Annotated in this window: 49 protein-coding genes (2 of these 49 running past the window's edge); 22 read left to right on the top strand and 27 right to left on the bottom strand. The window is 45.2% G+C overall.

Annotated features, from left to right (window positions below):
* The 3 genes from thiE to BUR09_RS01140 all read left to right on the top strand — a co-directional run.
* A protein-coding gene (gene thiE, locus BUR09_RS01130) for a thiamine phosphate synthase (protein ID WP_074215135.1) crosses the window boundary here: on the top strand, window positions 1-316 show its final stretch. It extends 320 nt beyond the left edge of the window; the window shows 316 of its 636 coding nt (coding positions 321-636); its start codon lies off the left edge, out of view; the stop codon is at window positions 314-316.
* A 225-nt stretch (window positions 317-541) separates the two neighbouring features.
* On the top strand, window positions 542-1,540 hold the full coding sequence (locus tag BUR09_RS01135; RefSeq protein WP_074215136.1) for an efflux RND transporter periplasmic adaptor subunit: 999 nt from the start codon (window positions 542-544) through the stop codon (window positions 1,538-1,540).
* 9 nt (window positions 1,541-1,549) lie between these two features.
* Window positions 1,550-4,705, top strand: coding sequence for an efflux RND transporter permease subunit (locus BUR09_RS01140; protein ID WP_074215137.1), 3,156 nt, complete (start codon window positions 1,550-1,552; stop codon window positions 4,703-4,705).
* Between the two features lie 2 nt (window positions 4,706-4,707).
* Here the strand turns inward: BUR09_RS01140 and BUR09_RS16505 are convergent, their stop codons facing one another.
* From BUR09_RS16505 to BUR09_RS01155, 4 genes are all read right to left on the bottom strand, one after another.
* Window positions 4,708-5,028, bottom strand: coding sequence for an MDR/zinc-dependent alcohol dehydrogenase-like family protein (locus tag BUR09_RS16505; RefSeq protein WP_084539275.1), 321 nt, complete (start codon window positions 5,026-5,028; stop codon window positions 4,708-4,710).
* Window positions 5,029-5,044: 16 nt separating this feature from the next.
* Entirely contained in the window at window positions 5,045-5,719 is a 675-nt protein-coding gene (locus BUR09_RS01145; protein ID WP_084539276.1) for a zinc-binding dehydrogenase, read from the bottom strand.
* 256 nt (window positions 5,720-5,975) lie between these two features.
* Window positions 5,976-6,929 (bottom strand): glycosyltransferase, encoded by a 954-nt coding sequence (locus BUR09_RS01150; RefSeq protein ID WP_074215138.1) that lies wholly within the window; start codon window positions 6,927-6,929, stop codon window positions 5,976-5,978.
* Window positions 6,930-6,946: 17 nt separating this feature from the next.
* Window positions 6,947-7,510 (bottom strand): HD domain-containing protein, encoded by a 564-nt coding sequence (locus BUR09_RS01155; RefSeq protein WP_074215139.1) that lies wholly within the window; start codon window positions 7,508-7,510, stop codon window positions 6,947-6,949.
* A gap of 214 nt (window positions 7,511-7,724) precedes the next feature.
* Between BUR09_RS01155 and BUR09_RS01160 the strand changes: the two genes are divergently transcribed.
* Both BUR09_RS01160 and metG read left to right on the top strand, forming a co-directional pair.
* Entirely contained in the window at window positions 7,725-8,804 is a 1,080-nt protein-coding gene (locus tag BUR09_RS01160) for a PSP1 domain-containing protein (protein ID WP_074215140.1), read from the top strand.
* A gap of 178 nt (window positions 8,805-8,982) precedes the next feature.
* Entirely contained in the window at window positions 8,983-10,929 is a 1,947-nt protein-coding gene (metG, locus tag BUR09_RS01165) for a methionine--tRNA ligase (RefSeq protein WP_074215141.1), read from the top strand.
* Window positions 10,930-11,160: 231 nt separating this feature from the next.
* Here the strand turns inward: metG and proC are convergent, their stop codons facing one another.
* The 7 genes from proC to BUR09_RS01200 all read right to left on the bottom strand — a co-directional run bounded on the left by proC (window position 11,161) and on the right by BUR09_RS01200 (window position 19,122).
* Window positions 11,161-11,934 carry a pyrroline-5-carboxylate reductase gene (proC, locus tag BUR09_RS01170; protein ID WP_074215142.1) on the bottom strand — a complete coding sequence of 258 codons (774 nt, stop codon included), beginning with the start codon at window positions 11,932-11,934 and terminating at the stop codon, window positions 11,161-11,163.
* Window position 11,935: 1 nt separating this feature from the next.
* Window positions 11,936-12,355, bottom strand: a complete 420-nt coding sequence (ndk, locus tag BUR09_RS01175) for a nucleoside-diphosphate kinase (RefSeq protein WP_074215759.1) — start codon at window positions 12,353-12,355, stop codon at window positions 11,936-11,938.
* Window positions 12,356-12,443: 88 nt separating this feature from the next.
* A complete protein-coding gene (locus tag BUR09_RS01180; protein ID WP_074215143.1) occupies window positions 12,444-13,640 on the bottom strand; it encodes a divergent polysaccharide deacetylase family protein in 1,197 nt (398 codons plus the stop codon).
* A gap of 113 nt (window positions 13,641-13,753) precedes the next feature.
* Window positions 13,754-15,043: a S41 family peptidase gene (locus BUR09_RS01185; RefSeq protein ID WP_074215144.1), complete on the bottom strand. Its 1,290-nt coding sequence runs from the start codon at window positions 15,041-15,043 to the stop codon at window positions 13,754-13,756.
* Between the two features lie 297 nt (window positions 15,044-15,340).
* A complete protein-coding gene (locus BUR09_RS01190; protein WP_074215145.1) occupies window positions 15,341-16,465 on the bottom strand; it encodes a murein hydrolase activator EnvC family protein in 1,125 nt (374 codons plus the stop codon).
* A 419-nt stretch (window positions 16,466-16,884) separates the two neighbouring features.
* Window positions 16,885-17,535 (bottom strand): endonuclease III domain-containing protein, encoded by a 651-nt coding sequence (locus BUR09_RS01195; protein ID WP_074215760.1) that lies wholly within the window; start codon window positions 17,533-17,535, stop codon window positions 16,885-16,887.
* 735 nt (window positions 17,536-18,270) lie between these two features.
* Window positions 18,271-19,122, bottom strand: a complete 852-nt coding sequence (locus BUR09_RS01200; RefSeq protein ID WP_074215146.1) for an AraC family transcriptional regulator — start codon at window positions 19,120-19,122, stop codon at window positions 18,271-18,273.
* A gap of 258 nt (window positions 19,123-19,380) precedes the next feature.
* Between BUR09_RS01200 and BUR09_RS01205 the strand changes: the two genes are divergently transcribed.
* The gene (locus BUR09_RS01205) at window positions 19,381-19,980 is read left to right on the top strand and encodes a LysE family transporter (RefSeq protein WP_084539278.1); all 600 of its coding nucleotides are present in this window, start codon (window positions 19,381-19,383) and stop codon (window positions 19,978-19,980) included.
* A gap of 198 nt (window positions 19,981-20,178) precedes the next feature.
* Here BUR09_RS01205 and hrpB read toward each other — a convergent pair whose 3' ends face one another.
* Complete coding sequence (gene hrpB / locus BUR09_RS01210) at window positions 20,179-22,704, bottom strand: ATP-dependent helicase HrpB (protein WP_074215147.1); 2,526 nt, start codon at window positions 22,702-22,704, stop codon at window positions 20,179-20,181.
* Window positions 22,705-23,265: 561 nt separating this feature from the next.
* On the opposite strand from hrpB, the gene BUR09_RS01215 reads away from it, so the two are divergent.
* The 5 genes from BUR09_RS01215 to fdhF all read left to right on the top strand — a co-directional run bounded on the left by BUR09_RS01215 (window position 23,266) and on the right by fdhF (window position 31,276).
* Entirely contained in the window at window positions 23,266-25,065 is a 1,800-nt protein-coding gene (locus tag BUR09_RS01215; protein ID WP_074215148.1) for a formate--tetrahydrofolate ligase, read from the top strand.
* 85 nt (window positions 25,066-25,150) lie between these two features.
* Window positions 25,151-26,041 carry a bifunctional methylenetetrahydrofolate dehydrogenase/methenyltetrahydrofolate cyclohydrolase FolD gene (folD, locus tag BUR09_RS01220; protein ID WP_074215149.1) on the top strand — a complete coding sequence of 297 codons (891 nt, stop codon included), beginning with the start codon at window positions 25,151-25,153 and terminating at the stop codon, window positions 26,039-26,041.
* Between the two features lie 190 nt (window positions 26,042-26,231).
* A complete protein-coding gene (locus tag BUR09_RS01225) occupies window positions 26,232-26,714 on the top strand; it encodes an NADH-quinone oxidoreductase subunit NuoE family protein (RefSeq protein WP_074215150.1) in 483 nt (160 codons plus the stop codon).
* A gap of 10 nt (window positions 26,715-26,724) precedes the next feature.
* Window positions 26,725-28,569, top strand: coding sequence for an NADH-quinone oxidoreductase subunit NuoF (nuoF, locus tag BUR09_RS01230; protein ID WP_074215151.1), 1,845 nt, complete (start codon window positions 26,725-26,727; stop codon window positions 28,567-28,569).
* 10 nt (window positions 28,570-28,579) lie between these two features.
* Window positions 28,580-31,276: a formate dehydrogenase subunit alpha gene (fdhF, locus tag BUR09_RS17000; protein WP_084539279.1), complete on the top strand. Its 2,697-nt coding sequence runs from the start codon at window positions 28,580-28,582 to the stop codon at window positions 31,274-31,276.
* A 162-nt stretch (window positions 31,277-31,438) separates the two neighbouring features.
* Here fdhF and BUR09_RS01245 read toward each other — a convergent pair whose 3' ends face one another.
* From BUR09_RS01245 to BUR09_RS01270, 6 genes are all read right to left on the bottom strand, one after another.
* Window positions 31,439-31,903 carry an Lrp/AsnC family transcriptional regulator gene (locus BUR09_RS01245; protein ID WP_074215154.1) on the bottom strand — a complete coding sequence of 155 codons (465 nt, stop codon included), beginning with the start codon at window positions 31,901-31,903 and terminating at the stop codon, window positions 31,439-31,441.
* Between the two features lie 251 nt (window positions 31,904-32,154).
* On the bottom strand, window positions 32,155-32,832 hold the full coding sequence (locus tag BUR09_RS01250; protein ID WP_074215155.1) for an ABC-type transport auxiliary lipoprotein family protein: 678 nt from the start codon (window positions 32,830-32,832) through the stop codon (window positions 32,155-32,157).
* An 8-nt stretch (window positions 32,833-32,840) separates the two neighbouring features.
* Window positions 32,841-33,764 carry an MlaD family protein gene (locus BUR09_RS01255; protein WP_074215156.1) on the bottom strand — a complete coding sequence of 308 codons (924 nt, stop codon included), beginning with the start codon at window positions 33,762-33,764 and terminating at the stop codon, window positions 32,841-32,843.
* A gap of 1 nt (window position 33,765) precedes the next feature.
* Window positions 33,766-34,542: an ABC transporter ATP-binding protein gene (locus tag BUR09_RS01260; protein ID WP_074215157.1), complete on the bottom strand. Its 777-nt coding sequence runs from the start codon at window positions 34,540-34,542 to the stop codon at window positions 33,766-33,768.
* Between the two features lie 2 nt (window positions 34,543-34,544).
* Window positions 34,545-35,678 (bottom strand): MlaE family ABC transporter permease, encoded by a 1,134-nt coding sequence (locus BUR09_RS01265; RefSeq protein WP_074215158.1) that lies wholly within the window; start codon window positions 35,676-35,678, stop codon window positions 34,545-34,547.
* Between the two features lie 180 nt (window positions 35,679-35,858).
* Complete coding sequence (locus BUR09_RS01270) at window positions 35,859-37,559, bottom strand: SulP family inorganic anion transporter (RefSeq protein WP_074215159.1); 1,701 nt, start codon at window positions 37,557-37,559, stop codon at window positions 35,859-35,861.
* Between the two features lie 722 nt (window positions 37,560-38,281).
* Here BUR09_RS01270 and BUR09_RS01280 point away from each other — a divergent pair.
* Window positions 38,282-39,457: an amino acid permease gene (locus tag BUR09_RS01280; RefSeq protein ID WP_074215161.1), complete on the top strand. Its 1,176-nt coding sequence runs from the start codon at window positions 38,282-38,284 to the stop codon at window positions 39,455-39,457.
* Window positions 39,458-39,530: 73 nt separating this feature from the next.
* Here BUR09_RS01280 and proX read toward each other — a convergent pair whose 3' ends face one another.
* The 8 genes from proX to BUR09_RS01320 form a co-directional block, all read right to left on the bottom strand.
* A complete protein-coding gene (proX, locus tag BUR09_RS01285) occupies window positions 39,531-40,550 on the bottom strand; it encodes a glycine betaine/L-proline ABC transporter substrate-binding protein ProX (RefSeq protein WP_074215162.1) in 1,020 nt (339 codons plus the stop codon).
* Between the two features lie 803 nt (window positions 40,551-41,353).
* Window positions 41,354-42,517, bottom strand: a complete 1,164-nt coding sequence (dsrP, locus tag BUR09_RS01290; protein ID WP_074215163.1) for a sulfate reduction electron transfer complex DsrMKJOP subunit DsrP — start codon at window positions 42,515-42,517, stop codon at window positions 41,354-41,356.
* 10 nt (window positions 42,518-42,527) lie between these two features.
* Complete coding sequence (gene dsrO, locus BUR09_RS01295; RefSeq protein ID WP_074215164.1) at window positions 42,528-43,304, bottom strand: sulfate reduction electron transfer complex DsrMKJOP subunit DsrO; 777 nt, start codon at window positions 43,302-43,304, stop codon at window positions 42,528-42,530.
* The gene (gene dsrJ / locus BUR09_RS01300; protein WP_066851472.1) at window positions 43,304-43,684 is read right to left on the bottom strand and encodes a sulfate reduction electron transfer complex DsrMKJOP subunit DsrJ; all 381 of its coding nucleotides are present in this window, start codon (window positions 43,682-43,684) and stop codon (window positions 43,304-43,306) included. Before dsrJ ends, dsrO begins: the two co-directional genes overlap by 1 nt.
* 2 nt (window positions 43,685-43,686) lie before the next feature.
* Window positions 43,687-45,297 (bottom strand): sulfate reduction electron transfer complex DsrMKJOP subunit DsrK, encoded by a 1,611-nt coding sequence (dsrK, locus tag BUR09_RS01305; RefSeq protein WP_074215165.1) that lies wholly within the window; start codon window positions 45,295-45,297, stop codon window positions 43,687-43,689.
* Between the two features lie 2 nt (window positions 45,298-45,299).
* Complete coding sequence (gene dsrM / locus BUR09_RS01310) at window positions 45,300-46,301, bottom strand: sulfate reduction electron transfer complex DsrMKJOP subunit DsrM (protein ID WP_074215166.1); 1,002 nt, start codon at window positions 46,299-46,301, stop codon at window positions 45,300-45,302.
* Between the two features lie 30 nt (window positions 46,302-46,331).
* Window positions 46,332-46,868, bottom strand: a complete 537-nt coding sequence (locus BUR09_RS01315) for an RsbRD N-terminal domain-containing protein (RefSeq protein ID WP_074215167.1) — start codon at window positions 46,866-46,868, stop codon at window positions 46,332-46,334.
* Between the two features lie 242 nt (window positions 46,869-47,110).
* Window positions 47,111-48,028: a hypothetical protein gene (locus BUR09_RS01320; protein WP_074215168.1), complete on the bottom strand. Its 918-nt coding sequence runs from the start codon at window positions 48,026-48,028 to the stop codon at window positions 47,111-47,113.
* Between the two features lie 170 nt (window positions 48,029-48,198).
* Between BUR09_RS01320 and BUR09_RS01325 the strand changes: the two genes are divergently transcribed.
* Window positions 48,199-48,960 (top strand): M48 family metallopeptidase, encoded by a 762-nt coding sequence (locus BUR09_RS01325; RefSeq protein WP_074215169.1) that lies wholly within the window; start codon window positions 48,199-48,201, stop codon window positions 48,958-48,960.
* Between the two features lie 143 nt (window positions 48,961-49,103).
* Here the strand turns inward: BUR09_RS01325 and sat are convergent, their stop codons facing one another.
* Window positions 49,104-50,381 (bottom strand): sulfate adenylyltransferase, encoded by a 1,278-nt coding sequence (sat, locus tag BUR09_RS01330; RefSeq protein WP_074215170.1) that lies wholly within the window; start codon window positions 50,379-50,381, stop codon window positions 49,104-49,106.
* 668 nt (window positions 50,382-51,049) lie between these two features.
* On the opposite strand from sat, the gene rpsL reads away from it, so the two are divergent.
* The 9 genes from rpsL to rpsS all read left to right on the top strand — a co-directional run.
* Window positions 51,050-51,421 carry a 30S ribosomal protein S12 gene (gene rpsL, locus BUR09_RS01335; protein ID WP_020001415.1) on the top strand — a complete coding sequence of 124 codons (372 nt, stop codon included), beginning with the start codon at window positions 51,050-51,052 and terminating at the stop codon, window positions 51,419-51,421.
* A gap of 23 nt (window positions 51,422-51,444) precedes the next feature.
* Window positions 51,445-51,915, top strand: coding sequence for a 30S ribosomal protein S7 (gene rpsG, locus BUR09_RS01340; protein WP_074215171.1), 471 nt, complete (start codon window positions 51,445-51,447; stop codon window positions 51,913-51,915).
* A gap of 15 nt (window positions 51,916-51,930) precedes the next feature.
* Window positions 51,931-54,006, top strand: a complete 2,076-nt coding sequence (gene fusA / locus BUR09_RS01345; RefSeq protein ID WP_074215172.1) for an elongation factor G — start codon at window positions 51,931-51,933, stop codon at window positions 54,004-54,006.
* Between the two features lie 733 nt (window positions 54,007-54,739).
* Complete coding sequence (gene rpsJ, locus BUR09_RS01350; RefSeq protein ID WP_010938597.1) at window positions 54,740-55,057, top strand: 30S ribosomal protein S10; 318 nt, start codon at window positions 54,740-54,742, stop codon at window positions 55,055-55,057.
* 12 nt (window positions 55,058-55,069) lie between these two features.
* A complete protein-coding gene (gene rplC, locus BUR09_RS01355) occupies window positions 55,070-55,699 on the top strand; it encodes a 50S ribosomal protein L3 (RefSeq protein ID WP_074215173.1) in 630 nt (209 codons plus the stop codon).
* Window positions 55,700-55,711: 12 nt separating this feature from the next.
* Window positions 55,712-56,332: a 50S ribosomal protein L4 gene (rplD, locus tag BUR09_RS01360; RefSeq protein WP_074215174.1), complete on the top strand. Its 621-nt coding sequence runs from the start codon at window positions 55,712-55,714 to the stop codon at window positions 56,330-56,332.
* A 12-nt stretch (window positions 56,333-56,344) separates the two neighbouring features.
* Window positions 56,345-56,635, top strand: a complete 291-nt coding sequence (rplW, locus tag BUR09_RS01365; RefSeq protein WP_020001420.1) for a 50S ribosomal protein L23 — start codon at window positions 56,345-56,347, stop codon at window positions 56,633-56,635.
* A 3-nt stretch (window positions 56,636-56,638) separates the two neighbouring features.
* The gene (gene rplB, locus BUR09_RS01370; protein ID WP_074215175.1) at window positions 56,639-57,469 is read left to right on the top strand and encodes a 50S ribosomal protein L2; all 831 of its coding nucleotides are present in this window, start codon (window positions 56,639-56,641) and stop codon (window positions 57,467-57,469) included.
* 9 nt (window positions 57,470-57,478) lie between these two features.
* Window positions 57,479-57,671: the 5' portion of a 30S ribosomal protein S19 gene (gene rpsS, locus BUR09_RS01375; RefSeq protein ID WP_074215176.1), read on the top strand. It continues 89 nt past the right edge of the window; the window shows 193 of its 282 coding nt (coding positions 1-193); the start codon lies at window positions 57,479-57,481; the stop codon falls past the right edge of the window.

Raw genomic sequence — 57,671 nt, forward strand, 5'->3', positions numbered from 1 at the left:
GATCATTGGCCTTTCCACTCACTCTCCTGAAGAGTGTAAGCGAGCAATCGAGCTTGGTGCGGATTACATCGGTGTCGGGCCTATCTTTGCGACTCAGACTAAAAAAGATGTCTGTGCTCCTGTTGGCTACGAATATCTTGAGTACGTTACTCAGAACCATAACATCCCGCATGTAGCCATCGGTGGAATTAAGCTGCATAATATTCAGGATGTTGCAAATCATGGTGCCCGTTGTTGCGCAATTGTTTCCGAAATTGTTGGTGCAGACAATATTACTGAAACTGTACTTGCATTACGTAAGGCAATGGTCAAATAGCAGTTATCTGTTTAAGCCAATAGAATGCAATAGAGCTGTCCTTCGAAAGAAGGACAGCTTTTTTTGTACGCAACGATAACTTGGTGAATAGAAGGAAGTTCCCTACAGGCGGAGTTTAAATAAAAAATAACAGTATAATAGTAAGTTAATCCTGTTATTGCAGCTTTTTTTTAGGTAATTACTGAGTATTCTCTTGTACTGTTCGTCAGATTTGAAGGAGCACATATGTGGCGTAAGGTTTTCTTCCTGATTCTGATCCTCATCCTTATTGGTGTTGATGTTGCGCACAGTGAAAAGGTCTTTGTTGCCAAGGCGGCAAAACGGTATGTGCATATGACAGGATTTACCCGTCCGCGCACTGTTATAACCATTTCAAGTGAAGAGAATGCACGGTGTATTGCTGTGTACGCCGATGTTGGGGATGCTATTAAACCTGATGGTCTATTCGCGCGTCTTGATCCCACCTTTATTGATCTCGATATTCGCCGCAATCTTGATAAGCAGCAGGCAATTGATAGTGACGTTACCTTTTACTCAAAAGAGGCTGAAAGGTATCGGACGCTTATTGAAAAAAAACATGCTGCACAGACTACTCTTGATGCTCTTGTGCGTGATCTTCAGACGGCACGTGAAGATTCTGATGCATTGAAAGTTGAGGAGTTGATTTTACGCGAGCATAAAAATCGTCATTCCATTCTGGCTCCTGCCGGATGGAAGGTTATCGAACGATATATTGAACCGGGTGAGCTCGTCCGCAACGGTGATGAACTAGCAAAAATCGGCAATTTTAATGTGTTGATTGTTCCAATGGCTCTTACTCCTTCAGAGCTGATTACATTACAGAAAATGGAAAAAATAGAGTTAGAGTTACCAGAACTTAATAAGAAGGTTGCAGCGCGTATTGAGAATGTTTCTCCTGACTTTGATCCGGCTATGCGAAAAATTCAGGTGGATCTTGCTATTGACAAGTTTCCTATAGAGAAACGTGGGGGAATTCGTGCGAATTTGTATCTTCCAATGGAAGAGACAAAGGGTGCGGTGATTGTTCCGGATAGTGCTTTAGTGCGCGGATATGAGGAGGCATTTCTCATTCGTGATACAGGTGAAGAAGTTCCTGTCATAGTAATGGGGGATGGCGATAGACATGGCACAAAGCGCGTGCGTTCCAAAGAAATTTCAGCTGGTGATCGTTTCTTATCCGATCCACCACAGACTGTGTTCTAGGTAGATGCCATGCGCCCTGTAATTGCTTTTACTCTTAAGCATAAGGTTCTTGTTAATCTTGCCTTTTTGGTGCTTATGATTCTCGGAGTCATAAGTATTCTTACTATTCCTGTAGACAGGATGCCGTATGTAAGGATGGGCAAGGTGCACATAAGCGCTTTTCTTCCGGGAGCATCGCCGTCTGATGTAGAATCTTTGGTGACCAAAGAGATTGAAGAGGCTTTGGAGAGTCTGGAACAGGTTGAGTATATCCGGTCACGCTCGTATCGGGAACGAAGTTCTATTCTGGTGAAATTCGTTGACGATTCTGATTATCAAAAATTGTATGACGAGTTGCGGTTCAAAGTGCTTTCTATTCAAAATGACCTGCCCGAAGACATGGACCCGCCCAAATTTACCGAAATTGCCATTGATGAGTGGCTGCCTGCCTTGAACGTGATTCTTGTTGGCGACAGATCAAACAGAGCTTTGAGCCTTATTGCGGAAGAGCTTAAAAACGAGTTTGTCCGTATTCCCGGTGTTAAAGAAGTTCGCCTGAACGGGGAGTATTCCCGAGAGTATCATGTTGATCTTTCACCAGAAAAAATGAACCGGTATATGATTACGCTGGAAGAAGTGCGCAAAGCATTGCTTGATGCAAACGTATCTATTCCAGCGGGTGATTTTGATACGGGAAAATCTGAGTACATAGTGGTGGTTGATGAGCGTTTCCGTACGCAGAAAGACATTGAACACGTCATCTTGCGTCGCGACAACGAAGGGTCTTTTGTCCGTGTGGGTGATATTATGACAAAGGCTGAATACAGCTATCGCGACCCACATGTTATTACCTCCGTAAATGGTAAAGACTGCCTCACCGTTGCTATTATGAAACAGAGCACAGGGAATGCTATTGCCATCTGCGATGCTGTAGAAGAGATCGTTGAAAAACATAAAGAACGTCTGGCAGTAAATAAAGTTCAGCCTGTCATTACACAGGATCAGCGCATATATATTGATGAATCCATGAATGTTATGGGGTCGAACCTGCTTGTGGGTATCACTCTTGTGATGATTATCATCTGGGTTGTGATGGGGCTGCGTAATGCCCTTATTACAACTGTGGGTATCCCATTTTCATTCCTAGTTACGATGATCTTCATGAAGGTTTCGGGTAACTCGTTGAATGAGATTACGCTTTTTGCGTTTGTACTTGTGGCAGGTATTATTGTTGATGACGCTATTGTGGTGATTGAAAATATTTACAGGCGCATCCAGATTGGCGAACCGCTTAAGGAGGCGGTTGTTGATGGGGCAGCTGAAGTGGCTGTACCGGTTATTTCAGCAACATCGACCACGGTTGCGGCATTTTTGCCTATGCTTATTATGTCCGGTTCTACAGGCGAATTTTTTGCGCAGATTCCTATAGCTGTGAGCTTTGCCATTGCCGCATCACTTATTGAGTGCCTGCTTATTTTGCCGTCGCACTTTTATGATTGGCCTGGTGCAAAGCAGTTTGCTCATGGGTATACCCCACCACCTGATCAAGCTTTTATGGTCAAGTTTAAGGATTGGGCTGTTTTTATTCTGCGTATTTTTATGAGAAACCGTGCGAAGAGCCTCGGCGTTGTTTTGGTGGCTTTTCTTGGGGCGCTGTTCATTCTCGGAGTGTCTATTTCTGGTACGCTTCCGCTTCTTCGTATTAAGTTTTTTCCAGATAACTACAATATATTCTATGTGAATGTAGAAGCTCCTGCAGGGACATCTCTTCAGGAAGTTTCACGTAAGTTAAAAGAGATGACGGTAGCGATTGATTCCAAGGGGAAAAATGTTGTTCGGGCTGCCACAGCATTTGCTGGTTTTTATGTGAATGAAGACTACGAGCAGGTTTACGGTTCAAATTACGGAACAATTAACGTTGAATTGCCTGAGATTAACTCTCGTATATTTGCCGACTATCCGACTAATGATCCGATTGCGCACTTGGATACCATGCGCAAAGAGTTAACTGCGTATGCGAAGAAACGCTGGGGTGAACGCTGGGTAGTTCGGGTTCGTGCAGAATCTGATGGGCCTCCTACAGGGAAAGATTTGACGATCCGCATCATGGGGGTAGATACAGCGAAGGTTGAGTCGTTGAGCCGTGATATTTGGAACTATCTGAAAACGAGTAAAGAATTTTCAGAGTACTTGGTGGATTTGCGGCCGGATACAGGCTACGCGAATAGAATTGTCCGCTTTGTTCCAGATGAAATGCGCGTTTCACAATATGAACTTACACCACGCCATGTAGCAAGAATGGCTGGTTCTATTCTGGATGGTTCCCTTGTGGGTGAGTTCAGAGCAGATGATGAAGATATTGATTTGAGAATGCGTGTAGATGAGCGTTTCTTGCAAGCCCCTGAGGATGCATTGAATATACCGGTTATTGAAGAGGGAATGGGGCCCATACGCCTTGGAGATATCGTAAAAATACAAACGTATACAGAGCCGGGACAGTTCAATAGATTTCAGGGAGAACGGGCGATTACACTTTCTGCTAACTTGAGATCAGATTCACCATATTCACCGCCGTATATAGTGAAGAAGGTCGTAAAATATTACTCAACGATTCGTGCCAAGTACCCCGGTGCGACACTTAACTTTGCGGGTGAGTATGAATCAACGCAGAAGTCATATTCATCACTTATGTTTGCGTTTTTGATTGCGCTGCTGATTATCTACATGATTCTGGCAACACAGTTTAATTCGTATGTGCAGCCGTTCATTATTCTTTCTGCTGTGGTCTTTGCGCTTATTGGTGTTGTGTACGGCGTATTTTTTACCCGGACGCTTTTTACGATTAACAGTTTCATTGCAACAATCGGTGTGACTGGTGTTGTTGTTAACGACTCTCTTGTTCTTATCGCCTTCCTTAATAATTTGCACAAGAAAGGAATGCATAGGGATGAGGCCGTGTATGAGGGCGTACGGATACGTTTGCGTCCTATTCTGCTCACAACGCTTACAACAACTCTGGGGTTGTTACCTATGGCTATAGGTATTCCGTATTACTCCATCAACTGGGGAACAATGGCTGCAACCTTTGTAACTGGTTTGTGCACTGCTACATTGCTTACGCTCTTTATCGTCCCTGTTCTGTGGCATATTTTTATGGGTTTACAGGAGCGTATGGCAAGACCATAAGGTTATGGGGAAACGATTATTGCCTGTTTTCCTACCATGGTTCCAGATTCCTGCCGAATATGCGCTTTCTGAATATTTTTTACAGTCAGACCATAGAGTGTTGCTGTCAGAGGTGATCGAATTTTCATAGAGTCGATTAGCTGTGAGATTTTGGTTAGGGTAAATCCCTGCATATCAAGATCGGCTGTATCGTACATGGTACGCACCATGGCAAATTCCCAGCAGATGCGGACGGACTTTGTTTTAAACAGGCGGATGTCCAACGGGGCGATAGGATCATCAATGAGTACAACAGCACATTGAGGCTCAATCAATTCAGCCATTGCATCCCAGTGCTTGCTAAGATGGGTAGTGCATAAAATAGAATGTACCCAGGAATCCAAGGGTACGGACTTGCTTAATAATATCTTCATGATGGTTGATTACGTGGTCTGCGCCCATATCTTTACACCAATCTACAGTCTCTTCACGTGAGGCTGTCGCGATGACAGTCAACCCAGCCCATTTTGCAAGTTGTATAGCCATTGATCCAACCCCACCGGCACCGCCGATTATGAGAATGGTTTTACCAACGTTTGCATCTCCTGCGGCAATATATCCCAGGCGGGTGAATAGAGCGTCGTACGCTGTAAATGTGACAACAGGGAGTGCGGCAGCTTCTGCATCTGAACAGCGCAGCGGTGTAAGTGCTACTGTGCGTACATCTGCAAGTTGATACTGGGCAAAGGAACCGGGGTATTTTGTCTGTCCCATAAAGTAGACGTTGTCTCCTTTTTGAACCTTTGTCACTTCATTACCAACATCAACGACTATGCCGCTTGTGTCGTGCCCCAGAACAACCTGTTCAGAGCTTGGGGTGCGCATCCGAATCTTGGTGTCAACAGGGTTGATGGAGGTGGCTAATACCTTTACCAGGATTTCTTGTCCCTTCGGGGTGGGAATTGTTCCCAGTTTTTCTGTAAAAGTGGATGCATCGTGGGCATTTCCGCCGCCGCGTGCTAAAATTTGAAGCATGAGTACACCGCCTGTTGCAAGGTTTGGTGTATATTCTAGCAATAAAATATTAAGCTATTCCAGTGTGAACTTGAAAGAATACAACATCTAGTCATACTCAGATTTATGGGCAGTATGGTGAATGGGTTTGCACCTAGCTGGAATGTTGTGGCGGTGTCGCATTGATTAAAGAGCAGGTAGGGCGATACGTTGATAATAAAAAAGGGATGCACACGAAATGTGCATCCCTTTTTTTGTGTATCTGATCGGAGCAGAGTTATTCTGCTGGGAACTGAGTTCCGAGCTGAGTTGCAAGTATTGCTTTTGCAGATTCGCATACAACGCTGCAAGCGTAGCCGCGTTTATCTTTGGAGCCGACGCCCGGAATGAGGTACGCTGCGTAGCGGATGGAGAACACGATCATGTCCATGCCACCGAAGAAGAGTGCGGTGAGTGGGCAGTAGTGTTTCCAGAAGTACATCTGTTCGCTACGGGTGCGTGCTTTAACTACTTTAGAACCGTTAAGTGCGTAGTCTGTACATTCGTCCTGCAGTGAGAATTTGTCGAGAACACGTGCAGTAGCTTGTGGTACCAAGTAGATTTTGTATGAAGGGTTTAAGGACTTAACAATACGACGACAGAAATCAGCATCTGCAAGACCAGCGTAAAAACGTTCATCAAGCTGGCCGAGTTTTGCGATAACGTCTCTGCGAACAGCCGTAAAGGTGAAAGGAACAAAGTTCACCGGCATTGGCTGATCTGCATTACGGGTTTTAGAGCATGTGCAACCGAACATGCGCTTAAAGTTAGCAACAAGACCTGGAAGACGATCTGCAGTCTTAAGGCCGAGATTATCTGAACCAATAATTTTACCACCTGCTACAGCGCAGGAAGCGTTAGTGGCAAACTGATCCATCAGGCGGCGTACAGAACCGGCAAGAACTTCAACACGAGGATCTACAAATACAATAAGGTCGCCGGTTGCGCGTTTGATACCCTGGTTAGCCGCAGCGGCATAGCCTTTGTCGTCAGAGTTTTGGATAAGCTCAATCTCTGGAAGAGCGGTTTTTGCAATAGTTCCGCAATCGTCAGAAGAAGCGTTGTCTACAACGATAACTTCTGCTTCAAATTTAGATGCGGTTTGGTTTTCGATAGTCTGTTTGATTGAATCGAGACAACGCCCGATGAATTTGCTTGTGTTATTTGTTACAATAACAAAAGAAAGTTTCATGATTATGAATCCTTATGCTATGTACGTTTAACTAACCCTACGGAGTCAGCTATGGGAGTTATGGATTCAATGGCCAGTTGGAAAAACTGTCCTAAATCCAAGTCCAGTTTCTCGCACTCTCGAATTCGGTCACGACTTACAGACGCAGCAAATGCTTTGTCTTTCATTTTCTTTTTTAAGCTTTTAGGTGTCATGCCTTCCATGCCGTTAGGTCGAACAAGCGCATTCGTGGCAATAAGGCCGGTAACAGTTTCTGCACAACGGAGTGCAATATCGAGTTTTGTGGTGGGGTCGTGATTCGTGTATTCCGAATTGTGAGCGAGTATAGCATTCAGTGCTATTTCTGGAAGCTTTCCTTTGAGTAGTTCAACAGATTGTTTTCCATGTTCTTCAGGAGCTTCCTTTGTTGTCGGAAAATCAAGATCGTGCAACAAACCGGTTATGGACCAGAGCGTTTCGTCTTCACCAAAGTGCTTTGCAAGACCAGTCATAACTGCTTCAGTTTGCATGGCATGGTGGATGAGATGTGGCTCAGGTTTTTGTGAATCCAGCAGTTGAAAAGCGCTTTCACGATCAATCATTTTTATTCTCCTGAAATACATTTACAAAATCATGCGAATGATTTTTTCATAAACATGAATGCGCCAGAACACAACCATATATTCGATTTGTTGACACGAGCGTCAATAAAGCCGAAAAGAAAATGTTCTTTCAATAAATAAATGCTGATCATCTATTGAGTCAGCATATAACATATACGTGCTGCCACGGCAGCATCTTGAAGAGTGGATCGCCATGTCATTAATAGCTGGTGTTAAGTTCCGTGAATATGGGAACATATATTACTTTGAAACAAAAGAGCTGGATGTCTCCATGGGGGACTGGGTCGTTGTCGATCAAGGGCAGGGACTGGGTGAAGTCGTTGTTCTGCGTGACGATGTGCCAGCAGATGCAGAAAGTGAAGAGCTGAAACAAGTCAACAGACTTGCTGAAAATGAAGATTTAGTGCGTCATCAGGAAAATGAGGGGCTTTCTCGTGAAGCGTTTCAGTACTGTCTCGATTGCGTGCGTCAGCGTAAGCTTGATATGAAGCTTGTGGATGTTGAAGTATTTTTTGATCGCAGTAAGATCATTTTCTACTTCACTGCTCCTAACCGCATAGATTTCAGGGAACTTGTAAAGGACCTTGTTAAAAATTATCGCACCCGTATCGAATTGCGTCAGATTGGTGTACGTCATGAAACCCAGATGGTCGGTGCTGTAGGTAACTGCGGTATGGTTTGCTGTTGTCGTAGATTTTTACGCAAATTTGCTCCTGTAACCATCAAAATGGCAAAAGAGCAGAACCTGTTCCTTAATCCTGCTAAAATTTCTGGCATCTGCGGAAGATTGCTTTGTTGTCTTTCCTATGAGCAGGAAAACTACGAAGAATTCCATCGTGCATGTCCTAAGCTTGGTAAAAAGTACTTTACCGAGGATGGCTCCGTGAAGGTGCTTCGCGCGAACATGTTCCGCAACAGTGTCTCCTTGCTTAGCGAGTTTAACGAGGAGATGGAAGTTACTCTGGAAGAGTGGGCAGAAATGAAAGCAACACGTCCGGATCAGGCACTGCAGGATGCCGCTCGTGCTGCTGCTAAGAAAGCTGCTGAAGAGGCTGCCCGCAAGGAGCAGGAAGCCAAAGAAGCAGAGGAAGAAGAAGCACGCCGCGCTGAAGTTGAAAAAGAACTTGAAGAGCGCGCAAAAGCTGAAGGCGTTGATGTGGAAAGCCTGCGTGAGCAGATGATTCGCAAGCCTGGTGTTAAGAGTGCAGAGCCTGTTAAACGCACCAGTCGTGGTAAACGCAAGCGCAAGCGTAAAACTAAGTCTGACGAATAGTCTCTGCGACTAACGAATGAATATATCGTTGAGAAAGACTTCATTACATACCGTGATGAAGTCTTTCTCAACGAAAATTATAGAATGAGTGTTTGCTGTCTACAGCTGTAGACAGCCATACAATACAACAAAGAATCCAGCGTCCGTTTCCAGCGGGCGAAGCCGTCGGGAGATTCTCTTGGAACGCTTTTATATTACGACTCCAATTTACTATGTGAATGCTAAGCCACATCTTGGACACGCCTATACTACAATCATTGCTGATACGATGAAACGTTTCCAGCAGATGATGGGTAAAGAAACATTTTTCCTTACTGGTACAGACGAACACGGCGATAAAATTGTCCAGGCTGCTGAGAAAAACAGCTGTTCCCCTCAGGAGTACGTTGATCAGATCAGCCAGCTTTTTAAAGATCTCTGGCCTGAACTTGGCATTTGCAACGACCATTTTGTTCGCACAACTGATGCTTCTCATAAGAAGGTAGTGCAGGACGTACTCCAGAAAGTATACGATTCCGGTGACATCTACTTTGGTGAATACGGCGGACATTACTGTTACGGCTGTGAGCGTTTCTACACAGAAAAAGAATTGGAAGACGGACTGTGCCCGCAGCATCAGACTAAGCCTGAATACATTGCAGAGAAGAACTACTTCTTTAAGATGTCCAAATATCAGGACTGGCTTAAGCAGCACATTCTGGACAATCCTGACTTCATCCGTCCTGAACGTTACCGTAAGGAAGTACTTTCCCTGCTCGACAGTGGTGAACTGGAAGACTTGTGTATTTCCCGTCCTAAATCCCGTCTTGAATGGGGTGTAGAACTTCCGTTCGATAACAACTTTGTTACCTACGTATGGTTTGATGCGCTTCTTAACTATGTTTCAGCGCTTGATTACCCTGCCGGTGAGAATTTTAAAAAATTCTGGCCGAGCGTGCAGCACATTGTTGCTAAAGATATTCTTAAACCGCACGCAATCTTCTGGCCTACAATGCTTAAAGCAGCAGGTTTTGAGCCTTATAACAACCTCAACGTTCACGGTTACTGGCTTGTGAACGATACCAAGATGTCCAAATCTCTTGGTAACGTTGTTGCTCCGCTCGAGATGGCAAAGAAATACGGTAACGACACCTTCCGTTTCTTCCTGCTTCGCGACATGCACTTTGGTAACGATGCAAGCTTCTCTGAAGAAGCTCTTGCAATGCGCCAGAATGCAGAGCTTGCTAACGACCTTGGCAACCTCTTCAGCCGTGTACTGTCTATGGTGAAAAAATACTTCGGCGGTGTTGTTCCACAGCCTGCTGAGTACACTGAAGCTGATATGGAATTACGTGCACTTGCATCCAACTCTTGTAAAAATTTCCAGCAGCTGTTTGATAACGTACGTTTCTCTTACGGCATCGAATCCCTTTGGGAACTCGTTCGTGCACTGAACAAGTATGTTGATTCCAGCCAGCCTTGGACACTTGCTAAAGAAGGTGACACCGCGCGTCTTGGCACCGTAATGTACACCCTTCTTGAGTGCATGCGTAAAATTGCTCTGCACCTGTGGCCTGTAATGCCTGAATCTGCAGAAAAGCTCATTGCACAGCTGGGTCTGGATTTTGATCCTCTGACTGCAAATCTTCCTGCTGAAGTTGAAGCATGGGGCGTTCTTCCTGTGGGTATTGAAATTGCTCCGGGTTCCAACCTGTTCCCGCGTGTAGATATTGACAAGCTTCGTAAGGAAATTGAAGAAGCTGCTAAAGCAGCAGAGCAGGCAGCGAAAAAAGAAGCTGCACCAGCTCAGGAAATGGCAGCTCCTATCGAGTTTGATGACTTCACCAAAGTTGATCTGCGTGTAGGTAAGGTTCTCGTTGTAGAAGACCATCCTAAAGCAGACCGTCTTTTCCGTTGTGAAGTTGATCTTGGTGAAGAAAAACCGCGTCAGATTCTTGCAGGTCTGAAAGAGCACTTCAAAGCTGAAGACCTCCTGGGGCGTCAGGTTGTTGTAGTAGCGAACTTGAAGCCTCGCAAAATTCGTGGTCTTGAATCGCACGGCATGATGCTGGCTCTTAAAACTGCTGACGGCATGGAAATGCTCACCGCTTCAGGTGAAGTTCCAGCTGGTACTAAGGCATCTTAGTGTCGCATAGCCGATTGTCTTTGGCTTATTAAAAGTTTTTCCCCGCATCAAGAATGGTGCGGGGGATTTTTTTTGCCTTCTGGCATGTGATAGGCAAAGAAAATTGCCGAGTTGTGGGGGAGATGAGTCTAATAGATATGTCAGAGCTGTGACCTGCAGATGCAACTAGTTTTACGCATTGAATAAAAAAAGGGCACACCATGTGGTGCGCCCTTAGTGTTCTGCAGCGAATTATTTACTCATTTCAATGCCACGATCGTGAGCTTTAAAAATAGAGTCGATAATATTTCCGCGGATAGCAGTTCGGTCCATGTGGTTTACAGCAGCAATGGTGACACCACCAGGTGAACACACCATTTCTCGAAGAACAGAAATATGGTGATCAGACTCATCCGCAAGCTTTGTAGTGCCCTTGAAGAGATTGATTGCCATTTCAGTAGCTTCTTTTCTGTGGAAACCGACGCTGACAGCAGCCTCTGCTACAGCTTCAATAAAGTAAAGCACATATGCAGGACCGCAACCGGCGATAGCGGTGAATGCGTTGAATTTAGATTCAGGCAGCACCATAACTTGGCCGAGTTGCTCAAACATGGTGTGAACGGCTGTCTGTTGCTCCTCTGTAAGAGACGGGTCTTCAAAACAGAAAGCAAAAATGCCTTCGCCTACCATTGCAGGTGTATTCGGCATGCAGCGAACTACAGGGCATTTGCCACTGCTGTATTTTGTGAGTGTTTCCATGGAAACACCTGCTGCAATAGAAATGATGACCTTATCCTTTGTGAGTGCGGGCTGGATATCTTTGAGCACGGATTCGACATAGTCGGGCTTAACCGCAAGCAGAATGAAGTCTGCCTGCTTGGCAAGTTCGATATTAGAGTCGCACGCTGTGCACGGGACATTGCCACTCGGGTCGTACCCGATAAGCGTGATGTCCTCTTGGGAGTTAAGACCGCCTAAGATGGCGGAACCCATGTTACCGCAGCCGATACAGCCGAACGTTTTCATGTTAGCCAGTAATCTCCAGATTATTAAAGAAGTAATTAATCTCGTACTGGGCGGTTTCAGGAGCATCGGAGCCATGAACGGAGTTGGCTTCAATGTTTTCTGCAAACTCTTTACGGATAGTACCTTCTGCAGCGTCTGCAGGGTTGGTAGCACCCATAATAGCACGATAGTTTTCAATTGCATTTTCGCCTTCAAGAACAGAGCAGACAACAGGGCCTGATGTCATGAATTCGATAAGGCTCTGGAAGAAAGGACGCTCCTTATGGACGTAGTAGAACCCTTCTGCCTGTTCTTTTGTCATGCGAATTTTTTTCATAGCAACTACATTAAGCCCCGCATCCTGAATGCGTGCAAGGATTTTGCCTTCAAGATTACGTGCAGTTGCATCTGGTTTAATAATGGAAAAAGTTTTCTGAATCATTGCCACTGATCCTCCAAATAGAAAGGTAATTGAAGGATACAACCGTCGAGATCTATGTGGTATCCGACGTCTTGTTGTATCTAGCCCTTTAGAAGTTCAAAAGCTCCGACAACTTAACAACCGCAACCCTTCCGTTGCGCTGTTTTTCCCACTCTTGTAGCGCCAGCAAGGTGGTGGGGTACGGATGCCCGATTGCAATGGCAGTGCCTTTGGCCAGTGCAATCCGTTCAGCTTTTTTGAGCTGGTGCAGGGTGCTTTGAACCTCTTTTACATTATCGATGAAAACATTTCTCCTGAAGGCAATTAGCCCTTGCCTTTTCGCCTCATTGAAAAACACTGATTTTGCATGAGTCATACTATCCAGAACAAAGAACCCACATTCCTTTGCTTCTAGTGTAACCTCTCGTACTGCCTTACGCTCTCGCGTAAACTTGGAACCCATGTGGTTGTTTAGCCCAACAGCCCCGGGAACCAGTTTGTAGTTAGCACGAATGGTAGCTCGAATGTCCTCAGATGTCATATCAACGTATACGGCGCCAGGTCCCGGCTTCGCATCAGCAGACATAGCCTCCATAGGCTGATGAATGATGATTTCGCGGGAGACAGCACTGGCTATTCCTGCAATTTCTTTTGCATATGACGACCGTGGCCATATAGCAAAAGTGACAGGATAGCCTAAGCCTGCAAGCGAATGTGCTGCCGAAATACTTTCACCAAGGTCGTCTATCACAATAGTTAGATGACCGCCAATATCCAATGTGCCAGGATTCTTGTCAGAATCTACTGTTCCACTGGTTTGGTTAAATTTAAGTAGATGTGTTTCAACATCATTTAATGTTACGCGGTAGATAGTTGTAGAAAGTTTAGCCAGAGTCGCTTTGTTCGACCATTGAAGTAGCTCTTTTGCAATTGGTGCAATAAGATCTTCCGGTCGGTACTGTGAGTTGATGCGTAACTGTTGGAAATGGAAAGATTCGTCACCGAACTTTTGTTGTTCAATGGCAATAAGTTCGATGTTGGAGGTGGGGACGTGTGCGTCCTGCAATGCACGTAAGATGGCATAGTCAATACGTTTGACGCCTTCTTCCATTGGTGCATCCAGTCGTTCTTCATACGGCAATGATGCAACATTCACAGGGGCACGCATTTCTGCCACAAGTTCAGAGTGCTTTTTTTCAGGAGCGCTGGAGAGCACATAAATCAGAGCGACCAGCGTAATACAGCAGAGAGCCGCAAGGGCATAGTAAGGCCAGCGTGCAGGCTGGCTCTGTCGCGAATCAGACATCAAAGCTCCTAAACAAAAATTCAAATACCCAAGACTCATACATCAGAGTCGGTTGATTTGAAAGACGCAAAAAAGGGAGAGTACGTTTTGTACTCTCCCTTTTATCGGTCGACTTATTTTAGGGACTTGATTCGCGGAAGCGATTTTACGAGGTTCATTGCGAGGCGGAGTTGGTTGTCTTTAGCAAGGCGTTCCTTAACCGCTTTGTCTCGCTTAAACTTGGATTCCTTTTTGCCTGTACCAGATTTTTCAAGGTGACCTTCCAGATCCTTTTCGCGAGGAGCATGGAGGAATTTGGCAGTAGGGTTTTCTTCTTTTGCAGGCGGTTCGAATGGAACCACTAAGTCTGGCTCGATACCTTTTGCCTGAATAGAAGTGCCGTTAGGGGTGAAGTAGCGGGCAATGGTAAGTTTGATAGCGCTACCGTCGTTCAGTGGAATAATATTCTGAACAGACCCTTTACCAAAGCTTTGCTCACCGATAATCAGTGCGCGTTTATGGTCACGCAGTGCTCCAGCCACAATTTCTGAGGCAGAAGCAGATCCAGCGTTGATAATCACTACCATAGGCGCTGTGATGTCTGACGCTTGCTTTGCAGCATCAAAGTTGCGGGAGTCGCTTCCTCTACCTTTAATGGAAACAACGGTGCCTCCCTGGAGGAACATATCTGCAACCTTAATGGACTGGTCGAGCAGACCGCCAGGGTTGTTTCGTAAGTCGAGAACAATGCCGTTAATTTTATGTTTCTTTTTGTAGGCAGTAAGCTTTTCTTTTAGCTCGTCTGTTGTGTGTTCAGAGAAACGGCTGAGGCGAATCCACACAATACCGTCATCAAGTTCACGCAGTTTTACGCTGATGAGCGGGATTGCGTCGCGGACGATTTCAACTTCACGCGGAGCTTTTGCTTTTTTGGAAAGAATAGTCAGCTTAACCTTGGTGCCTTTTTCGCCTTTAATACGTGAGACAGATTCACGAAGCCCAAGATCCTGAGTGAGTTTTCCATCTACCTCAAGGATCAAGTCACCGGCTTGTAAGCCAGCCTTATCTGCTGGAGTATCTTCAATTGGTGTCACTACTCGGAGTGCACCGGATTCGTCTTGTGTAATTTCCACGCCGATGCCGTAGAATTCGCCACTAGTGGACTCCTGCATGCTTTTGTATTCTTCCTGATCCATAAACGTGGAGTGTGGATCAAGAGACTGAAGCATGCCATCGATGGCACCATTGATAAGATCTGTTCTTGGAACGTCTTGTACGTAGTAGCGTTCAACAAGGTCTAAAATCTGGCTAAATCGCTTGAGAGACTCAAACTTGCTTTGTGCATCTGTTGCCATGCCCGGAATAGAAGATAAAGCAAGCAGGGCAGTAGTCATGATGGCGACTAACCACATAGTTAAGCGCATTATCAAAGATCCTCCAAGTTCAAATTGATAACAAGACAGCACGTTGTTGTATTGCTGCAAAGAAAACAGATTGTTCCATGCTTGTAACTATACGTGTTCTTGGTTTTTGTTTTGTTTCATTTGCATCATCCGCAGCGAAAACGGGAGAACTGCGTCTGAAGGGTGCCAACACGATTTTGTCTCAATTTGAACGCGTGCTGTGTCAGGAACTGTAACGTTTAACTCGCGATCAAAGGGCGTGCTGTCTGTCGTTTTAGGGCAGAGCCTGTCGTCCGGAGGCAAAATATGTATACGAAATTAATTCAGAGCGGAAAGCCACGTCTCTGGATTAATTGCTTTTTGGTGAAAGCGCAATTCGAAATACATTCCTGGTCCGTCTACAGCGGGGTAGAAGCCGGCATTGCCAATCACCTGTTTTTGTTTAACGGTATCACCGACATTCAGTGTGCTGTCGGCAAGAAAAGCATAGAGTGAATAATATTCTTCACCATGCATGACAATCACAACGCGACCAAATCCTCGTAGCACATCGTTATGGACAACTTTTCCACTGGAAACAGCTTGGATTTTGCTATCTTTCTGCAGGGCAAGTCCGATGCCCCGAACCGGTGGTTTTGCTTTGGGTTTAAATCGCTTGGCAATTACGCCATGCGCAGGCCAGGGCAATACTCCTTTGAGCAGTGAAAAGTTTGCACCTGTTTTACTCTTTTCTTCAAGTTTGTAGTTCAGTGTTCCAATAATTGAGAGAATATCCCGCAGGGATGCCTCAGCAGAGGCCCGTTGCTCACTGATTTTTTTTAATTGCTTGCTGTGACGGAGCTTTTGTTGCAACAGTTTGTCTTTTTTTCCGTTTACATTTGCAAGTTGCTCTTTAGCTTTGGTTGAAAGAGCTGTTTGCTTAGTGGCAAGGAGCTTTAACTTTGCTTCTTGTTCCAGCAGGGCTCGCTGTTTTTCTTCTACTGTGGCGTACAATTTTGACGCCCAAGTGTAGCGTCTATCCAGTTCATCCCAGTTTTCCGCTGCGTTACTGGCAAGTACTCGGCTATTAATGTACAACGGCCATAGCTTTTTAACCAATGATATCAATTCCTTTTGTGTCAATTTGTTTTTGGAATTCAGCTCGTTGTATTCAGTTGCAAGTTTTTTGTTCTTGGCTTCAAGCTCAGTATATTTCTTTTCCTGAACCTCAATGGTGCGGGAAAGATTTGTAATGATTGCTTCTTCTTCGGTGAGTGTACGTTGCAGGCGTGTGGCTTTGCGTTTGAGGGTGGTAAGTGTTTTCTTTTTCTTTTCGGCTTGTTGCTTTTCTTGTTTGAGTTTTTTCGCAATGGTCGCTGCGTTTTCAGCATAAGCGCGAGAATATGTTGTGGCGAGTGACAACACAGAGAAGACGAGAAGTATGTATAGGAAGCTTTTTTTCATTTGAAGCCCTTAGCGAGGGAGACTGCTTTCATCTAGCGGGACGTCAATTAATCTGTCAGGACGTTATGCATAGAGATACTATAAAGTCTTTTGTTCATTTAGCAATAAAATAAGCCGCAGGGAGTTATTTAGCCAGCAATTAAAGCAAGATGAGGTTTGAGCTCTGTTAGTTGCTTTAAGGGAATGACGTTTGGTCTGAATATGAAGCAGCGAATAGAAATATAGTCCAGTGCAATAGCCTGTTAGTATTAAGAAAATTTTTATAGAAGTACAGTTTGTTGTAATGTTAAAAAATACTGTATTGGCTATGTGACATAGTGTTTTAGCCACGTTGCTTTGTTTTTGTATCTTGTTTTGTGTTGGAATGCAAAAAAAGTTGAGGTTACATTAGCAATGGTTAGCAAGGTGGTGACACGTTTTTACTCAAGAAAGCTACGTAACGGGCAGGTTTCACATAGGGCTTTACTCTTTGTGCACCATTTCTTAGCAGTACGGACAATATGGGCATGAAATTCATTAAAAAGATGAACATCATGTGGCAACACATCCATGAAGAAGTCCCGCAAGTCTTCATACATTATATCTTCTTCAATTAAACTGTGTCGATTGAATATGCGTCTTGTGTATGCATCAACAACAAAGGATGGGCGTTTAAACGCATAGAGTAGTATAGAGTCAGCCGTTTCTTGTCCAATTCCGTTAACCGTAAGTAATTGTGCACGCAGTTCATCAAGGGACATGTGATCAAGGGCGGAAAACGAACAGGATGCAATATCGTCAAACCAAAGAAGCAGGTTGCGTAGGCGCTTGGCTTTAACATTGTAATATCCTGCTGGACGGATAAGTGCAGCGAGTTCGTCCTGTGGAAGATCCAGCAATGTCTGTGGGGCAAGAAGGTTTCGTTGTTTCAGGTTTTGAATGGCTTTCTCAACGTTTTTCCAGTTTGTATTTTGTGTAAGAACAGCGCCAACCATTATCTCAAACGCACTGTCAGCAGGCCACCAATTACTGCTACCAAGTTCGCCATGCAGAGCAGAAAACATATCTAGAAGTAGTTTTTCACGATTCATAATGTTTTTAACTTTACGCTTACCTGCAGCTGCTGACAAGAATGCGCAGTTGCATTTAGTTGTTTGTACAAGAAATATTGACGGTGCTTGTCTGCAATGCTGCCGTATATTGTTTGAGGTGTTGGCTAGGGATGAGAAGTAAGAACTGAATTTTTGGGACTTTTTTCAATTTTTTGAATATGTGAGCGCTTGAAAAGAAAATTATATTTGGGCTAATATCAAGTTATATTCTATAAAGTTAGTTTTTATGAACATATCTTAGCATGTTATGGTGTAGTAATTTTATGAAAGTATAATGTTGTGAACTATTAATTTATAAAAATAGATTTTTGAGTTGTTCATTTAGCTATTCAACGTACGGTTCGACTATGCAGCTTTTTTAAACAGACATTAAATGTCTGTTTATTAAAAGTGTTACATGTTGACATTGCTATGTTATAAGATTATTTTTTGCAGAAGTTGAATTCTTTTGTTGAGGCATGTCATAACGCCTATTGATGTTTCAATAGATAATTCTTCCCTACACGTTATATGTACGCCATATAGTTTAAGAACGCTCTGTTTATTACAGGGCGTTCTTTTTTTTAATATGCTCATTGAAGGTGTGAGAAGAAAAGAAAAGCGTCAAATCTGTATTGATATAACGGTGTAACAGATTTGACGCTTTGATGTGTTAAATTATGATTAAGATGAGGTAAGGTTAATATGTGATTATTGCGTTTTGTTGTAGTCTGGTTACTTTAGCGCAACACGGATTTCAGTACGTAATTCATCAGGTGGAGTGTCATCGATGTTGTTTAAATACACCTGAATGCTGGGCGTTTCAAGCAACTCTTCACCCGATTGAGGTAGCCATTCACCAAATAAGGCGGCATAGGTTATGTATAGAGTTTCGTAGGAACCTTTATGAATAATTGTTGCATAACGTCCCCCTGCAATTTCTCTTTTTTCAGGCCCGTTAGTAATATCTAAAGATTCCGGTATAACTATACAGGCGTCGTACCGACATTTTTCAGCTGGAGTAGCCTTAGGGTCATCGTAGCAAAGCCCTAAAAGTTGTGATGGGGTATTGAACAGGTTGTGTTTGTCAGCCCATACGCACAATTCTTCATGTGCTTGTCCGCAACCGTTGTAGTCTCCAGTATATCTAACGCTTGCGACATGCATAGTAGGCAAGGTGCGTACTTCTACCGTTAAGTTGTGTTTTTCTAGTAAGCTGTGCTTGGTGTTCATAAGCATTTCTCCTGATAATAATTCATGTTTCGGCGCCCACTTCCTGTAATACTTGGGAGTGTAGCCACACCAACGTTTGAATGCACGGGTAAACGCTTCCTGCGAGTTGTATCCTGCCTGTAGAGCAATATTGATAATTTGCCTGTTGCTGTACAATAGCGCACTGGCGGCTCGTTGTAGTTTTAAGCGACGCTGGTACTCTGCAACTCCTTCACCTATGATGCCTCGAAATACGTGATGAAAGTGATGCGGTGCGTACATGCTTTGCTCTGCAAGCATGGCTAAGGATATTGACTCGTCCAAATGCTGTTCGATGTAATCTAATGCGCGACGGATGCGATCATGTGCGTTCATGTCAGTGTCTCCATGAAAAATATCCTGCCTTAATCCCAAGTCTTTTTCTTGATCGTTTTTGCTAAAATGAGTCGCAATGAGGCTTTTGATGTTGTTACCTATGTATGGATTAAAAAAGAGGACGTTAAAACGTTATTGCACTTAAATTTTTGTTCCATATCAATACCTTATTGACAATATGTTAGGCTATGGAGCACTGTGGCAATCTAGTGTCCGTTAAAACGCATCGTTTGATTGTTAAATATTCAAGAGGGTTTTATGGCTATAGATTTGCCGGCTTTTTTGTCATTTATGGTAATTACGACATTTACCCCAGGGCCTAATAATATTTCTAGTGCATCAATGGGAATGCAGTATGGCTACAAAAAATCTGTGACTTATTTGTTTGGCATCATGTCAGGTTTTTTCCTTATAATGCTGTTATGTGCCTTTTTGACGCGTTCTCTTTTAGTTGTATTGCCCCATGCAGAGCAATACCTGAGGTGGATTGGTTCCGCCTATATTCTGTGGCTGGCCTATTCGATTGCAAAGTCCAATTCGTCGCTTTCTCAAAATGAAGTTCCTCCTCAGGCATTCATTAAGGGCTTTGCTTTACAGCTGGTTAATCCAAAGGTGGCCGTGTATGGTGTGACGATTTTTTCGACGTTCTTAGTCTCTATTGTCGGACGTATGGATTATCTTATATTTTTTGCCATGATCTTGGCCTTGAATTGTTTTGCTGCAATTTCAACGTGGGCATTGTTTGGGGCGACTATTAGGAATAAGTTAAAGCATGATTCTTTCAGGAAGGGCGTTAACTACACATTAGCTGCGCTGCTTGTATACACGGCAATTTCATTGTCAGGTTTCTGGGCATAATAAGGTTTATTAATACAGCAAAGTGGTGGAAGTGGTTGTTTTCTAACTAACTAGTTTTACGATAGATACTTCTGTCTTTTATTCGAATATACTAAATGAGAAAGAGCATGCATCATTCGGTGCATGCTCTTTTAATTTGGGGAACGAGTAATAATCTCAAATGAAAACACTGACTATTCAGTCTCCTGAATAGTTGTCTTACTGGTTCTGTAAGGCTCTTTTGGTCTTGCGAGTAGGCTCTGCTGTGAGCGGATTATCAGGCCACGGATGTTTGGGATATCTGCCGCGCATTTCAGACCGTACAGAAGGGTACCCGTTTTCCCAGAAAGAAATGAGGTCGCGTGTTACCTGTAACGGTCTTCCGGCTGGTGAGAGCAAATGGACAGTTAGCGAAACCTTCCCGTTAGCAATGGACGGTGTTTGTGTTGCACCGAACATTTCTTGAAGTTTCACTGGCAGCACCGGTGATGTAGGGTCACTATAGTCTATGCGGATGTTAGAACCGGATGGCACCGTGAAATGAGACGGAGCCAGTTTTTGTAGTGCTGTTTGTTGTGCCCATTCTAATGAAGAAAGCAGAATTGTTTCGAGATCTAGCTTGCGAAGATCGGCTTTTTTACGCATCCCAGCGAGGTATGGAGCCAACCAAGTTTCAAGGGAGTTGAGCAGTGCTTTGTTTGATACATCAGGCCACTCGTAACAGTCGGCAGTAGAAGTAAGCTGCTGCGAGTGGATATGCATGAACGCAAGACGTTCGCGTAGACGTGTGGCTTCTTTTGTCCAAGGCAGGGCGTCAATGCCAAGCGTGCGGATGCCATCAAGCAGGGCAGAAAGAATTTGTTCTTCTGACGCCTCCGTTGATGACTGCTGCGAGAGAATTAGGTCGCCAAGTTGTTCTGTTTGTAATGTTGAAACAGATGCGTTTCTCTCATCCCATTCAACTCGGCTCCGTTCTTGAATCTCATTGTGGAACAAAGTGTGGATATCATCAAAATCGATTGGGGCGCACTGCCAGATACGGCTGGTCGCGTGTGCATCGTTTAGTTCTGCAACAACAATAAAAGGTGTGCCTGCAAGTGGGCTTTCTTCTGTAAGCTGTGCGCGGCGTCCGTTTGTAAGTTTGTATTCAGTGCGACTGTTGTCGCGCAATTTGCCTATGCGATCTGGGTAGGCGAGTGCGAGACTGGCACCTGTCTTGTCAGAATCAAGCTTTTCTGTTGAGGGAATATTCAATAGCTTGCAAAGGTGTTGTGCTGTCTTGGAAATACCTTGATTAGAATTGGCTTGTTCAATGAGATGCCTCAAATCAGTTCCCTTGGCTCTTTCAGAAAGGACAGCGGCAAGGGTACAGGCAGTGCGTCCGTATCCATTGAGATGTGCTGAGATGATCATATGCGCAAGCCGTGGATGCAACGGAAGAGCAGCAACAGCTTTGCCGTGATCTGTGATTGAAAAATCTGTGTTGAGTGTTCCAAGCTGCTGAAGAAGTGTGAGGGCTTGGCGGTAACTGCTGGTAGGGGGCGTGTCCAGCCACGCAAGTGCATGCACGCCATTTTCACCGCATGCTCCCCATTGGGCAAGTTCAAGTGATAGTGGGGCAAGATCGGCTTCTTTAATCTCAGGTGAGGCAAATGCACGGAATGAATTTTCTTGAACTTCTGACCAGAGACGGTAGCAGATTCCGCTTTCTAAACGTCCGGCTCGTCCTGTGCGCTGCGTAGCGGCTGCAATGGAAACAGTTTCTGTAACGAGTCTGTTCATGCCAGTGGCTGGAGAGAAACGTGAAGATCGTGATAATCCGCTGTCGATAACAATGCGGATACCTTCAATGGTGAGAGAGGTTTCTGCAATGGATGTGGCGAGTACCACTTTCCTGCGCCCTGTCTTGGCTGGAAGAATAGCTTCGTCTTGTTGACGCTGTGGCAGATTGCCGTAAAGCGGGGCAATATCTACATCAGGCGGCAGGGTGGACTGAAGCATATCGGCTACGCGTTTGATTTCCCCTGCACCGGGTAGAAAAACTAGAATACTACCTTCATCGTTTGCAATAGCGTATTGAATGGTCTTCGCTATGTGAGTAAGCAGTGCAGGTATATTTTGATCTATGCGGGATGCAACCATTTGCGGCAATGGTACATGCTTGATTGTTACAGGATAACTTTTTCCTTTACTGCTGATAATCGGACAATCGCCTAGCAGAGTTGCTACTTCCTGTGTGTCGAGTGTTGCGGACATGACAAGAATACGCAGGTCGTCGCGAAGTGCTTCTTGAATTTCTATCGCAAGGGCTAAGCCTAAATCAGCATGGATACTTCGTTCGTGGAATTCATCAAAAATGATACAAGAATATGCGGAAAGTTCTGGGTCATTTTGAATAATCCGTGTGAGAACGCCTTCTGTGACGACTTCAATTTTTGTTTCAGAAGATATTTTTGTATCGTTTTTAATACGATATCCAATAGTTTTGCCTACTTGCTCTCCAAGTGTGTTTGCAAGACGTGCGGCTGCAGTTCGTGCTGCAAGGCGTCTTGGTTCGAGCATGATGATTTTTTTTTCGTCTAGATGAAATTTTTTTAACAACGCAAGTGGAACTCGTGTTGTTTTACCTGCACCGGGAGGTGCGTGGAGTACGCAATTCGGGGACTTAGCAAGAGTCGAAACAATCTCGGACAAGCTTGAATCGATAGGAAGAGGCGAAAGATTGTCAAAAAAGTTTGTTTGCATAAACAGTGTGTTAGTGTGGTTTATGTGAATAAAGTAACAATAAGCTTATACCCAAGAAAGCCTCGCAACGTAAGAGAATATGCGAGAGAAGAAAATGAAAAACTCAATTTGAAAAATCCATTTTGCAGGCTTGCGTCATTTTAGCACTCAATTTGAAAGTTTTCTGCAAAAAAAATTACGCATATTGACGTAAATGCAATAGTGTGTGTATGGCTCTGAGAAATACAAAGCTGAATGCAAAATTATTGCGGGATAAAAGGACGAAGGTGTTGTTATCACATGAAGCTTTCATCTTAAGACTAGTTGGCAAACTGGGAATGCTGCCTGGTCTTCCCCATCGAATGGCATACTGTTTTGTTGGCAGGCTGTACGACGCTGCAAGCTTTGGTTGTTCAGTCTGAAAGATTGATTTGATGTACTACCATGCTCACACGGAATGCTTTTTTCTTCGGTTTGTAAAATGAGCACTTATGGGATCCTTATGTTGAGACGCGAAAATGTGGTAACATTCTCTGTGTAGAGCAATACCTGTTCTTTTACCTTATAAGGGAGGGTGAAAAGATGGCCTCTGTAGAAACAGAACATAAGACCTTGGATCCTAAAAATCATGCTGACTGGGAAGTTGCCCAGGATGCTGAAAAACGGATGAAGACCATCTACGCCATTGCTGACGAGATGGGACTCACAGAAAAAGAGCTTCTTCCGTATGGGCACTACATGGGTAAAATTGATTACCGTGCAGTACTCAAACGCCTTGAGAACAAGCCTAACGGCAAGTACATTAACGTAACCGCAATTACTCCTACCCCGCTTGGTGAAGGTAAGTCCACAACGACTATCGGTCTTGTGCAGGGGCTTGGTAAGCGCGGTAAAAAATCTTCTGCTGCTATCCGTCAGCCATCTGGCGGCCCTACCATGGGTGTAAAAGGTTCAGCAGCTGGTGGCGGACGCTCTCAGTGTATTCCGCTCACACCTTTCTCTTTAGGTTTTACCGGCGACATTAACTCCATCATGAATGCGCATAACCTTGCGATGGTAGCCCTTACCTCCCGCATGCAGCATGAGCGCAACTATGATGACGAGAAGCTGGAAAAACTCTCCGGCATGAAACGTCTTGATATTGATTCTACCCGTGTTGAAATGGGCTGGGTAATCGACTTCTGCTGTCAGGCATTGCGCAATGTTATTATCGGCATTGACGGTGTGAACGGACAGCGTGACGGCTACATGATGCGCTCAAAATTTGATATTGCTGTTTCCTCTGAAGTAATGGCTATTCTTGCTGTTGCTAAGGACTTGCGTGATCTTCGTGAGCGCATGTCTAAAATCATTCTTGCCTACGATAAAAAAGGAAACCCGCTTACCACAAAAGACTTCGAAGTTGACGGTGCTATGACCGCATGGATTGTAGAAGCTGTTAACCCTAACCTTATCCAGACTCTGGAAGGACAGCCTGTTATTGTTCATGCGGGTCCGTTTGCAAACATCGCAATTGGTCAGTCCTCCATTATTGCGGATCAGGTTGGTCTGAAACTTTCTGAATATCACGTAACTGAGTCCGGCTTCGGTGCGGACATCGGTTATGAAAAGTTCTGGAACTTAAAGTGTCACTATTCTGGTCTTAAGCCGGATGCAGCAGTTGTTGTTGCAACTATCCGTGCTCTTAAGTGTCACGGTGGTGCTCCGGTTCCGGCTCCAGGTAAGCCGCTTCCTGAAGAATATAACACTGAGAATGTAGAATGGGTGGCAAAAGGTTGTGATAACCTGCTGCACCACGTTAATATCGTTAAAAAATCCGGTGTATCCCCTGTGGTGTGTATTAACGCATTTGTGACTGATACTGATGCGGAAATTGCGAAAGTGCGCGAGCTTTGTGAGGCTGCCGGTGCACGCGTTGCAGTTTCCAGACATTGGGAACTCGGTGGCGAGGGGGCATTGGAGCTGGCAGATGCAGTAATTGCAGCCTGTGAAGATGAAACTGAGTTTACACCACTCTATACTTGGGATATGCCTGCACGCGAACGTATTGAGCGGGTAGCTACCGAAGTATATGGGGCTGATGGTGTAGATTATTCTGTTGAAGCACTTCGGAAGCTGAAGGCTATTGAAGCTGATCCTAAAGCAAGTGAGCTTGGCATGTGTATGGTTAAGAGTCACTTGTCGCTTTCCGATATTCCTACAAAGAAAGGTGTTCCAACTGGCTGGCGTCTTACCATTCGTGATGTTCTTGTCTTCGGTGGCGCAGGATTCTTTGTTCCGGTAGCAGGTGCTATTTCACTTATGCCGGGCACAGGTTCTAACCCGTCATTTAGAAGAATCGATGTTGATCCTGACACCGGACAGGTTAAAGGGTTGTTCTAGCAAGAAAAAGCGCGTGTGCGCGATTTGGTCGGGCTCCGCATTTTGCGGAGCTCGCCTATATGCGCATTGCAGAAAGGAGCAGACGATGAGTGCTGAAATTATCAGTGGAACCCAGATGCGCGCAGCAATTCTTGAAGAACTGCGCGGAGAAGTAGCGGCTATTAAAGAAAAATACGGTACCGTTCCAGGTCTCGTAACTATTCTTGTCGGGGAAAATCCGGCTTCCGTAAGCTATGTGACCCTTAAAGTGAAGACTGCACTCGACCTCGGTTTTCACGAAATTCAGGATAACCAGCCTGAAGACATTACTGAAGATGAGCTGCTTGCGCTTATCGAAAAGTACAACAACGACCCTTCCATTCACGGCATCTTAGTTCAGTTGCCGCTTCCAAAGCACATTGATGAAGAAAAAGTCATCACTGCGATTGATCCAGACAAAGACGTTGACGGATTCCACCCTGTAAACCTTGGCCGTATGGTTATTGGTGATACAAAAGGCTTCCTTCCATGTACTCCTGCGGGTATTCAGGAAATGATCGTGCGTTCCGGTACGGAAACAAGCGGTGCGGAAGTTGTGGTGGTTGGTCGCTCCAATATTGTTGGTAAGCCTATTTCCATTATGATGGGACAGAAAGGCGTGGGTGCCAACAGTACTGTGACTATGGTACATACACGCACTAAGGACTTGGAAGCACACTGCAAGCGTGCAGATATCCTTATCGTTGCGGCGGGTGTTCCAAATCTCGTTAAACCGGAATGGATTAAACCGGGTGCAACCGTAATCGATGTTGGTGTTAATCGCATCGGTACTGCACCATCCGGCAAGGCGCTGTTAAGCGGCGATGTCGAGTTCGACAAAGCAAAAGAAATTGCTGGGAAAATTACTCCGGTTCCCGGGGGCGTAGGACCAATGACAATCGCTATGCTTATGAAAAATACTGTCGCCTCAGCATGGCGCCACCTTGGGGCCGCGTAAGCCCTTGGTGTTGAAAGCATAAGATAGAGGTGTCGATTGTTACGATAGTTTAAAAAGGCCGTTAACTTGAGTATGTACAAGTTAGCGGCCTTTTGTCTTACTAATAATATCAGATCATATTAGTAGGAAAAGCTAAGCGGCATTTACCCAGTACTACAGACTTTGTACGTTCAGTCTGTATGGAGGAACAATGAGTTGCTGCAGTGAAGAAATTTCTCAGGAGATGTGGAAAGAGGTAGACGGCGTTATTCAACGGCACAAAGAAACTCCCGGAGCACTTATTACTGTACTTCGTGAGGCGCAGGATATTGTGGGTTGGTTTCCACAGGTGCTTATTGAATATATCGCGAAGGGAATGAATATTCCTTCAAGTGATGTGTTCGGCGTTGTTTCTTTTTATTCTCTTTTCTCTCTCAAGCCGAAAGGGCGCCATTCCATTAAAGTGTGTACCGGTACCGCTTGTTATGTAAAAGGTGCTCGTGAAGTTATTGGTCGAATTTCCGGTGAGTTCGGCGTTGCTGAAGGGGAAACAACAGAGGATAGGCGCTTTGACCTAGAAGGTGTCCGCTGTGTCGGCGCTTGCGGTTTGGCTCCTGCAATGGTTGTTGATGGTGAAGTGCACGGTGATGTGACTGCCGATTCCGTTTTGAAAATCTTAAAAAAGTATTCTTAACGGAGCGCCTATGACAATTACTCCCCAAAATCTTAAAGAGTTGCAGCAGGAATATGCTGCGCGTTTATCAGAACCTAGTGTCCGTCATTTGTTCATATGCGGCGGTACGGGCTGCCATGCCACCGGCAGTCTGAAAGTAAAAGCTGCTCTGCATGAAGAAATTGAAAAGCACGGTCTGGAAGATACTGTCCGTATTGTTGAAACTGGCTGTAACGGATTTTGTGCTCTTGGCCCATTAATGGTCGTACATCCTGATAATGTGTTTTATCAGAAAATGACCAGAGATGATGTTGCAGAAATTGTTAGCGAGCACCTCGTTAACAATAATCCGATTGAACGCCTCATGTATAAAGATCCGCAATCCAAAAAGCGGGTTCCCCTGTTTTCTGATATTCCTTTCTTTGCGTTGCAGAAGCCTTGGACGCTACGCAACAAAGGCATAATCAACCCTGAGTCTATTGAAGACTATATCGGTCGCGAAGGCTACATTGGCCTTACTAAGGCGCTCCTTGAAATGCAGCCGTCTGAGATTATCGATGAAATGAAAGCTTCCGGTATCCGTGGGCGTGGTGGCGCCGGTTTTCCAACCGGTATGAAGTGGTCGTTTGCGGCGCAGAATGACAGTGACATGAAGTATGTCCTTTGTAATGCGGACGAAGGTGACCCAGGTGCGTTTATGGACCGAAGTATTCTGGAAGCTGACCCACATGCAGTTCTTGAAGGAATGACCATTGCGGCTCGCGCGATAAATGCAACTGAAGGCTATATCTACTGTCGTTCTGAATATCCGCTTGCCATTAAGCGCGTGCAGATCGCTATTGATCAGGCTCGCGAGATGGGGCTGCTTGGTGAGAATATTTTAGGTACAGACTTTTCGTTTGATATCTTTATTTATCAGGGCGCAGGAGCGTTCGTGTGTGGCGAGGAAACTGCGCTTATGCGTTCTATTGAAGGAAAGCGTGGTATGCCTATCCCTCGTCCACCTTTCCCAGCCGCACAAGGGCTTTGGAAAAAGCCAACTATCCTTAACAACGTAGAAACGCTCGCCAATGTTGCCCAGATAATGGTTAACGGCGGTAAATGGTACTCCTCTGTGGGAACAGAAAACAGTAAGGGGACCAAAGTGTTTGCGCTATCGGGCGATGTAAACAACATCGGGCTTGTTGAAGTGCCTATGGGGACTTCATTACGTTCGATTGTATATGATATCGGTGGCGGCATTCCTAAGAAACGTAAACTCAAAGCAGTGCAGCTTGGCGGTCCTTCAGGTGGGTGTATTCCTGAAAAATATATGGATGTCGTTGTAGACTATGAAGAGATCGCCAAAGTCGGTGCCATCATGGGTTCCGGCGGCGTTATCGTAATGGACGACAAAACCTGCATGGTTGATATGGCGCGCTTCTTTCTTGAATTTATTCAGGAAGAATCCTGCGGCAAATGTACTCCATGTCGTGAGGGCACCCGTAGACAGTTGGAAATTCTGGAGCGTATTTGTGAAGGGCATGGCAAACCAGAGGATATTGCTCTTATTGAAGAATTATCCGGAATGATCACCAGTTCTGCTTTATGTGGACTGGGACAGACTGCATCCAATCCTGTTCTTTCTGTACTTCGTCATTTCCGTGATGAATTTGAAGCGCATATCTATGAGAAGAAATGTCCTGCCAAACGCTGTCCTGCCTTGGTGGACTTCAAGGTTAGTGAAGAGCGTTGTAAAAAGTGCGGTAAATGTGCGTCCGTTTGTCCTGTCGGGGCAGTGGAATGGAAAAAGAAAGAAGTTGCAAAAATTAATACGGAATTATGTGTGCAGTGTATGAGCTGCTACACTGCGTGTCCGTTTGATGCCATAGATTAGGTGGTGACCCATGAGTACCTTAGAACTGACCATTAATGGCAAGGGATATGCGTTCACCCAAGGGGAAACTATTCTAGATGTGGCGCAAAGAAACGACATCTTTATTCCTACGTTGTGTCATTTGAAAAATGCCACTCCTACAGGTGCGTGCCGAATGTGCGTGGTGGAAGTGAAAGGCGCACGATCGCTGGTTGCAGCTTGTACAGTACCCGCTGGTGCTGGCATGGAAATTCAAACGGAATCTCAGGCAGTAGTAAGTTCGCGTAGAATGAATTTGGAATTGCTGTTGTCCTCCGGTTCGCATGACTGTTTGCTATGTCCTTCTTCCGGTGACTGCCGGTTGCAGGATTTGGCATTTCGTTACAATGCAACAGGCAAACGCTTCGAATGGACAAAGCCGAAGTATCAGCCGGATATCTCCAATCCGTTTTTAATCCGTGATTTTTCAAAGTGCATCCTTTGCGGACGTTGTGTGCAGGCATGTAAAGAAGTGCAGGTAAACAATGCTATTGATTACGGATATCGTGGCAGTGATACAAAAATTATTGCCAAATGTGATCTACCGTTAGGTGATTCAGACTGTGTTTTTTGTGGAGAGTGTTTGCAGGTTTGCCCTGTTGGTGCGATCACTTTGAAGAAAGCACGCCAGAAGCCACGTGTCTGTGAAACAGAAGTTGTCCGTACAACATGTGCTTATTGCGGGGTAGGCTGCCAGATGAATCTGCATGTAAAAGACAATGTTGTGCAGATGGTTAGCGGTGTGGATGTCACGCCGAACTACGGCAGTTTGTGTGTAAAAGGACGCTTCGGGATGCAGTTTATTAATTCTGAAGAGCGTCTTATAACACCACTTATTCGCAAAGATGGGGAACTTGTTCCGGCAGATTGGGATGAGGCTCTTGATCTGATTGCGGAAAAATTATGCGGGTACAAGGCAGAATATGGCGCCGATTCTATAGGCGTTCTAGCCTCCGCCCGTTGTACAAACGAAGAGAATTATCTCTTTCAAAAATTCGCACGCGCAGTTCTTGGGACAAATAATGTCGACCACTGCGCAAGATACTGACACTCTCCTACGGTAGCCGGTCTGGCTGCTGCATTTGGAAGTGGTGCTGCAACAAACCCGATTGATGACCTGAAAAACGCCGATACGGTGCTTATAACAGGTTCGAATATAACAGAGAACCATCCTGTGATGGGGGCTGCGCTCAAGCGTGCAGTTACACAGCATGGGACCAAACTGATTGTGTCAGACCCGCGTAATATTGATGTCGTGCGTTTTGCAGACGTCTGGCTGCGGGCCCAGCCGGGGACAGATGTCATCTGGATTAATGCCCTTGCACATATAATCTTGCGCGATGGTCTGCACGATCAGGAGTATATTGATGAACGCACAGAAGACTTCACAGCCTATTCGCAATCCCTTGCGAAGTTCACACCGGAGTACGCAGAGAAGATGTGCGGTATTCCGGTTGCTGAGCTTGAAAAGGCAGCGCAACTGTACGCAAAAGGGCGAAGCGCAATCCTCTACTGTATGGGAATTACCCAGCACATAAGTGGTACAGATAACGTAAAAGCGCTCGCTAACCTTGCAATGTTGTGCGGTAATATTGGCAAAAAAGGTGGTGGATTAAACCCGTTACGTGGGCAAAATAATGTGCAGGGTGCGTGCGACATGGGGGCACTTCCTGTGACATATCCTGCGTATGGAAAGGTAATAGACGCAGACATTCGTGCACGTTTTGAAGCGGCTTGGAATGTAAAATTGTCATCTTCTAACGGTATGACATCACGGCAAATGTTCGATGCTGTGGATGAAGGTTCACTTAAGGCGATGTATTTGATCGGGGAAAATCCCGTTGTTTCCCATGCGGATGCAGCTCATGCTGTGCACTGTTTAAAGAAAATTCCTTTCCTTGTTGTACAGGATATTTTCTTAACTGAGACAGCTGAATATGCAGATGTTGTGCTTCCTGCGGCTTGTTTTGCGGAAAAAAATGGTACCTTCAGTAATACAGAACGTCGTGTTCAACGTGTGAGAAAAGCAGTAAATCCACCACAAAGTGCACGTGATGATGCGCAAATAGTGTGCAGTGTTGCTGCTAAAATGGGTGCAACGTTGGCACCGGAAGATGGAAAAAATGTTGCAGCTATCTTTGAAGAAATGACATCTGTAGCACCTTCATATGCAGGTATAACTTACCAGCGTATTGAAGAAAAAGGCATTCAGTGGCCATGTCCGGATGCGGAAACTAGTGGAACAGATATTCTGCATGTGGGCAAATTTGTTCGCGGAAAGGGAAAGTTTCATTCTGTAGAATATGTGGCTCCTGCTGAAGTTGTGGACGACAACTATCCGCTTATCCTTACAACAGGTCGCGTATTATACCAGTATCATACAGGAACAATGACAAGAAAAGCTGAAGGGCTTGCTGCAAAAGAGCCTACAGCTTACATAGAAATAAGCAGTAATGATGCAGCTAAGTTTGATGTGAAGGACGGAGATATGGTTAAAGTTTCTTCACGCAGGGGCTCCATCAACGTAGCAGTCCGGCTTTCAGAAAAGGCTGTGGACGGAACCGTGTTTATACCGTTCCACTTTGCAGAAGCTGCTGCTAATATACTTACAAATAATGCAGAATGCCCTGAATCTGGTATTGCCGAGGTGAAGGTCTGCGCTGTTACTCTTGAACCAGTCGGTGACTAGACGAACGTCTTGTAGCCACAACAACCACATATGACAGGAGCGGGTCGGCAGGAATACTGCTGACCCGCTCCTACTTTTTAATAACAAAAATACGGGAGGGACTTCTTTTGTGCAACCAATGCGAAGGGGTAACTTGTTATTGGTTGCGCCTATTGCATTTCGTTATTCAGGCAGGGTGTTTGGATCAAGAATGTATGGAGTCATCAGTTTAGAGCCTTTGTATACAACAAAGCTTTCAACAGACCGAATCCCTTCAATTTTGGACATTTCTTCAGAATAGAATTCAAGCAATCCGAATCCATCACGAAGCAGCAGGGTGAGGATAATATCAAAGCGGCCTGTTACAACTGCAGCAGAAACAACACCGCGAAGCTGGCTTAGTTCCTGACATTTTGCAAAAAGATCTCGCTCATCAAGCAGTACACCTGTAAAAACCATTGTATGGCCGGGAAGCTGTTCGACATCAAGACGCGCAACAATATCCATTACGCCTTCTTTTTGCATTTTGTTGATTCTGGAACGCACGGTGTTTTCCGCAACCGCAAGTTCCTGCGCAATTTCTCTGAAGGATTTACGCCCTTCAAGAAGTTGTCCGGCTATCTGAAAACTTAATTTATCAATTTTCATTACATTCCCTCCTGTTACAGCTTTGCCTGTTGGCAGGCAAAAAGAAGTCTTTGACTGACAAAGCGATAATGATGTTATTGATACTAATTTTTACTAAAAAATTCAATAAGACCGGATAAAAAGAGCTTATTTCGTCATTTGAATGTAGGCATGACGTTTAGAAATGCAGAAACGCCGTAGTAAATACGACGTTTCTATAGTTGGTATGTGATTAATTTCAGCCAGCTGGAGTATATTTGAGAAAAAGACTGCTAGTTTCTGGCTGCGTGGCGTGATGAGTTCATCTTCTTGCGGTGTTCGTGTTCCTCTATGTTGGATGTAACCCATGTGTTCATCTCGGCGAGAGCAGCCTCAACAGAGTTGTTGAATGCATCAACAATTGCTTCCAGCCCTTTGTTTTTTGCTGTTTGTTGTCCTGTAAAGACAGATGACGCAACTGGTGTTGATGCCCTGCTGGTATCAAGAAGCCAGCAGTCTAGCGTTACCTGTATGTTCGGTGGCGTGTTTTTGGTATCGTATCGCGCATAGAAGTCTTCAATACTCCACACAAGATGATAGTCGGCGGATATGCCGGGCTGTGTGTTGTTGTATGAGCGTACCTGTTGAGTGGAGTTGAGGGAATGTATTACTGCACTTTGCATCATCTCCGGTAACGCTGTCGCCCATTTTCCTTTCGCATAATAGAGCGCTTTTTGGTTCGGTTGAATAATGGCAATGCCGGTTGAATTTAAAAACGTGTTCGTTTGCGGTCTCCTGACGGCAACTGTAGGCACAGAACGCGAAGCCGTTTGTGTCGGTGAGGCTGTAGATACAGCAAGTATGTAGTTTGTTGATGCTTCGGGTGGTGTTAATCCAACATCAATTGCGCACCCTGAGCATACTGCAAGTATCAACGGTATAATGAGTAGTCTAACGATAAGCTTGCGCATATATGCTCCTATGGCGTCTGATATTCAGGTACTGTTTTGCCAAGCAGGTATTGCTTAGGATTGCTGTCTAATTTTTGCGCTATGTTTTCCAGTGCTTCTACAAGAGTTCTGCTTTCGTTTACCAACGAGGTAAGATCGTCCAGTCCACCGTTGCTGAAACGGGTCAGCCCCGGTTCCATGTTTTTTACTAGGTTATCGATTCGTTTCACAAGGAGACCAATTTTGTCGGTTGCCGGTGATAGTTCTTTCGCTACATAGTCGTTAACAGTAGTGGCGGCGTTTTCTGTTTTAGTCATCGCCTGTCGCGTTTGTTCTGCGGCATTTTTAATATTATCCAGCGCTAATCGGATGTCGGCTTCGCTTTTTACCAACATGTTGGAGAAGGAAGAGATGTTGGCAAGAAATTCTTTTATATTTTTCCGGTTATCTTCATTGACTACTTTGCGGAGGTCTTCCAGTAGGTTTTTGCCAGTGTTTAACATTTCTGGCAGAGCGCTCATGATTTCACTAAGTGGGGAAGGAACAGTTTTAATGACAGGAACATTGCCTTTGAACAGAGGCCTCAACAGTGGGCTTGATGCTGTTCCGCCGGATATGAAAACTGAAGATTGGCCGGTAATGCCAATAGGGATAAGTTTGGCCCTTGAATCATCCCTGATGGGGGTACCACGTTTCACAAGAATTCGAACACGAATTTCTTCTGGTTTATCTGGATTGAGCACAATGTTGGTTACCTTACCAACCCGTACTCCGTTAAGTAGTACAGGGTTGGATATCGACAGCCCGTTGACGTTTTTCTGAAACATGATGTCGTAAGGAACATCGTCAGTTTCTGAAGTGGTACCCACTCCCCACAAAATGAATGCGAATCCTAAGACAAATGCCGCGATGATAAAGGCGCCGACTATAATAAAGTGTGCTCGTGTTTCCATATTATTTCTCCCCGCAAGGCATCGTTTTCGCACTGCGTCCGCGTGGCCCGTTGAAATAATCTTGAATCCATGGATATGGGTTTTCAGACAGCTCTTTTACTGTTCCTATAGCGTATATGTGCTTTTCGGCTAGAACAGCTACTCTGTCACAGATGGCGTTAAGTGTGTCCAAGTCATGTGTGACGAGAAAAACTGTAAACCCTAGTGCATGTTGAAGTTTTTTTAGTAAGTTGTCGAAAGCTCCTGCTGTAATAGGGTCTAACCCCGCAGTCGGTTCATCCAAAAAAAGTATTTCAGGATCCATAGCCAGCGCCCTAGCTAAACTTGCACGCTTACGCATGCCCCCAGAAAGTTCTGAAGGCATAAGATTAGCCGAATCAATAGGTAAGCCTGCCATAAAAATTTTTAGCAGTGCAATTTCTTTCCGCGTTTTTTTGCTTATCTTGGTATATTCTTTAAGGGCAGCTTCAACATTTTCCAGTACGGTTAATGAGGAGTATAGCGCCCCATCTTGAAACAGAACTCCCCAGCGCTGTTCGATCTTGTGTTTTTCTTCTGTATTCAGTTTGTGATATTGTTGCCCAAAAATTTTAATGGATCCTTGCGAATGATGTTTTAATCCCAGAATAGTTCTGAGTAAAACAGACTTGCCTGAGCCGGAACCACCAATGACACCGATGATTTCTCCACGATAAACATCAAGGTCGAGACCTTCATGTATGACCTTGGTGCCATACTGTGTTTTTACGTTCCGCAGGGAAAGAATGACATCGCTCATACTTAGAGTCCCATTTCTGCAAAAAAGATTGCGAAACCTGCATCAATAACAATTACAGCAAAGATAGATTCAATTACGGATGTTGTTGTTAGGCGGCCGACAGACTCTGCGCTACCTGTAACTTGTAATCCCTGAAAACAACCAATCGTTGCAATGACAACCGCAAAAAATGGTGCTTTGATTATTCCTACGTAAAAATCCCATATGTTCAATGTGTTATGAAAGCGAACGACGAAGCCATGAAGATTAATATCAAGTGTCTGCCAGACCATGAGTGCACCGCCGAGCAGTCCCATGATATCTGCAATGAAGCCAAGGATTGGGAGCATGATGAGAAGTGCAAGAACTCTTGGAATAACAAGTGTATCTACAGGGTTGAGGCCAGACGTTTTCATTGCGTAAATTTCTTCATTGGTAATCATAGCTCCAATTTGTGCTGTGAATGCAGATCCAGAGCGGCCGGCAATAACAATTGCGGTAAGCAGGATGCCGAGTTCGCGGAGTACTGCAATCTGTACAAGTTGGATGACAAATACCTGTGCACCGAATTTTTGAAGCTGTTGTGCTCCCATGTAGGCCAGAACCATACCTATAAGAAAAGATAGAAGGGCGATAATAGGAATGCCGCGTATGCCAACATGTTCAAGATGGTAAAAAAGTGCTGTTGTTCTAAAATTCTTAGGCTTAAATAGAGATCGAACTAGTGTTGTGACAACTTCACCTAGGAACCCAATAATATTGAGTGTAATTTTTAGTTGCTCAATGAAACATCGTCCCATGTCGTTCAGAATGGAAATTAATAAGGGAACCTGTCTAGTTACGATCTCTTCTTCTGAACGTTTTTCAACTGTTTCAAGCAGGATTTTATCCTTTTCATCTGCTCCTGAAATGGAGCATGTCTTTCCTTCCGCGAGAACTTTTCTGCGGAATTGTTCAATGATCCAAGCGCCGTTAGTATCAAGTTTTGAGATGTTAGCAACATCAAGCACAATAGAGGGCGCAGCATTCAGTTCAGAGGCCATAAAGGGACGCTCAACTGAATCAAGATGCAAGGTTGTCCACGTGCCTGAAAGAGAAATGCTGATTTCTTCAGGGGCAGTCTGGACTTCAAAAGATGGTGCTGGTTGTGTTGTCATAGTTCTCGTTAGGTAAGAAAGTAAAAAACATTGTGAGTACGATAGCATACTCTCTGCACTATCTAGAACGGTATACATTGAAAAATACCTAATAGTTTGAAAAGACAATGACTAATGAGAAGCAGAAGACAAAAAAAGGCCCTGCAACATATGTTGCAGGGCCTTAGTGGTTGTATGGAACTACGCCACGGCAGGATTTGACACTGGAGAGGCCGTTTGTTCTTCAGCCAGCTCATGTGCTTTTTTCCATGCTGTTCCAAAAGAATGGCTGATATCGTCATTGCTGATAAATGACAGCAGCCCGAAGCGAATCATCTGTTTTTGGATGGACGGATCAACACCGGAGAACATTACATGGACATTGAGTTGCTGCATCTGGAGCAGTACAAGTTCAATTGCATGTAGTGCCGTTGCATCAATGGTGTGAACATGTCGCATTCTAAAAATGATGACACGCGGTGGTTTGCGCATCAACGAAAAGGTCTGTGAGAAGCGATCCGCACAACCGAAGAAGAAAGGACCATTAATTTCATAGACTTCAATCTCACTATTCAGTGATGGAGTATGTGTCACCGGTGCAGCCTTTGTACGTTCCCAGTTTTGGAATTGTGTTGCATCGCTGATGCGACCAACCAGAAGCAGGGCGGCCAGCACAACACCAAATTGTACTCCAACAGTGAGATCGATAAGAACTGTCAGCAGGAAGGTGGAAACCATAACTGCTGCATCAGATTTAGGGGCACGAAGAATATGAATGAATTTAGGAAGTTCGCTCATATCCCAAGCAACATAGGTAAGAACACCGGCAAGGCTGGCGAGCGGGATTGCAGACGCAATCGGTGCAAAGAATTTAACAAATAAGGCAAGAACAATTGCGTGCACCATGCCGGATACAGGTGAGAAGGCGCCTGCACGAATGTTAGTTGCGGTGCGGGCAATTGCGCCGGTGGCAGGAATGCCGCCGAATAGGGATGACGCGATATTTGCTACACCTTGTCCGATGAGTTCTGTGGAAGAATGATGGCGTTCACCAGTCATACCATCCGCAACAACAGCACTCAGCAGAGATTCAATTGCTGCGAGCAGTGCAATAGTAATCGCATCTGGAAACATAGTTACAGCGAGATCCGGAAGATTGGACGGAAGAGCAAATGATGGAAGTTCTGCCGGAATGCCACCAAAGCGGGTGCCGATAGTCGCTACATTCAGACCGAAGATCATTGTAACAGCAGATGCTGCTAAGATTCCTGCAATATGTGACGGGAATCTTGGGAAGAACTTACGAGTGAGGAAAATGGTCGCAAGGGTTGCTCCCGCTACTGCAATGGAATCTAAATGTGCGGTTGGCGATGCTTGTGCCAGGGTAGCTACTTTAGGAATAAAAGAAGCTGGAATCTCGGATAATTCAAGTCCGAGTAGATCTTTTACCTGTGTAGTAAAAATGAGTAGGGCAATACCCGTAGTGAAGCCGGTTGTTACCGGATACGGAATAAATTTTAGTAGTCTGCCTAATCCGCAAAAGCCCATAACAAGCAAAATAACACCTGCCATGCAGGTAGCAACAACAAGCCCTTCATAGCCGTGTCTTGCAATGATACCAGCTACAATAACAACAAACGCCCCTGTCGGGCCGCCAATTTGGAAACGGGAACCGCCGATAGCGGAAATGATGAAGCCGGCTACGATTGCAGTAAAGAGGCCTTTTTCCGGTGAACAGCCGCTGGCAATTGCAAAAGCCATCGCTAGTGGCAGCGCGACGATGCCTACTGTTGAGCCGGAAACAACATCTTTGGCAAATTGTGTGAAATTATAGCCGGAAGTGAGAGTATTAAGCAAAGCGGGACGGAATGGTCGTCTGCTAAAAATAGCGTATGAACGCACAGTGTATCCTCCATGAGATAATAAAAACACATTGGGTGGACACAGGCGCGGTCCGGTTGGATTTTCGGATCGGTCTGGAGGTCTTCGCCGTACATTGAAAATAGAATAGCTTGAAAAGCCAAGAGTTCTGCTTCAATAAGTATCTGTAAATAAAGAAAAAATAAAAACAAGATGTACGTGTACACTCATTTTTTTAAAGTAAGACGAGGGCTTAATAGTGAGTTTTTATGAAAGAGGCAAGGATGTTTTTTTAGCAAAAATGACAACGTCGAATTGAACATTAATGTTAAACTGGAAAACAAAAATGTATATCTGCTGTACATTTTTGTGAAAATGACTATTGTAGCGCTGCCGTACACGGATTTTTGTAACAGGTTGAAAGTGCAGATTTTTGTCAGAAACGTAAAAAATATGCATTACAGTGCTTGACCTTGTCTCGCAACAACGTGTACTTGGTGCTGACTATAAATATTAATCGCGCAACTACATAAGCTGCTATCGTTACTATATCGCTGCACACAACTTAGTAGGTTTTACATTGAAAAATAATAGCATACCTACAAAGGGCGAATAGTACTGTCACGCTTTTTTATCCTTACAAGTATCACTAGTGAAAGTGGTTACCTACCTGCCCCGAAAACGGTTTCGGCAGGTTACGGGCACTATTTTGTTTTTTATCAGGTGTGGGCGCGGGCACAAATGACCTATGGGGGTTTAACATTATGAAGTCGCAATCTCTGGATGCAGTATGTGTTGTAGCTGGTACCACTATCGGTGCCGGAATGCTTGGTCTGCCAATGGCAATTGGCTTTCTAGGCTTTAAAGTCAGCATGGTACTGCTTCTGGTCATGTGGGCTTTGGCATTCTACACTTCCCTTCTCCTGCTTGAAGTTAATCTTCAGGTTGGAGCTGGCCTAAACGTAAACATGATGGTTAAGAAAGTTCTTGGCAGATGGGGGCAGATAATTGCCGTTGTGTGTCTTGCTTTCCTTCTGTATGCGGTGCTTGTTGCGTACGTTACTGCAATGGGTGGTATTATTGCCCGCGCGATCGGAGTTAACGGTGACCCGTTCAGCACAGGTGTCTGTGCGGTTGTATTTGCAGCTGTCATGGCTGTAATTATGTTCTTGGGCACTAACACTATTGTTCGCTGTAACAGTTTGCTGTTCTTAAGTATGCTTGGTGCAATGGCTATAGCATTTGCTACCCTGAGCACCACCGTTGATGTTGGCGTACTGGTTAGTTCAACACCAGACTATAAGTATCTAGTTGGTGCAATCCCTGTACTGTTTGCCTCTTTCTCATTCCACTTCTGTATTCCAAGTGTAACTACTGTCGTAGGAACAAACACAAGACAGCTTGTTAAAATTATGTTCTGGGGCACATTGCTTCCACTTCTCTGCTACATGCTGTGGTTGTTCCTCTCCCTTGGCAGTGTGCCAATCGATCAGATTGTACACATGAGTGGTAGCGTGGATTCACTTATTAAATCTATGTGTAACGGCTCCGTTGTTATTCAGACTATTCTGTCTATTTTCGCAGCGTTTGCCCTTATTACTTCTTTCTTTGGTGTTGCGTTGTCTCTGTTTGACTTGATGGCAGAAACACTGAACCGTGGTAACACCGGTAAGGAACGTTTAGGAACAACCTTTATTGTTTTTGTTCCAGTTCTTATTGCATCCTTGCTTGCACCGGGTGGCTTTATTGCAGCGCTTGCTCATGCTGGTGCAGCTCTCGCAGTTATCTGCATCCTCTTGCCATGTGCAATGAGCTACAAACTTCGTCGCGAAGCTAAAGCGGCTGCAAAACAGATTGCTTACATGACTCCGGGTGGTAGCATGGGTATTGCGACCGCAGCTGTATGTGGTGTTGTAATCCTCGTAGCTAACTACATCTAAACAAACTCGTTTTTGAAAAAATAAAGCCCCGCTTTCGAAAGAAGGCGGGGCTTTTTGTTGGATTAATAATGGGCTATTCAACCGTACGACGTGCTTGATCAAGCCAATTGTTCCATGTGTCCTGATTGTTTTCAATCCATTCATCCGCATGGCGGTTGATGTCCCGCATTGATTTTTCGCCTCGCATGAGCTTTGCGTATTGCTCGTTTAAGTCACTTAGGTCGATAGTAAAAAGTTCTAAAAACTTCTTGGCTGGCGGGTTTTGTTCAAGAAATTTATTGTTTGCGACAACACGAATATTTGCAACGCTGAAGCCCATATCAATTGGGTTTGTTGCTGCACCTTCAACATCTTTCAAGTGCATAAGCTCAAGTTCTTCTTTGGAGTCGGTGTTTGGAATATTAAACGGAACATTAATCCAGACAACGTCTTTTCCCGGCACCAGTCTGTAGACAGTCCAGCTTGGTGTCCATGTATAGTAGAATATAGGCTCACCGCTTTTGTATGAGGCGATATTAGCTGCCATTGCTGCTTGATATGATGCACTTACCTGCTCAACATGGTCCTTAAGTCCATACTTCTCAATATGCATCTGGATGACTTTTACAGTATTCCATCCATGTGGGGCGCCGGTTAAGTCGGCCTTACCATCTCCATCCTTATCAAATGCTTTACGAACTTCAGGACGTTTGAAGTCCTCAAGAGATTTGATGTTCAGGCTTTCTGCATGCTTTTTATCTACAAGGTAACCTTGTAGAGCTTGCTTTTTAAGTACGTATCCGATTGCAGAAATAGAATCTTTGTATTTATTAAGGTGGTTTTCATAAAGTGGGAACCAACCGTTTGGCCAGTAATCTACATCCCCTAGTGTTAGACTCTTAAAGAACAGTGCAACAGGAAGTTCTTTAGTTTTCTCTACGGTATACCCTAGTTCACGCAGTCCCTTTTCAATAATAACTGCATGGAAGTAGCCTGTTGTCCATGTAGCACGTGCAGGGCGGATGGTGATTCCTTTACCAGGATGAGGGTTAACTGCAAAAGCGGGAATAGACATGGATAGAATGAGTAGGGTCAGTAAAAACTTTTTAATCATCGTGGTAATATCCTACAATGTTAAAGGGTTTTCAGTGTGTCGCAGGGGATTTTCGGCTTAGCTTCGTTTTTTACAAGCCTGCAAGGAGCTTGTTCAGAGCAGGTTCGTTACACCGTTGGATCAGAAAGGCATTTTTTGCACCATGAGGATATGCACTATGCAAAGTCGGTCTTACGTAGTTGAGCCGACATAATGCTGAGTAATAGCCGAGAATGCGTAAAGTACGCCGCAGAGCACGATAATGCGCGGTGAAGGGAAGATAAACTAAGGGGAAGTGCGACGAATGTATTGCATAATAAGACGAGGTCTTATTTTTCGGTTGCTTATAAACATAGCAGCCTAATCAAAAAAAAAGGGGTTGTGTAGTGAAAATCAAATAAAAATATATAACTAGATGTAGAAGTGATGAATACTTGAGTTTGGTAGGCGCTTAGTAATTTTAAGAAGAGAAAATTGAATTGAGAACGGAGTGTAGCGTAGTTCGATTTTGCTTTTTTTGCAGACGGGATGGTGACATGGCATCAATGTTCCGTTGTGCGATAGATTCAATTAGTTCATCAACAAGAACAGGCTGTTTTTTCGTTATATAAGAATTTTGTGTAGGACATTGTGGTAACAATGTAGTGTGGGGGGAAGAAGTGTTTTTATCAGGAGAACAGTTTTCTTGAAGTAGGGGGTGTGGAGTGCGTTTTTTCATAATGAAAGAGTGACGGAAGAGGGAAAGAAAATCAAGCTTAGGTAGTGAGGGAATAAAAAAGGGTCTACCCAATGGGCAGACCCTAATTTTTTCAGAAGAACAGGGACTACAGAGTACCAGCTTCTTTTTTCACATCGATAGCGATCTTCCAGAGGATAGACACTACGAATGCGCCCACTGCAAAGATGCCGAGAGAGATCAGCAGCTCAGGTACAGTTGGTGCGTAGGTAGCCCAGGTTTCAAATGGAGATGGTGCGAAACCACCGATGATGAGACCAAGACCTTTGTCAATCCAGGTAGCGAGAACGAGCATGCCGAGAGCCCATGGAAGGATCTTCATGTTTTCACGCAGGGAGGTAGGAATGAGCAGAACGAGGCTAGCGATAGCCAGGATTGCACCAATCCACATCCAGTAAGTTACCCAAGGGAGACCCTGCTCGGTACCTGCAAAGAGGTAGTGGAGCGGATGCATGTGGCCAGGAATGTTACTGTAGAAGGCTGTAAATACTTCACAGAGGAACAGGAACACGTTGAGGCACATTGCGTAGGTGATAATGAGGGTAAGAGTCTTGATAGCTTCTTTACCAATCTCAAATTTAGCAATTTTCTTCACGATCATAAGAAGGAGAAGAAGAAGAGCTGGACCTGCGCAGAATGCAGAAGCAAGGAATCGAGCTGCAAGAACAGCGGTGAGCCAGTAATGACGACCCGGGAGACCCTGAGACAAGAACGCAGTTACGGTGTGGATAGAGAACGCCCAAATTACGGAAGTGTAAATGAGGTATTTTACCCAGTTAGGGTAAGCTACCTGGAAGCGTTCACACTCAAGAGTTTTCCAACCGATGATTGCGTTAAGACAGAGGTAACCGATAAGTACCATCATGTCGTAGAACATAACGGAGTTAAGGGTTGGGTGCAGCATTACGTTCAGCATACGCTGCGGCATACCCATATCAACAACGATAAAGAGCATACACATGATAACTGCGCCGATTGCCATGAATTCACCAAAGATGATGATCTTCTTGAACTGCTTGTAGCCGTGGAAGTATGCTGGAAGTACCAGCATAACAGCGGATGCAGCGATACCTACGAGGTAGGTAAACTGAGCAATGTAGAAGCCCCAGGTTACGTCACGGTTCATGCCTGTAAGGCCGAGACCGTATTGAAGCTGGAACAGGTAGGTGATTGCACCGATACCGATGATGCCGCCAAGGAAAGCCAGCCACATGTAGTACTTTGGAGATCCTTTCAAAACTTTTTCGAGCATGATGGGCCTCCTAAATTATGTAGAATACACCAGGCTCAGTGCCTAATGATGGTTTACGACGAAGTGTGAAGTTCTCTTCGAGCAACTTACGAACTTCAGATTCAGGATCTGAAAGGTCGCCGAAGTGAATTTTGCCCTGAGCTGCTTCAACACAAGCTGGGAGCTTGCCTTCATCAAGACGTTCAACACAGAAGTTACATTTTTCAACTACACCGATCATACGGGTAGGGAACTTAGGGTTGATGTCTTTGATGTAAGGGCGGGGGTCAGTGAAGTTGAATGAACGTGCGCCAAATGGGCAGCCTGCCATGCAGAAACGACAACCGATGCAGCGATGGTAGTCCATAGCAACGATGCCGCTTTCAAGCTTGTAAGTAGCCTGAGTTGGACATACGCGAACACAAGGAGGGTTTTCGCAATGGTTGCAGAGCATGAAGTATTCACGTTCTTCAATTTCTTTTGACTGATACTTGTTGGTTGGTTCAGTGAAGGTGTGCTCGTATGCGTCTTTCCAGATCCATTTGATCTCAGTTTTACCTGGAATCTCAGGAACGTTGTGAGCAACGTTACAAGCGTTGATGCAAGCATCAAAGTCTTCTTTAGAAGTAAACTCGCGAGTATCAATTACCATAGCCCAGCGCTTAGCATTAAGCGCAAGAGCGTCTTCTTTGTAACTAGGTTTAACAGCAGCAGCTGCTTTGGTCACGCCGCCAGCGGCAAGCTGAGCACCAAGACCTGCAACAGAAAGGCTGGCAACCTTAAGGAATTGTCTTCTGCTACGTTTCATTATTCATTCCCCTTAGGCGGAACGTGGCAAGTCCAACAGTATGGTTCCACGGCGTTCTCAAGGTGACAAGTGTCACAGAACTCAGCCTTATTGGTATGACAGCTCATACAGGTTTTCTGCAGGCTTGCTTCCCAAGTTGCACCGTTAGATGCAACGTAAACACGCTTGCCGTCACGAAGTGCGGAGTCGCGCCACTGGTTCAGCAGAGTCATGTGCTCAGCGCGCATAAACTCAACAGGCTCGATGCACTGCTTCTGATCAGCAGGCAAGCTCAGTTTAGGACCGGTGTAGTCTTTGGAAGCCAGATTGCCCCAGAAAGGGTAAGAAAAAACGGCTAAAAAGATTACCAGTCCGGAGATAACATACTTGCTGTTATACATGATTATTCATCCTCCATACCTGGCAGTTCTTCCTGCCTGAGGTCCATAGTACGCTTTTTCTCGCCTTTCATAACGAGAGCGTTAGCTACAAGCTCGTGCATACCAGAAACGTCTACGCCCGGTGCCCAGTAGTCAGCAAGCGGAGGCAGGGTTGCACGGTCAATAGCACAAACACAAGACATCATGTTAACACCGTGTTTTTCCTGTACGTGACGCAGAGCGTTACCACGAGGAAGAGCACCACGCATGCGGATTTCCATGATCTCATCAGTGTTGAGACCGGAACCAGCACCACAGCAGAAAGTCTGCTCGCGAATGGTGTTCTCAGGCATTTCATAGTAGTTGTTACATACAGCCTTGAGGACTTCACGTGGTTCTTCAAGGAGACCCATACCACGAGCTGGGTTACAGCTATCGTGGAAGGTAACGTTGAGGTGATCGTTACGTGAAGGATCAAGGCGGATTTTGTTGTGCTTAATGAGGTCAGCGGTAAACTCTGCAATGTGAACCATTTTGGTTTCACGAGCGTTTTCAAACACGGTACCAGTAATTGGGCTTACTGGAGTTTCCATGCAAGAAGGTGCTGGACCGTTCATTGTGGACATGTACTGGTTGATAACACGCCACATGTGACCACATTCACCACCGAGAATCCACTTGGAGCCTAAGCGTTCAGCTTCAGCGTACATCTTAGCGTTCAGTTTCTTCATCATGCTGGATGATGTGAAGAGACCGAAGTTACCGCCTTCAGATGCGTATGTGGATAAGGTGTAATCAAGCCCAATTTCTTCAAACAGCATCAGGTAACCCATGAAGGTGTAGATGCCTGGCTCAGCAAAAGCGTCACCAGAAGGGGTAATGAAGAGAACTTCATGACCAGGTTCGTTGAAGGTAGGGTTGATGGAGATACCGGTCACTTCTTCAATGTCTTCGCAGAGGAATTCTACGATTTCTTTGAAGGCGTGTGGAGTAATACCAAGGTGGTTACCGGTACGGTTACAGTTGCTTACTGGGTCCATGATCCAGTGGAGACCAAGACCGAGTTCATGCAGCAACTCACGAGCCATCATGGTAATTTCAGCGGTATCAATACCGTATGGGCAGTACAGGGAGCAGCGGCGACATTCAGTACACTGGTAGAAGTAGTAGAACCATTCTTTAATTACGTCTTTGTCGAGCTTGCGTGCACCGGCAAGTTTACCAAGGATTTTACCGGCAGTGGTAAAGTCTTTACGGTAAACAGAACGGAGCAACTCTGCACGTAGAACAGGCATGTTTTTAGGGTCGCCGGAACCGATGAAGTAGTGACACTTATCAGCACAGGCACCACAGCGAACACAGATGTCCATGAAAAGTTTAAGAGAACGGTACTTTTCAAGACGTTCTTTTAAACCGTTGTAGATGATTTCTTCCCAGTTTTCAGGGAGGTGCCAATCTTCCTCAAATGGGTTCCAATCGTGTGGATTAGGCATCCCAAGAGGTTCCATGGTCGCTTTCTTAGCTGGATATGCCACCGCACCCTCAGTGATTTCAGGCTTGGTGTCCATCCAGTTTTCACTTGGCATATCGTAGCTGACTTTGATCAGCTCTTCAGCGGATGGTATGTTAGACATAACTACTCCTTATCCTCCGGTTTCTTCACTACCGGGAGACCTGCCTCAAACATAGGCACCCTGAACTCGTTTTCGTATTCTTCGTATGTGCGGTATACTTTTTCCGGGTTCCATGGGTTTACGTGCAGCTTCATGCGGCTGTCGTTTGCCATGTTACGGGTCGGACTAAGGAATACACCGCCAGCATGCATAAGCTTACTGAACGGGAAGTACATAAGGAGTACTGCAAGGAAGAACATATGTACGTAGAAAATGCTGCCGATTTTTGCGAGAGCTGCTGTATCCGGTGCGAAGTGGAGCAGGCTCATTACAAAAACTTTAACAGTTGCGATGTCTACTTTGAGGAAGTAGCGCATTGCAATGCCGGTAGCACAGAGACCGAAAATCAAGAAAAGTGGGAAGTAATCGCTCAAAAGAGAGATGTAACGCACTTTCTGATTAAAGAGACGGCGGCCAATCAGGTATGCAAGCGCTACAAGAATCAGTGGACCAGTCATAAACAGACGTGGAGCACCAATCTGCAGGATGCCGTCGAGCATTTCGACACCATTCACGAAGAAAGGTACCGGCTCAGCGAAGAACCTGAAGTGACGTACAAAAATAATAAGGAAAGAGTAGTGGAAGATGAGTGCGAAGAGCCACAGGAACTTAGAGGACCAGTAGACTACGCGGTCGCCTTCGATTGAAACGTTAGTGTTGCGGAACAGGGAGCGGAACAAAAGTACTTCAAGGATCATGCGTCCCCAAACACCCGCTTTATTGGACGGGTTATCGAGGGTGGCAGGCTTAATCCAAGGAAGGGACTTCTGTTGGCCACCTGTAGTAGGAATACAGAACGGAACAGGGCGCTTTGCCCAGTCTAAAATCCGCCATGCGAAACCTACAAGGAATACGGTTACTGCTGTGTAAGGTAAACAAACTGCCAAAACATACTGGAATCCCATCATTGATCCCATCCAGGCAAGTATACCTAAGGCAATAACCGCGAGAAGTGAAATAATCATTCCGTTACCTCGCTGCTAGGCTATTGGTTGTTATGATTCCGGTTCCCCAACCGGTTTCTCCAATATACGTTCTGCTCTCTTCAAGAGCTGAAAGTGCTTCCTTTTGAATTCATCAACGCGCATTCTCTGTACTTTATCTCGGCATTCCGAATAAATACGGAATCCCACAAGTGCCAGAGAATCTATTTTAGATTCTAGTTCCAGAAGATCAGCAAATTCTTCGGACTTAGAAAGTTTGGGGACTATGTGTTTACGGATGATACTTTTTAAAACAAAGAGAACAGACATAGCCTGATCTGCTTCGAATTTCTGGATAGCGCGAACCTGAATCAGTTCGTTAACCGCCGGAGTAACGACGTCGCTGTCTAAATTATCATCCACGAGAGCACCGATAAGAATTGTAGCTGCATTTTTAGTCTTGTTCCCTACAGGGTTTAAAAAAGCATTATCCTGACTGCGCAGGAAACCTACAGTATCGATGTCGTAGGTACCGAAAATGGCAGAAACCCATTCTTCGGTAATCTCTTGTTTATGTTCAGAAAAAATAGCTTGTAACTGGTGTCGCATAGACTTACTTCGCTTGGTCTAAAAGGAATCCAGCGGGAGACCCTATAAAGCGTTTTTCACTATTTGTCCAAGTAATTTGCCAAAAAAAAGTATGACATCAAGGAGTGATAGTGCTTACCCGCTGCCCCTCGGTTTCAAATGATTTTTTTCACATAATGTGATTACATGGTTGCGTCAACACATTCGATTGGATTGGTTGGACAACCAGCCTGCCTGAAAAGAAAATAACTAGGGAATGTTAGTTACTCACAAGGTTCTTCATTGCCTTCTGAACAACCGGAAAAGTCATCAGTGAAATCCAGCACATCCCCTTTGGTTTCTTGCTTTTCTTTATTGGAAAGTAAGGAACGAGGAACGCCGTTTGTAATGAGCACAGGAATGCGACTAACCCCTATGGATGCAAGTTTGGATTTATTTCTAAAAAGATTCCAATGAAGCTCCAGACGGGTCAAAAGTGGCAATCTCACTGAGTCATCAGTGCTGCGAATAGCCCTATTGAAGGCTATGTACATAGAGGTGCCTTCGCTGACTGCTTTTTGCATCAGGAAGATTTTTTCTAAGTCCCCATCGTTTTCAGCAATTGGATAGTACGTGATGTTTGCTGAAGCATTCTGGGAGAGGGTTGGTACTAGCTTTACGCAAGTAGAGCAACTAGGTGAAAAGAAAACCTGAACATCAGACTGCTGCTTGCCATAGATGGCCCATGTGCCGATTTCTTCGTTAACTGTTGAAAATACATTTGGTGTAAAGAGTAGTGCCCACACTACCAGAAGTGGAATAACCAGTGCGGATCGACGCTTTAGAATGGAGCACTGCATAAAGAACAGCAGGAAAAGAATGGCGGCAAAGCCAAGGCATGGGACGCAGGGAGCTGTAAAGATCATCAGCAAAAGAAAACCGAGATCGATAATTACTGCTGTTAAGGCAAGTAATAGGGCTGTGGTTGCAAAGTTGAAAATATTTAGTAGAGCGAGAGTGGTAAATAGTGCCGTACCAATCCACCATAACGAAATTCCGAATACTGAAACGTCCTTAAAAATTTCGCAGCCAGTTGTGATGCAGATAGAGTCTAGATTTTGTGTTGCATTTAATGCACAAAAAATTGCTCCGGCAATGGCAACAAGTGCAGGACCGAATGCAGATCGCTTAGAAAGGGACATGCAAAAATCTCCAGAAGGTTACAGTAGATCGTTGTGTTGTTTTGCCAGAATTCGTAAGAAAGTCTGGCTTGGCTGTGAACTTGATTAGCCGCACGATTTTGGTGACTGTACTGTGATTGCAAATGCGGGTAAAGGGATTAGCTCGATTTTTATGTTTGGGAGGAATTGGTTTGATCTTTAACGATGATGGAACCCTTGAATACACGTTGACTCGCAGTAAGCGTGCGAAACATGTTCGGTTGAAGGTTACACGGTCAAAAGGACTTGAAATTGTGGTTCCAGAGACCTTTAAAACTAAATGGCTTCCATCTATTCTCGAAAAACGTACTGACTGGATTCGTAATGCCGCAAGAAGGCTTGATCTGCCAGAGCGTATAGAAGAACTACCTCCCTTGGTTCCAGAACAAATAGTTCTTCCGTCGATGGGCTATGAGTATAGTATTCAGTCTGTGCCTGCCGTAACAATTTCTGAGAAACTTGTTGATGCAGAAAAGATTATTCGTACGACCACCGGATTGTTGTCAATTGAAACACAACGGGCAGTTTTGCTTCCTGATGTCGTTGCGGAGAGTGAAAAGGTCGAGTTACTTCGCTGTTGGCTTGTACGATGTGGAAAAGAGTACTTGCCGGAATTGTTGGAAGACGTTTCTATAGAGGTTGGAATTCCCTATAAAAAGGTTCAAATACGGCTTCAAAAAGGGCGATGGGGAAGTTGTTCCAGTCGTGGAACAATCTCGTTGAATGCTCGTTTGATGCTTCTGCCGACAGAGCTGTTACGGTATATTTTATTGCATGAATTGGCGCACGTACGTCATCCAAATCATTCAAATGCTTATTGGCGGTATTTGGAGAGTTTGGATTCCAAGGCGTTAGAATATGATGTTTCTATGCGCGATGCATGGAAGTATATTCCTAGGTGTTTTTCGATGTAGCGCTAGAGTTTTTTTATATTGTTCGGTTGTTAGCTGATTAACTTTTAACATAGCTATATATAATGATACAGAATTGGCTGACTTGGAAATAAAAAAGGGGGATCGGATAACCGATCCCCCTTTTATAATCAGCATAGTTAAAGCTACATTGCTTCGCCGGAAGCTGCGCCCTGCATTTTAACTTCAACTTTCTCGGTAAGACCTTCGTAGTATTCGCGAAGGATAACGAGAACTTCGTCACGACCGAAGTGATCTGGGATTTCAGCGCCTTCGGAGAGTGCTTTACGAAGTTTAGTACCGGAAAGGATAACACGATCTTCTTTAGTGTGTGGACAGGTACGGAGAGAAGCCATGCCGTCACACTTGTAGCAGTAGAAGGTCCAGTCAATTTTCATTGGCTTACAAAGAAGTGCTTTGCCTTCATCAGCTGGGGTAGGGATACGATCAAAGATTTCCTGAGCTTCGAAGAGACCGTAGAAGTCACCAACGCCAGCGTGGTCACGACCGATGAGCATGTTGTTAACGCCGTAGTTCTGACGGAAAGTAGCGTGGAGCAGACCTTCACGTGGACCAGCGTAACGCATGTCGAGTGGGTAGCCAGCCTGAATTACGTTGTCTTTTACGAAGTAGTGCTCAACGAGAGTGTCAATAGCCTTTACACGAACGTCTGCAGGGATGTCGCCTGGCTTGAGGTTACCAATGAGGGAGTGGATGAGCACGCCGTCACAAACTTCGATAGCGATTTTTGCGAGGAATTCGTGAGAACGGTGCATTGGGTTACGGAGCTGGAGAGCAGCAACTTCAGACCAACCACGTTCTTCGAACATAGCACGAACTTCTGCAGGACGGAGGTAAACACCTTTGTACTCTTCTGGGTATTCGCCTTCAGAAAGAACTTTAACTGGACCAGCAAGGTTCACTTCTTTCTGAGCCATAACCATTTTTACGCCAGGGTGATCTTCAAGAGCGATTTTCCAGAAAACGTCTTCAGCAGACTCTTCGCCTTCACCTTTGAAAACTTTTTCGCATTCCCATTTTTTGTCTGCTTCGGTCATTTCGAATTTTTCTTCTACTTTCATAGTAGCGAATACGATACCGTCGCGAACGAGAGCGATTTCTTCACCAACTGCGATTGCGTCAGCTTCTTCTTTGGAAGCGTCGAGGGTAACTGGTACAGGCCAGAAAGTGCCGTCTGCGAGAGTGAAGTTTTCACAAACGTTCTTCCAGTCTTCTTTACCCATGAAACCGTTCAGTGGGGAGAAGCCACCGATACCCATCATGATAAGGTCGCCTTTTGCACGAGCGGAGATGTCGAGCTTTTTGAGGCCTTCAGCTTTTTTTACTTCAGCTTCGAGTTCTGCGCCTTCGAGCAGGCAACAAACGAGACCTTTACCACCATGTGGGGCTACCAGTTTAGACATAACTTCCTTCCTCCGGAATATAAAAGTTTGTAACTTGTGAATAACCGATTTGGTTTTTCATAAAGCCAATCTTGTAATCACACTGAGCAGATAGACGATTGCGCTTGTGTCTGTAAAAATTCTGCTTAGTGCTTGAGAATGGTTTGTGAAAAAATAGACAAAAAGTCAAGAGTAAAAAGTCAACTTTTTTAACCCTTGAAAATCAAGTGCTTGAGAGGTTCAGTTGCTGTCAAGAAAAAATAAAATAATAGGGGAAATGTCGTTGCTTGAGAATAATTGTACAAATGAAGGTAAAAAATTTGGTATATTAAGACGTTCGAGAGGGTGTAATTCTTGTGAAAAATAGAACAAGAGGGGTTAATAAAATGATTAGGGCGTTGTTTTGGTTAGCAACATTATTATATGAAAAAAAATAGAAAAAATTACTTGAACCCCATAAGAAAAAGACGTAAGTACCTGATTCGAAATTTCACGGGTCTGACTATCGATGCCGAGCGGGCTGCTGGGCTGCATCGAGTCCCCGTTTGGAATAGATGAGCGGCTAACTAACTTTTAGTTCTCCACTAAAGGTTAGGTAGTGCTTTTGTTGTGATTTGAGTTGCACCACACAACGGGGCTGCTCATCCTGTACTAAGCGAACGACTTTGATTAATTCCTTTGGAGGAAAAATGCCCACTATCAACCAACTTATCCGTAAGGAACGTAAGAAGGTTGTAAAACGTAAGAAAACCCCAGCGTTGCAGGCTTGTCCACAGCGCCGCGGTGTTTGTACTCGTGTTTACACCACTACACCTAAGAAACCTAACTCCGCGCTGCGTAAAGTAGCTCGTGTACGCCTCACCAACGGCATCGAAGTAACTGCCTACATCCCTGGTGAAGGTCATAACCTGCAGGAACACTCTGTTGTTATGATCCGTGGTGGTCGTGTAAAAGACTTACCAGGTGTACGTTACCATATCGTACGTGGTACTCTTGATACCGCGGGTGTTGCAGATCGTCGCCAGGGCCGTTCTAAGTACGGCGCGAAGCGTCCTAAGTAAGTAGTTAATGGAGTAATATAGATATGCCTCGTAAAGGACCCGTACCTAAGCGTGAGATTTTGCCAGATCCAGTATACGGAAGCCGTCTGGCAGCTCGTTTTGTTAACCGTCTGATGCTTGACGGTAAAAAGAGCACCGCAGAAAAAATCTTCTACAAAGCACTCGACGTTCTCGCTGAAAAAACCGGCGAAGATGCAATTCGTGCTTTTGAGAAAGCTATTGAAAATGTAAAACCTCATCTGGAAGTTAAGTCCCGCCGTGTTGGTGGTGCAACTTACCAGGTTCCAGTTGAAGTTCGTCCTGACCGTCAGGTTTCTCTTTCTATTCGTTGGATCATCACCTATGCACGCGGTCGTGGCGAGCAGGGCATGGTTGCACGTCTGTCTGGCGAACTGCTTGACGCGTTCAACAGCCGTGGTGGTGCTGTGAAGAAGAAAGAAGACACCCATCGTATGGCTGAAGCTAACAAAGCTTTTGCTCATTTCCGCTGGTAATCTGAGGAGCTGACTGTGTCTAGTAAAATAGCTGTATCAAAACAGAGAAACATTGGTATCATGGCCCACATTGATGCGGGTAAGACTACCACTACAGAACGTATTCTCTACTACACCGGTGTATCTCATAAAATTGGTGAAACACACGAAGGTGAGTCCACTATGGACTGGATGGAACAGGAAAAAGAGCGTGGTATTACCATTACCTCTGCTGCAACTACCTGTTTCTGGAATGACCATCGCGTAAACATCATTGACACCCCTGGTCACGTTGACTTCACCATGGAAGTAGAACGTTCCCTCCGTGTTCTTGACGGTACCGTTTGTGTATTTGACGCTGTTGCAGGTGTTGAGCCTCAGTCTGAGACCGTATGGCGTCAGGCTGACCGTTACGGTGTACCTCGTATCTGCTTCATCAACAAAATGGACCGTATCGGTTCCGACTACTGGCGTGCAGTAGGCATGATCTCCGAGCGTCTCGGTGCTAAGCCTATTTCTCTCCAGATTCCAATCGGTGCTGAAGACCACTTTGAAGGCATTATTGACCTCGTAACCGGCGATGCTGTTTACTACGATAAAGCTACCAAAGGTGCTGAGTTTGAAGTTAAAGAAGTTCCAGCAGACCTGCAGGACCTCTTTGACGAAAAACGCATGGAAATGATGGAAGCAATTGCAGAAGAAGACGAAGCTCTTCTCGAAAAATACCTCGGCGGTGAAGAACTCACTGTTGAAGAAATTAAATCTGCAGTACGTAAGTCTACTATTTCCCGTTCCATCGTTCCTGTATTCTGCGGTTCTGCATTCCGTAACATGGGCGTACAGCCACTGCTCGACGCAGTAGTTGATTACCTCCCAAGTCCGGTTGATATTCCAGCAATGGAAGGCGCAAACCCAGATAACGAAGAAGAGAAAATCCCTTGTCCATGTGACGACAAAGAGCCTTTCTCCGCTCTCGTGTTCAAGCTTGCTTCTGACCCATACATTGGTCACCTTTCCTTCACCCGTATCTACTCCGGTAAAATTGAGTCTGGTATGACCATTCTTAACTCTAACACCGGTAAAAAAGAACGTGTTGGTCGTCTTCTCAAGATGCACGCTAACAAACGTGAAGAGATCAAAGAAGCATACGCTGGTGACATCGTAGCTGTTGTAGGTCTGAAAAACATCTCTACTGGTGACACCATCTGTGCGATGGATCGTCCAGTAGTGCTCGAGTCTCTCGATATTCCAGATCCAGTTATCGAAGTTGCTATTGAGCCTAAAACAAAAGCTGACCGTGACGCTCTGTCCGCAGCTCTTGCTAAGCTCGCTAAAGAAGACCCATCCTTCCGCGTTAAAGGTGATGACGAAACTGGTCAGACCCTTATCTCCGGTATGGGTGAGCTTCACCTCGACATCATCGTTGACCGTCTTACCCGCGAATTTAGCGTTAACGCTAACGTAGGTAAGCCGCAGGTAGCATACCGTGAAACTATCACTAAGGTTGCTAAAGAAGATCACAAGTACGCTAAGCAGTCTGGTGGTCGCGGTCAGTACGGTCATGTTGTTATTGAAATCGAGCCTAACCCAGAAAAAGGTTACGAGTTCACTAACTCCATTACTGGTGGTGTTATTCCTAAAGAATACATCCCTGCAGTAGACAAAGGTATTCAGGAAGCACTGAAGTCCGGCGTATACGCAGGCTTCCCAACTGTTGACGTTAAAGTAAACCTCGTATTCGGTTCTTACCACGACGTTGACTCCTCCGAGCAGGCTTTCTACATTGCTGGTTCCATGGCAATTAAAGAAGCTTGTAAGAAGGCTGGTCCTCAGATCCTCGAGCCTATCATGGGCGTAGAGGTTGTAACTCCTGAAGAATACCTTGGCGACGTAATGGGTGACCTTAACGGTCGTCGTGGTCGCGTACAGGGTATGAACACCCGTGCTAACGCTCAGGTTATTGATGCGATGGTTCCGCTTTCCGAAATGTTCGGTTACGCAACTGACCTTCGTTCCAAAACCCAGGGTCGTGCGAACTTCACCATGCAGTTCGATCACTACGAGCCTGTACCTAACTCCATTGCTGAAGAAATCATCAGCAGCAAGGGTTAGTACCTGAGTAATCAGGCGATATAATGCTCCGGTCATCGTAAGATGGCCGGAGCTTTTCTGGTTAGAAAGGGTAGGCTAAGTATATTTCAACACCGCATTAAAAAAAATGCGAAAAAGGTGTTGACGTTAAAGCTGGTCTCACATATAAGTCTTTCTCGCTTGAGGCGAACACTGTTTGTTTCAAGCTTCAAAACTCCTCCTCACAAATTTGGAGGTTAAGAATGGGTTGAGCCCATTCTGCTGTTTTTTGACATTTGCAGGCGTTTCTTGATGCTGCATTATGTCGTGCCGTTCCAGCAAAGACCGTGTTTTGCTGTAAGGTGCACATACAATTTAAAGTGTATTTACCACTTGCATCTTGGAACCCCTGCGGGCCCCTTGCGTATATTGTATCTATCAATCATACGCAGGCTAGGCTGACGACATTTGGGCGTTCTTCGCAGATAGTGGAGTAGAGGTCTTTGGATGTTGTCAGGCTGGGTAGGCTTGTCACTCATCACAATTCCCTCTCTTCTTTTCTCCATTATTTACGAAAGACAAATTTCGAACTCAGAACGAGTTCACCTGTCCTCTGTCGTTACTAGGGCAAGATGCATCTGTTTAGCCGTTACTTTACAGAGATTTCATCTTGTACCATCGTGAGGAAATTTCTGCTTATTGCAGTTAGGATCATTCCCCCTCACGGGATGATCACAGGTAAGGGTCTCGTATCCCTAATATGGAGTAATAAACTATGACAACTGTTAGCAGTGATCGTATCAGAATTAAGCTTAAAGCTTACGATTACCGCATCCTTGATAAGGCTGTGGCAGAGATCGTTGATACGGCGCGCAACACGGGTGCAGGGGTTGCTGGTCCAATCCCACTCCCAACAAACATTCACAAGTTCACGGTCAACCGTTCTGTACACGTAGACAAAAAGTCTCGCGAGCAGTTCGAAATGCGCATCCACAAGCGTCTTATGGATATCCTTGAGCCTACTCAACAGACAGTTGATGCTCTCGGAAAGCTCAGTCTACCTGCTGGCGTGGACGTTGAGATTAAACTCTAGCGAGAGGTAATCATGACTGAGAAATTAGGAATCTTGGGCCGCAAGGTAGGCATGACCCGTATTTTCGCTAACGATGGTTCTGCTGTTGCAGTTACTGTTATCGAAGCAGGTCCATGTCCAGTAATCCAGAAAAAAGATGCGGCTACTGACGGATATAATGCAGTACAGATTGCTTTTGGCGATGCTAAAGAAAAGCACGTAACCAAAGCAATGCGTGGTCACTTTGAGAAAGCTGGCCGCGGTCTGTTCCGCAACACTTGCGAAATTCGTCTCGAGGAAGCACCAGAACTGGAAGTTGGTCAGGACATCACTGCAGAGATCTTCGCTGCAGGCGAAAAAGTTCGTGTGACCGGCACTACAATTGGTAAAGGCTTCCAGGGCGTAATGAAGCGCTGGAACTTCGGTGGTATGCCTGCATCCCACGGTCACGAAAAAGTGCATCGTTCCCCAGGCTCCATTGGTCACGCAACATTCCCAGGTAAAGTGTTCAAAGGCAAAAAAATGCCTGGTCACATGGGTAACGTTCGTCAGACCACATCTAACCTCGAAGTCGTCGCTGTTCGCGCCGATGAGAACCTCATCCTGGTTAAGGGTGCAGTACCTGGTCCTAAGAATGGCCTTGTACTGGTACGTAAGCAGTAAAGGGGTACTACAGTGGCTGTTGTAAAATTATACGATCAGAACAAAGCAGAAGCTGGTGAAATCACTCTTGCTCCTGAAGTGTTCGAGGTCGAGGTAAAACCCGAGATCCTGAACCTTGTTGTACGCGCACAGCGTGCAGCTAAGCGTGCAGGTACCCACGCAGTTAAGGGCCGCTCCGATGTACGTGGCGGTGGCGCTAAACCTTGGCGTCAGAAAGGTACTGGCCGTGCTCGTGCTGGTTCCTCCCGTTCCCCAATCTGGCGTGGTGGTGCTGTGATTTTTGGCCCACAGCCTCGTGACTATGGGTTTAAGGTAAATAAAAAGGTTCGTCGCCTTGCTATTAAAATGGCTCTGTCTTCCCGCCTTGCTGGTGAGAATCTCATGGTCGTTAATGGCATCGAACTGCCAGAAGTAAAGACAAAGCTCATGGCTGGTGTTGCTGAGGCACTCGGTCTGAACAAAGCACTCATCGTTGTAAAAGACATTGATGAAAAGCTCGTTCTTTCCGCACGTAACCTCCCAGGCATCACTGTACAGTCTGTTGAGCAGCTGAACGTATACGACGTGCTCCGTCACAAGCAGCTTGTTCTGCTCGAAGGTGCTGTTGAATCCGTTCAGGAACGACTGAAGTAGAGGTAGGGTCACATGAATTATACTAAGATCCTCATCAAGCCGCTTGTATCTGAAAAAGCTACCTTCCTTAAGGAAGAAGCACAGCAGGTTACATTTTTTGTAGCACCATCTGCTAACAAAATTGAGATCAAGAAGGCAGTAGAAGAAGCCTACAACGTAAAAGTTGCAGGTGTTAACGTAGTGAAACGTCGCCCACAGCCTAGAGTGCGTCATGGCCGTACCGTCGGTCAGATCTCTGGCTTCAAAAAGGCGTACGTGACTCTGGCCGCTGGCGAAAAAATCGAATTCTTCGAGGGAGTGTAAGCAATGGCTGTTCGTAAGCTTAAGCCTACTTCTCCGGGTCGTCGCTCCCAGACTATTTCCCTTTTCGAGGAAATCACTCGTAGCACCCCTGAGAAGTCTCTGACTGAAGGCCTGTCCAAAAAAGCAGGTCGCAACAACTACGGTCGTATTACTCAGCGTCGTCGTGGCGGTGGACACAAACGTCTTTACCGTATCATCGATTTTAAACGTAACAAGTTCGATATCCCTGCAACTATTGCACACATCGAATACGACCCTAACCGTTCCGCTCGTATCGCACTTCTGCACTACGCAGACGGCGAGAAGCGTTACATCATTGCTCCAGTTGGCGTAAAACAGGGTGATGTTGTTATTGCAGGTGAAACTGCAGACATCAAACCTGGTAACGCTCTTCCAATGAGCAAGATTCCGGTTGGTACCATCATTCACAACATCGAGCTTGCTCCAGGCCGTGGCGGTCAGTTCTGTCGTGCTGCTGGTGCATATGCACAGCTCGTTGCTAAAGAAGGTAAATATGCTCTCTTGCGTATGCCTTCCGGTGAAGTTCGCAAGGTTCTCTTGACCTGTATCGCAACTGTTGGTCAGGTTGGTAACGTAACTCACGAAAAAATTCGCATCGGTAAAGCTGGTCGTAACCGCTGGCTCGGTAACCGTCCGAAAGTTCGTGGTGTTGCAATGAACCCTATCGATCACCCACTCGGTGGTGGTGAAGGTCGTAGCTCCGGTGGTCGCCATCCGGTTACCCCATGGGGCGTACCTACCAAAGGCTACAAGACTCGCGACAAGAAGAAAGCTTCCAACAAGCTTATCGTTAAGCGTCGCGGTCAGAAGTAGGAGTAGAAAATGCCTAGGTCTCTTAAAAAAGGTCCTTTTGTCGACGACCATCTTCTCCGAAAAGTTGAGAAGGCTCAGGAAAGTGGCGATCGCCGCGTGATCAAGACTTGGTCCCGTCGTTCCATGATTCTTCCTGAAATGGTAGGCCTTACTTTTGCGGTTCACAACGGTAAGAAATTTATCCCAGTATTCGTGACTGAAA

It is taken from the genome of Halodesulfovibrio marinisediminis DSM 17456, from assembly GCF_900129975.1.
GTDB classification, from domain to species: domain Bacteria; phylum Desulfobacterota; class Desulfovibrionia; order Desulfovibrionales; family Desulfovibrionaceae; genus Halodesulfovibrio; species Halodesulfovibrio marinisediminis.

Coding starts and splice junctions, on each gene's coding strand:
- BUR09_RS01135 (WP_074215136.1), top strand. CDS start 542: ATGTGGCGTAAGGTTTTCTTCCTGATTCTGATCCTCATCCTTATTGGT.
- BUR09_RS01140 (WP_074215137.1), top strand. CDS start 1,550: ATGCGCCCTGTAATTGCTTTTACTCTTAAGCATAAGGTTCTTGTTAAT.
- BUR09_RS16505 (WP_084539275.1), bottom strand. CDS start 5,028: ATGGCTGAATTGATTGAGCCTCAATGTGCTGTTGTACTCATTGATGAT.
- BUR09_RS01145 (WP_084539276.1), bottom strand. CDS start 5,719: ATGCTTCAAATTTTAGCACGCGGCGGCGGAAATGCCCACGATGCATCC.
- BUR09_RS01150 (WP_074215138.1), bottom strand. CDS start 6,929: ATGAAACTTTCTTTTGTTATTGTAACAAATAACACAAGCAAATTCATC.
- BUR09_RS01155 (WP_074215139.1), bottom strand. CDS start 7,510: ATGATTGATCGTGAAAGCGCTTTTCAACTGCTGGATTCACAAAAACCT.
- BUR09_RS01160 (WP_074215140.1), top strand. CDS start 7,725: ATGTCATTAATAGCTGGTGTTAAGTTCCGTGAATATGGGAACATATAT.
- proC (WP_074215142.1), bottom strand. CDS start 11,934: ATGAAAACGTTCGGCTGTATCGGCTGCGGTAACATGGGTTCCGCCATC.
- ndk (WP_074215759.1), bottom strand. CDS start 12,355: ATGATTCAGAAAACTTTTTCCATTATTAAACCAGATGCAACTGCACGT.
- BUR09_RS01180 (WP_074215143.1), bottom strand. CDS start 13,640: ATGTCTGATTCGCGACAGAGCCAGCCTGCACGCTGGCCTTACTATGCC.
- BUR09_RS01185 (WP_074215144.1), bottom strand. CDS start 15,043: ATGCGCTTAACTATGTGGTTAGTCGCCATCATGACTACTGCCCTGCTT.
- BUR09_RS01190 (WP_074215145.1), bottom strand. CDS start 16,465: ATGAAAAAAAGCTTCCTATACATACTTCTCGTCTTCTCTGTGTTGTCA.
- BUR09_RS01195 (WP_074215760.1), bottom strand. CDS start 17,535: ATGAATCGTGAAAAACTACTTCTAGATATGTTTTCTGCTCTGCATGGC.
- BUR09_RS01200 (WP_074215146.1), bottom strand. CDS start 19,122: ATGAACGCACATGATCGCATCCGTCGCGCATTAGATTACATCGAACAG.
- BUR09_RS01205 (WP_084539278.1), top strand. CDS start 19,381: ATGGCTATAGATTTGCCGGCTTTTTTGTCATTTATGGTAATTACGACA.
- hrpB (WP_074215147.1), bottom strand. CDS start 22,704: ATGCAAACAAACTTTTTTGACAATCTTTCGCCTCTTCCTATCGATTCA.
- BUR09_RS01215 (WP_074215148.1), top strand. CDS start 23,266: ATGGCCTCTGTAGAAACAGAACATAAGACCTTGGATCCTAAAAATCAT.
- folD (WP_074215149.1), top strand. CDS start 25,151: ATGAGTGCTGAAATTATCAGTGGAACCCAGATGCGCGCAGCAATTCTT.
- BUR09_RS01225 (WP_074215150.1), top strand. CDS start 26,232: ATGAGTTGCTGCAGTGAAGAAATTTCTCAGGAGATGTGGAAAGAGGTA.
- nuoF (WP_074215151.1), top strand. CDS start 26,725: ATGACAATTACTCCCCAAAATCTTAAAGAGTTGCAGCAGGAATATGCT.
- BUR09_RS01245 (WP_074215154.1), bottom strand. CDS start 31,903: ATGAAAATTGATAAATTAAGTTTTCAGATAGCCGGACAACTTCTTGAA.
- BUR09_RS01250 (WP_074215155.1), bottom strand. CDS start 32,832: ATGCGCAAGCTTATCGTTAGACTACTCATTATACCGTTGATACTTGCA.
- BUR09_RS01255 (WP_074215156.1), bottom strand. CDS start 33,764: ATGGAAACACGAGCACACTTTATTATAGTCGGCGCCTTTATCATCGCG.
- BUR09_RS01260 (WP_074215157.1), bottom strand. CDS start 34,542: ATGAGCGATGTCATTCTTTCCCTGCGGAACGTAAAAACACAGTATGGC.
- BUR09_RS01265 (WP_074215158.1), bottom strand. CDS start 35,678: ATGACAACACAACCAGCACCATCTTTTGAAGTCCAGACTGCCCCTGAA.
- BUR09_RS01280 (WP_074215161.1), top strand. CDS start 38,282: ATGAAGTCGCAATCTCTGGATGCAGTATGTGTTGTAGCTGGTACCACT.
- proX (WP_074215162.1), bottom strand. CDS start 40,550: ATGATTAAAAAGTTTTTACTGACCCTACTCATTCTATCCATGTCTATT.
- dsrP (WP_074215163.1), bottom strand. CDS start 42,517: ATGCTCGAAAAAGTTTTGAAAGGATCTCCAAAGTACTACATGTGGCTG.
- dsrO (WP_074215164.1), bottom strand. CDS start 43,304: ATGAAACGTAGCAGAAGACAATTCCTTAAGGTTGCCAGCCTTTCTGTT.
- dsrJ (WP_066851472.1), bottom strand. CDS start 43,684: ATGTATAACAGCAAGTATGTTATCTCCGGACTGGTAATCTTTTTAGCC.
- dsrK (WP_074215165.1), bottom strand. CDS start 45,297: ATGTCTAACATACCATCCGCTGAAGAGCTGATCAAAGTCAGCTACGAT.
- dsrM (WP_074215166.1), bottom strand. CDS start 46,301: ATGATTATTTCACTTCTCGCGGTTATTGCCTTAGGTATACTTGCCTGG.
- BUR09_RS01315 (WP_074215167.1), bottom strand. CDS start 46,868: ATGCGACACCAGTTACAAGCTATTTTTTCTGAACATAAACAAGAGATT.
- BUR09_RS01320 (WP_074215168.1), bottom strand. CDS start 48,028: ATGTCCCTTTCTAAGCGATCTGCATTCGGTCCTGCACTTGTTGCCATT.
- sat (WP_074215170.1), bottom strand. CDS start 50,381: ATGTCTAAACTGGTAGCCCCACATGGTGGTAAAGGTCTCGTTTGTTGC.
- rpsL (WP_020001415.1), top strand. CDS start 51,050: ATGCCCACTATCAACCAACTTATCCGTAAGGAACGTAAGAAGGTTGTA.
- rpsG (WP_074215171.1), top strand. CDS start 51,445: ATGCCTCGTAAAGGACCCGTACCTAAGCGTGAGATTTTGCCAGATCCA.
- rpsJ (WP_010938597.1), top strand. CDS start 54,740: ATGACAACTGTTAGCAGTGATCGTATCAGAATTAAGCTTAAAGCTTAC.
- rplC (WP_074215173.1), top strand. CDS start 55,070: ATGACTGAGAAATTAGGAATCTTGGGCCGCAAGGTAGGCATGACCCGT.
- rplW (WP_020001420.1), top strand. CDS start 56,345: ATGAATTATACTAAGATCCTCATCAAGCCGCTTGTATCTGAAAAAGCT.
- rplB (WP_074215175.1), top strand. CDS start 56,639: ATGGCTGTTCGTAAGCTTAAGCCTACTTCTCCGGGTCGTCGCTCCCAG.